General features: G+C 50.6%; 35 protein-coding genes. 2 read left to right on the top strand and 33 right to left on the bottom strand.

Annotated features, from left to right (window positions below):
• Positions 1-201: 201 nt before the first annotated feature.
• The 28 genes from FAY32_RS10605 to trpS form a co-directional block, all read right to left on the bottom strand.
• Positions 202-999 carry a metal ABC transporter permease gene (locus tag FAY32_RS10605; RefSeq protein WP_143463409.1) on the bottom strand — a complete coding sequence of 266 codons (798 nt, stop codon included), beginning with the start codon at positions 997-999 and terminating at the stop codon, positions 202-204.
• Complete coding sequence (locus FAY32_RS10600) at positions 992-1,690, bottom strand: metal ABC transporter ATP-binding protein (protein WP_143463408.1); 699 nt, start codon at positions 1,688-1,690, stop codon at positions 992-994. The genes FAY32_RS10605 and FAY32_RS10600 overlap by 8 nt, the downstream gene beginning before the upstream one ends.
• 2 nt (positions 1,691-1,692) lie before the next feature.
• A complete protein-coding gene (locus FAY32_RS10595) occupies positions 1,693-2,589 on the bottom strand; it encodes a metal ABC transporter solute-binding protein, Zn/Mn family (RefSeq protein ID WP_143463407.1) in 897 nt (298 codons plus the stop codon).
• A 211-nt stretch (positions 2,590-2,800) separates the two neighbouring features.
• Positions 2,801-3,736: an alpha/beta hydrolase gene (locus FAY32_RS10590; RefSeq protein WP_143463406.1), complete on the bottom strand. Its 936-nt coding sequence runs from the start codon at positions 3,734-3,736 to the stop codon at positions 2,801-2,803.
• A gap of 665 nt (positions 3,737-4,401) precedes the next feature.
• Positions 4,402-5,124 carry a response regulator gene (locus tag FAY32_RS10585; protein WP_143463405.1) on the bottom strand — a complete coding sequence of 241 codons (723 nt, stop codon included), beginning with the start codon at positions 5,122-5,124 and terminating at the stop codon, positions 4,402-4,404.
• Positions 5,121-6,710 carry an ATP-binding protein gene (locus FAY32_RS10580; RefSeq protein WP_143463404.1) on the bottom strand — a complete coding sequence of 530 codons (1,590 nt, stop codon included), beginning with the start codon at positions 6,708-6,710 and terminating at the stop codon, positions 5,121-5,123. The genes FAY32_RS10585 and FAY32_RS10580 overlap by 4 nt, the downstream gene beginning before the upstream one ends.
• A gap of 382 nt (positions 6,711-7,092) precedes the next feature.
• Positions 7,093-8,097: a 2-hydroxyacid dehydrogenase gene (locus tag FAY32_RS10575; protein ID WP_143463403.1), complete on the bottom strand. Its 1,005-nt coding sequence runs from the start codon at positions 8,095-8,097 to the stop codon at positions 7,093-7,095.
• A 34-nt stretch (positions 8,098-8,131) separates the two neighbouring features.
• A complete protein-coding gene (locus FAY32_RS10570; protein ID WP_143463402.1) occupies positions 8,132-9,205 on the bottom strand; it encodes an AEC family transporter in 1,074 nt (357 codons plus the stop codon).
• A 337-nt stretch (positions 9,206-9,542) separates the two neighbouring features.
• Positions 9,543-9,863: a hypothetical protein gene (locus FAY32_RS10565; protein WP_143463401.1), complete on the bottom strand. Its 321-nt coding sequence runs from the start codon at positions 9,861-9,863 to the stop codon at positions 9,543-9,545.
• A gap of 80 nt (positions 9,864-9,943) precedes the next feature.
• Positions 9,944-10,120, bottom strand: coding sequence for a hypothetical protein (locus tag FAY32_RS14665; RefSeq protein ID WP_158727585.1), 177 nt, complete (start codon positions 10,118-10,120; stop codon positions 9,944-9,946).
• A gap of 694 nt (positions 10,121-10,814) precedes the next feature.
• Positions 10,815-11,735, bottom strand: a complete 921-nt coding sequence (locus tag FAY32_RS10560) for an ROK family protein (protein WP_143463400.1) — start codon at positions 11,733-11,735, stop codon at positions 10,815-10,817.
• On the bottom strand, positions 11,719-13,191 hold the full coding sequence (locus FAY32_RS10555; RefSeq protein WP_143463399.1) for a 6-phospho-beta-glucosidase: 1,473 nt from the start codon (positions 13,189-13,191) through the stop codon (positions 11,719-11,721). Before FAY32_RS10555 ends, FAY32_RS10560 begins: the two co-directional genes overlap by 17 nt.
• Positions 13,192-13,293: 102 nt before the next feature.
• Positions 13,294-14,451 carry an ROK family transcriptional regulator gene (locus FAY32_RS10550; RefSeq protein WP_143463461.1) on the bottom strand — a complete coding sequence of 386 codons (1,158 nt, stop codon included), beginning with the start codon at positions 14,449-14,451 and terminating at the stop codon, positions 13,294-13,296.
• 22 nt (positions 14,452-14,473) lie between these two features.
• Positions 14,474-15,886, bottom strand: a complete 1,413-nt coding sequence (locus tag FAY32_RS10545) for an MFS transporter (protein ID WP_143463398.1) — start codon at positions 15,884-15,886, stop codon at positions 14,474-14,476.
• 1,261 nt (positions 15,887-17,147) lie between these two features.
• The gene (locus FAY32_RS10540; protein WP_143463397.1) at positions 17,148-17,729 is read right to left on the bottom strand and encodes a uracil-DNA glycosylase family protein; all 582 of its coding nucleotides are present in this window, start codon (positions 17,727-17,729) and stop codon (positions 17,148-17,150) included.
• 27 nt (positions 17,730-17,756) lie between these two features.
• Complete coding sequence (gene ispE, locus FAY32_RS10535) at positions 17,757-18,611, bottom strand: 4-(cytidine 5'-diphospho)-2-C-methyl-D-erythritol kinase (protein ID WP_143463396.1); 855 nt, start codon at positions 18,609-18,611, stop codon at positions 17,757-17,759.
• A 322-nt stretch (positions 18,612-18,933) separates the two neighbouring features.
• Complete coding sequence (locus tag FAY32_RS10530; protein WP_011667243.1) at positions 18,934-19,170, bottom strand: Veg family protein; 237 nt, start codon at positions 19,168-19,170, stop codon at positions 18,934-18,936.
• A gap of 99 nt (positions 19,171-19,269) precedes the next feature.
• A complete protein-coding gene (gene rsmA / locus FAY32_RS10525) occupies positions 19,270-20,160 on the bottom strand; it encodes a 16S rRNA (adenine(1518)-N(6)/adenine(1519)-N(6))-dimethyltransferase RsmA (RefSeq protein WP_143463395.1) in 891 nt (296 codons plus the stop codon).
• The gene (gene rnmV, locus FAY32_RS10520; RefSeq protein ID WP_143463394.1) at positions 20,153-20,722 is read right to left on the bottom strand and encodes a ribonuclease M5; all 570 of its coding nucleotides are present in this window, start codon (positions 20,720-20,722) and stop codon (positions 20,153-20,155) included. Before rnmV ends, rsmA begins: the two co-directional genes overlap by 8 nt.
• Complete coding sequence (locus tag FAY32_RS10515) at positions 20,709-21,488, bottom strand: TatD family hydrolase (RefSeq protein WP_143463393.1); 780 nt, start codon at positions 21,486-21,488, stop codon at positions 20,709-20,711. The genes rnmV and FAY32_RS10515 overlap by 14 nt, the downstream gene beginning before the upstream one ends.
• Before the next feature lie 423 nt (positions 21,489-21,911).
• The gene (gene metG / locus FAY32_RS10510; protein WP_143463392.1) at positions 21,912-23,948 is read right to left on the bottom strand and encodes a methionine--tRNA ligase; all 2,037 of its coding nucleotides are present in this window, start codon (positions 23,946-23,948) and stop codon (positions 21,912-21,914) included.
• Positions 23,949-24,115: 167 nt separating this feature from the next.
• A complete protein-coding gene (locus FAY32_RS10505) occupies positions 24,116-24,961 on the bottom strand; it encodes a DUF72 domain-containing protein (RefSeq protein ID WP_143463391.1) in 846 nt (281 codons plus the stop codon).
• A 50-nt stretch (positions 24,962-25,011) separates the two neighbouring features.
• Positions 25,012-25,338, bottom strand: a complete 327-nt coding sequence (locus FAY32_RS10500; RefSeq protein WP_143463390.1) for a hypothetical protein — start codon at positions 25,336-25,338, stop codon at positions 25,012-25,014.
• A gap of 5 nt (positions 25,339-25,343) precedes the next feature.
• On the bottom strand, positions 25,344-26,048 hold the full coding sequence (locus FAY32_RS10495; RefSeq protein WP_143463389.1) for an NAD-dependent protein deacylase: 705 nt from the start codon (positions 26,046-26,048) through the stop codon (positions 25,344-25,346).
• A gap of 21 nt (positions 26,049-26,069) precedes the next feature.
• Entirely contained in the window at positions 26,070-27,035 is a 966-nt protein-coding gene (locus FAY32_RS10490) for an IpaB/EvcA family protein (protein WP_143463388.1), read from the bottom strand.
• Between the two features lie 16 nt (positions 27,036-27,051).
• Complete coding sequence (locus tag FAY32_RS10485; protein ID WP_143463387.1) at positions 27,052-28,308, bottom strand: hydroxymethylglutaryl-CoA reductase, degradative; 1,257 nt, start codon at positions 28,306-28,308, stop codon at positions 27,052-27,054.
• Between the two features lie 522 nt (positions 28,309-28,830).
• Positions 28,831-29,751 carry a Ppx/GppA family phosphatase gene (locus FAY32_RS10480; RefSeq protein WP_143463386.1) on the bottom strand — a complete coding sequence of 307 codons (921 nt, stop codon included), beginning with the start codon at positions 29,749-29,751 and terminating at the stop codon, positions 28,831-28,833.
• Between the two features lie 20 nt (positions 29,752-29,771).
• On the bottom strand, positions 29,772-30,794 hold the full coding sequence (trpS, locus tag FAY32_RS10475) for a tryptophan--tRNA ligase (protein ID WP_143463385.1): 1,023 nt from the start codon (positions 30,792-30,794) through the stop codon (positions 29,772-29,774).
• Between the two features lie 1,063 nt (positions 30,795-31,857).
• Between trpS and helD the strand changes: the two genes are divergently transcribed.
• Positions 31,858-34,164: an RNA polymerase recycling motor HelD gene (gene helD, locus FAY32_RS10470; RefSeq protein ID WP_143463384.1), complete on the top strand. Its 2,307-nt coding sequence runs from the start codon at positions 31,858-31,860 to the stop codon at positions 34,162-34,164.
• A gap of 137 nt (positions 34,165-34,301) precedes the next feature.
• Here the strand turns inward: helD and FAY32_RS10465 are convergent, their stop codons facing one another.
• Together FAY32_RS10465 and FAY32_RS10460 are read right to left on the bottom strand one after the other, a co-directional pair.
• Positions 34,302-34,829 (bottom strand): GNAT family N-acetyltransferase, encoded by a 528-nt coding sequence (locus FAY32_RS10465; protein WP_143463383.1) that lies wholly within the window; start codon positions 34,827-34,829, stop codon positions 34,302-34,304.
• 104 nt (positions 34,830-34,933) lie between these two features.
• The gene (locus tag FAY32_RS10460; RefSeq protein ID WP_143463382.1) at positions 34,934-35,395 is read right to left on the bottom strand and encodes a hypothetical protein; all 462 of its coding nucleotides are present in this window, start codon (positions 35,393-35,395) and stop codon (positions 34,934-34,936) included.
• Between the two features lie 174 nt (positions 35,396-35,569).
• On the opposite strand from FAY32_RS10460, the gene FAY32_RS10455 reads away from it, so the two are divergent.
• Entirely contained in the window at positions 35,570-35,887 is a 318-nt protein-coding gene (locus FAY32_RS10455; RefSeq protein WP_143463381.1) for a hypothetical protein, read from the top strand.
• 392 nt (positions 35,888-36,279) lie between these two features.
• On the opposite strand, the gene FAY32_RS10450 is transcribed toward FAY32_RS10455, so the two are convergent.
• The 3 genes from FAY32_RS10450 to FAY32_RS10440 all read right to left on the bottom strand — a co-directional run bounded on the left by FAY32_RS10450 (position 36,280) and on the right by FAY32_RS10440 (position 41,865).
• Positions 36,280-38,442 (bottom strand): amidase family protein, encoded by a 2,163-nt coding sequence (locus FAY32_RS10450; RefSeq protein ID WP_225428338.1) that lies wholly within the window; start codon positions 38,440-38,442, stop codon positions 36,280-36,282.
• Between the two features lie 476 nt (positions 38,443-38,918).
• Entirely contained in the window at positions 38,919-40,550 is a 1,632-nt protein-coding gene (locus tag FAY32_RS10445) for an ATP-binding cassette domain-containing protein (RefSeq protein ID WP_143463380.1), read from the bottom strand.
• Positions 40,551-40,692: 142 nt separating this feature from the next.
• Positions 40,693-41,865: a cation:proton antiporter gene (locus FAY32_RS10440; RefSeq protein WP_143463379.1), complete on the bottom strand. Its 1,173-nt coding sequence runs from the start codon at positions 41,863-41,865 to the stop codon at positions 40,693-40,695.
• Between the last annotated feature and the right edge of the window lie 546 nt (positions 41,866-42,411).

The raw sequence follows: 42,411 nt of genomic DNA, 5'->3' as shown, positions 1-42,411 counted from the left end.
AGCCGAGAGGTCGGCAGATATGGGCTCAGGCGCGTCGTTCTACTTAGTCAGTAAGCGAACTTCTTACTGGCTTAGTAGAAAACCAAGCTTGTAGACTCGTGCCTTTCGAGGCTTCAAGTTGCGTTCGCACCGTTCCAGCCCATATCTGCCGGCCGGTAAGGCGACCAACCCCTCCATGCTGCCCAGTTTGAGTGCCAATTGCTACTCAGCCGTCTGGAGCTTTTGCCAGCCCAAGGCGATGAAGTAGAAGATGGCTTCAATCGCTGCAATAAAGAACGATACCGGGTAGTTGGTCACGTAACTCAGCGTCAGCCCGCTCCACACCCCAATCAGGGCTAACGCAATGGCCAAGACCATCATGCCACCGACCGTGTGGGCAAAGTATTTTGCCGTTGCTGCAGGTAACGTCAGGAGGATAAAGATCAGTAACGACCCCACGATTTGAGCGGCGACACTCACACTCAATGCCAGTAAGACCAGAAAGGTCACGGATAAGGTGTTGGTCCACAAACCCTTGACGCGAGCGCCAGTGTGGTCGAACGAATCGAATTTCAAGAATCGATAGATGACAAAGACGACCAGCAACACCAACAAGGACAGCCACAACATCTGTTGCACGTCACCGGCACTGATCCCGATGACACTCCCAAACAGAATACTGGTGGCGTAGCTCGCATTTTTATTGGCCAACGATAAGAACAAGATCCCCATCCCAATAAAGAGCGCAGAAATTGCGCTGGTAGCGGCTTCCCGCCGTTCGCTGCGGGCACTCAATTGGCCCACAATGACCGAACTGACGACCGTAAACAGGAGCATCCCATTCAACGGTGCCCACCCGGCAAAGACCCCAAAGGCCGCACCGGAGAAACCAATTTCAGATAACGTATGGGTCAAAAAGGACATATTTCTAGCAATCACGAAGACGCCCATAATGCCACAAATAATGGCAATGATGGTTCCAGCCGCGAAGGCGTTACGCATGAATTCATAACTAAACATTTTCGCCCTCCCAAACCTTTTCCTGTGTAAGACCACTGATGGGCCCCTGTTCTGTGCCATTTGGCGTCAACATCAAGTATTGTGAACTGTATTTACGAGCCATCGGAATGTCGTGCGTGACAAAGAGCACGGTCAACTGTAACGACTCATTCAACTCGATGACGAGATCCAAGAGTTCTGTCTTGGTCACGGGGTCTAAACTGGCCGTCGATTCGTCCAAAATCAACAGGTTCGGTGCCTCCACCAAGGCCTGGGCCAGGTAAGCCTTCTGCTTTTCCCCACCGGATGCCTGGCCAATCGGCCGATTCGCAATGGCTTCCAGTCCCGTCCGTTTCAAAATCGTCTGGACTTTGCTCCGCTCTTGCCGTGACAACCATGGCCATTTCCAACCGGTCAGATTCAACCCGACAAAGTCGCGAATGGTCAGTGGGTAGTCCGCGTCAATGTTTCGAAATTGCGGCACATAGCCGATCTTAACCGCATTGGTGGTCGGCAAATAAGCAACCTGTCCGTGGGTGGGCCGGAGTTGATGCAGGACTGTCCGCATCAACGTTGTCTTCCCGACCCCGTTCTTCCCAACGATACTCCAGAATTCGCCCTGTCGAATCGTCAAGTTGAGGTCACTAAAGACTGGGTGATTCGGGAAGGTGACCCCGAGATGTTCCAATTTTAAAATGGGTGCTGCCATCATAGTTACTTCTCCTTCTGCTGAATCCGTTGGACTTGTTCGTACTGCTTCAACATCCACGTCCGGTAGTCTTGGTTGGCCGGCATGGTCTCGGTCACCTTGACGACGGGGATGCCGTATTTTTTGGCCAAACGGACCATATTTGTCACGTTCTTGCTGGTATTCTGGGTGTTTTCCACGAAAAATGCGACCTGATGGTGCTTCAGTTGGGACTGTAATTGGGTAATATCAGCTGGCGTAGGATCGCTATCCTCTTCAATGGACTGGGCAAAGTGCCCATCGCTGACCCGGTAGCCCATCGCAGTCAGCGCCAGGTCAAAGACGGGTTCGCTGACCGCCACGCGTTGCCCATGACCATATTTCGCCAACTTTTTCGCTAAACGAGGTAACGCCCTGAGTTGCTTTTCATAGGTCGTGCCGCGCTGGCGGTAAACTCGTGCATGGCTGGGGTCAAGCTTACTGAACTGGGTCACCAAGTGGCGGGTAACCTTGATCATAACGTTGGGGTCCGACCACAGGTGCGGATTGTCCCCCGTCTGCTTTCCCATCAGTTGACCAATATTGAGCGTCTTGGTGCCAGAATCCTGGTTGGCCTGAACGACGCGGTCCATCCAACTGTCATAGCCCAGACCGTTCTCAATCACGACATCGGCTGTGGCGACCTGTTTCGCCGTCTTGATGTCCGGCTCGTAGCTTTCGGCATCGATGCTGGGACTATTAATAACCGTTGTCACCGTTCCCTGTTGGCCTAGAATGGCTCGGGCGGCCTCACCATAGAAGTCTAGCGTGGCGACCACGTCAATTTTTCCCGACCGGCTTGGCGTCGTTGTCTGGCACCCGGCCAGTATTAAAATTGCTGCTAAACTTATGATTAGCGTTAAAACCCGTGACCATTTCCGCATGTTCATCCACCTTTTATGTAAATGGTAATGATTACCGTTTAGTATTCTACCAGAAATTGAAAACTTGTCAATAAGCCGCAAACCTGGCCAGACGAAAAAAGCGAGAACCCCACTTGGGACCCTTACCTTTTAGGTAAATCTTTCAATTCATTTAAGTTCAGCCTGACTGGTTTTATTTCCAGCACACCTTGAACTTACTAACTGTGACACCTTAATTCGTCACGTACGGCTGCAAAAAGTCCGCCACCATCTGATCATAGCGTTCAGGATCCAACTTACGGGTCTCGATATGTCCCGCTTGTGGATCGCGATACTTCTGTTTGGGACCAGCCGCCGCCTGATAGAGGATGTTAAGGTTGGTCACGGGGACAGTTTGATCGTTAGCTCCCTGTATCAGGAGCAATGGCAAATGGGTCTTGCGCAACTGGGCTGCAATGTCGCCATCTGCCAACCGATATCCCGCTAATCGGGAGTACTGATCCGCAATCGGCAACGTTGGTGTCGCTGGCAAATGGTACTTGTGATGCAACCGATAACGCGCCTCCGCCATCACTGAAGCGTAACCCGAATCGGCAATGACGGCCTTGACGTTATGCGGCAATTCTTCACCAGCAACCGCCATGACCGTTGCTGCCCCCATTGAGATTCCCAGCAGTACAAGTTGACTGTCTTCCCCACACTTATTTAGGACCTGTTGAATCCAGCCCTGATAATCAATGCGGTCTGGCCAGCCATACCCAATGGTACAGCCCTCACTTTCGCCGTGCGCTCTAGCATCCGGCATCAAAACATCGTAACCCCAATCGTGAAAGGTCCGGGCCCAGGGAATCATTTGTTCTCTAGCGTGGCCCAACCCGTGTGCCAAGATGACCACTTTGGTCGTTGGCTGGTCGGCTGCGATGAAGCTTGACCGCAAGACCAGGCCATCCAAGCTCGTCTGTGTCCATTCAGCCGGATGTTGCCGCAAGTACCAGGCGTTATCCGCGGGCGAATTTTCCGCGATGGCCCGCAGTTTGGATTTCTGACGTCCCCGCGAAAAGGACTTTGTTGCTGCCTGATAAACGATTGCTGCACCACCCAACACACCAACCGCACTGGCGACGGTTGCAACTGCGGCACCAGTGACCCACTTCTGCCAAGTCTTCATCTGTACGACCCCATTTCGTTTTGTTTGCTACCTTCACTGTAACCAAATTTAGGAGGGAGCGCCACTATTTATCTCAGGATTTCCCAGTTACAGTCACTGACTAAAGATTGAAAGATAAAATTCAGGTCTCATCTCAGTATTGGTAAGCAGTCGCACCGTTAAATTAACCTAAATTGGGCGCACTCCGGTTGCTAGGGATTCCACCTGCTGTGGAGACGCTTCAGACTGACAGAAAACCAGTCTTCTCGCTCGATTTGAAGCCACGAAAACCACGTGTCTCCAAAGTCGCCCGTGCTGTAAGCTGGCTGAAAATTTGTGGCCAGCTTACACCACTTTCACGGCTGGGCCATCCCTAGCCTCCTCCGACGCTGACGGCGTTTTATCAAGACAACGACAGCTACCTGGCATTTTTTGAATTCGATTGATAACGACCGTTACGGTTATTCTCAGAGTCGTCTGAGAACACAATGTAAGCCGAGAGGTCGGCAGATATGAGCTCAGGCGCATCGTTCTACTTAGTCAGTAAGTAGTTTTCTTACTGGCTTAGTAGAAAACCAAGCTTGGAGACTCGGACCTTTCGAGGCTTCAAGTTGTGTTCGCACCGATCCAGCTCATATCTGCCGGCCGGACCACCGTGTTGCCCAGTTTTGGGGCCAACGTTTCGTTCATTGAATATACGTTTGCAGCATCGCTTCCCCGTTCTCGTCCAGACTGAACTTGGTCAATGGCCGACCGCTCCCCTGATAGACGATCCGGGACGATAGGAACCCAATCGTCGCCAGAAAATCAATGTACTTTTTCGTTGAGACCCGCGATAGGCCGGTGTCGTCGGCAATGTCTTGATTTGAAAATTCCGCCTGCCGGTTTCTGATTACCGTCACGATGCGTTGTAAGGAAAGCTTAGCCAACCCCTTGGGCAAGTCCTTTTGACGCGCTTCCTGAGGTGACGCAACCACCGTATTTCCCTGGAATAAGCTATCCAAATCGCGTTGCGAGACCGTGTTCTTATCATCGACCACCTGTAAGCGCGTGAACTTCGCCATCGCCTGCGCAAAACGGTCAAATGAAAATGGTTTGATCAAAAAGTCTAGCACTCCGTAATTGACTGCCTCCTTTAAGGTCTGTTGGTCATTTGCCGCCGTCATCATGATAACTTGTGGGTGAAGCTGACGTTTTAAGAGTTCAGCTAGAAACGCCGTCCCGCTGAGCTGAGGCAAATACATGTCCAATAAGATCAGCGCGTACTGATCCAAATCAGGCAGTGCAAGCGCAGCCACCGCACTCTCACATTCAACAATGGTCGCCGCCTGCAGTGCCGGTACCCGTTCCAAAAATTTATGGTTGATCAACCGTACCATGGGGTCATCTTCTACTATTAATATCTTCATTTCAACGCTTCCTTCGTTTCAACTACTACGGTCATCACCGTTCCCACTGGCTGATTGGCCGTGATCTTTAAATGGCCGTGCAACCTCGTGACCGCCGCACGAATGATACCCATGCCGTACCCGCGCTGATGCCCCTTGGTGGAGAATCCCTGGGTAAACATCTGCTCACGCACAGCCGGCGCAATACCGCTCCCCGTATCCCGCACCACAATTTTTAACTGCGTTGCCGTGCTGACCAGCGTCAAACTGATCAAGCTACCTTTATTCGGGTGCTTAATGGCATCCCGCGCGTTATCGAGCAAGTTCGACACAATCCGCAGGAGGAGAACCTCCACCTGACTGTCAAAGTCCGCCTGAGGAACGCTGCTGGTGGCGGTGACTTTAAACGCGATTCCCTGTTCCTTGGCTTCCTTACTCTTTCCTAAAATCAAACCGACCATGGCTGGCCACTTGATTTTATCCGTCACGTACCCGATATCTTGATGATAGTTATCGGTGATTTGGCCGACAAATTCGAGTGCCCGCGGATACTCTTCCAATTCTAATAACCCATTGATCACTTGTAATTGGTTCATAAACTCATGAGTCTGCGCCCGCAACGAGGACACGTAATGTTCGGTCCCGGCTAGCTTATTGATCAACCCCGTAATTTCTGACATGTCCCGAATCAAACAGACCTGCCCCAGTTGCTTGCCCCGAACCCACAAGGCATTCGTTGAGATCAACAACTGTTTATCCAAATAGGTCACTTCCACGCCACTCGAAGTGGTCACTCCCGTAAATAGCAGCTCACGCAACGCTGGCGGTAACGGCTGCCCGCGAAATAGCTCCTGCGCAAACAACGTGCGGGCCGTCCGGTTAACGGAAATGATTTGGCCCCGGCGATTGATGGCGATCACCCCTTCTGGTAAGGCGTCATCCACCAAGGTTTGTTGCGCCGTGCGCTCCGCAATTTCACTCGGTTCCATCCCCAGGAGCAGGTAACGGAGATACATCCCTAGCAAAACCGACAGGACTAGTCCCACTAGGAGACCACTCAGCCCACCAATTAAAATGGGCCGCGTCTTTCGCTGAAGCTGCTGATTTAAGTTTTTCTCAGTCACCCCTACACACACGACCCCGATGACTTTTCCGTGATCATAAACGGGATGAAAAACCCGGTACTCGGGTCCCAAAACGCCTGGTCGTTGTGAATAGTGTATGCGGCCTTGCAAAGCCGGACGGGGATCTTGTAGCGATGAGAAATGGTGCCCCACGTCCTTATCCAAGGGGTGGGATAATCGAATTAAGTCGTGATTTAAAATGACGATAAAATCGACATCATCGCGCTTGACCAGTGGCTTAACGAACGTCTGGAGGTTGGTTGTCGCTCCCGCGTTGGAAGCGCGAATCACCCGTTTCACTGGCGCCATCTTCGCTGTGGACTGCGCCACCTTCAAGATTCGGGTCTGGGTTGCCCGCTTGCTCTCCGCTACCGTATCTTGATGAATCAGAACCGCCGTCGTTGCCACGGCCACACCAATCGTTAGTGTCATGACGGCAATCACGATGACCCAGAATGGTAACTGTTTTTTCAAAGTCTTCACTACTAGTCGCTCCCCCTGTCTTCCCAACCAACTAAATATACCTGAATGTCATCAATGGACGCAACCATTTACGCGACTGCTATATGACTAGTTTACATTTTAAAGTTAAAAGATGGAATTCAGGCCTTATCCCCGTATTGATACGCATTTTCACCGTTAAATTAATCTAACCTGGGTGCACGCCGGCTGCCAGGGATTCCGCCGGCTGTGGGGATACTTCAGACTACTGTGTTGCTGTTAAGTTTTGACCCTTTCATCCTTTAGTAACGACTAAAACAGGCTCAGAGCCGCTCCTTCAAGGAACGATTCCAAGCCTGTCTTTAACACGCTATTCTAACTGGTAATCTGTCTCCGTTACCAACCGACGTGTCGGTACGGAAGACTACTTCGCATGGATGGCATTCTTAGTCGTTCCCGTCGTCAAAATGTCATGGAAGTTGTCATAACTGATACTGATCATATCTTGTAGCGCTGGTTCCGTGTATGAACCCACGTGAGGAGTAATCAAGACTTTAGGGTTCGCCTGAACCAGGTCGCGCACCTGTTGGTTTGGAATGTCCGCCACGTTGGCAAACTTCTTGCCTAAGATGTTGACCTCATCCACGACAACATCGGCACCGTAACCATCAAGTTGCCCGTCTTGAAGGCCCTTTAAGATGGCGGGGATATTTGCTAACTCGCCCCGAGCCGTATTGATCAACACAGCACCGTGCTTCATCTGTGCCACAAATTCATCATTGATCAAATCCTCGTTCTTGCCTGGGAAATAGGGAACGTGAATGGACACGATGTCACTTTGCTTGAGTAAGTCAGGCAAGTCCATCATTTCCGCCAGTTCTTTAGCTGCATCCGACGGGTAAGGATCGTAAGCGACTACTTTGGCGCCTAAAGCCTTATATAGCTTTGCTTCGGTGTAACCGATCCGGCCGATACCCACGATTCCCACCGTTGCCGTATGGATTTCCTTGCTGAACATGGCTGGTGAAATGGTAAAGTCCGCTTGGCGCGTTTGACTAATCCCCAAGTTCACGTGCCGGAACAGGTTCATCCCCAGCGTGAAGGCCAATTCAGCAACGGCGTATGGGGAGTAACCTGGCACTCGCGCCATTTCAATGCCTAAATCAGCTGCCGCTTGAAGGTCCATGTGGTTAAACCCAACGGAACGGGTAAAGACGTACTTGATTCCCCAGCTGGCAAACTTTTCTAAGTTCTGCCGGTCAGCCATACAGTTTCCCCGTACCAAGACGGCATCGGCACCCTTTGAGGCCTCAGCGTTGTCGTGGGTCAGTAGATCTTCCACGTAAGTCATGTCGAACCCATACTTGTTCAAGTCGTCAAAGTAAGGCCGTTCAATGGGCCGCACACCGTAGGACGTAATTTTTACCATTTCAAAAGCACTCCTTTTCTAGTTGTTATCGCGATTAGTTAAAGATTCCAAGACCACTGATCACCTGTAAAATGGCAATCCAGATAGGCATCATAACCACTGCACAGATAGTTGAGATGAATGACGCGTTCGATGACATCACGGCTTCTCTGTCAAAACTAATGGCGTAGGCCGAAGCAACGGCAGCAGTTGGTGTCGCCATCATGACGACGACGGTTGCTACAGCTGTGAAGCTCAATGGCAAGATGTTCGTGATGCTGAGCAGCCATAAAATCACTAAGTTCAACAGGGGGACGATAATGACCTTGTTCATAGCGTAGTACCAAGGCGTCTTATCTTCAGCGGCATCCTTAAAGGAGATTGACCCTAACGTGACACCAATGGCCAACCAAGCTAATGGTGACGATAGGTTCGCCAAGTAAGTTAATGGCTTGTACAACCACAGCGCCGTCTGGTCGATTCGGTAGAAGGCTACTGACGTCATCCCAGCCTGTTGAACGCCATTGATGGCGGCGTGAACCGTCACTTGAGGAACTAAATGTTGGCCTAACCACATGAACAGTCCTAAGAAGGTGGCGATCACGATGGGGTTGGCAAACATCTTCTTGATGTTCTTTGCTTCCATCTTCAAGCCAGACATTTTAATGTAGGCGTAAGAGTACAGGAAGATTCGGTAACCAATGTTAAAGATGGAACTGTACATAACCCCTTTGGCACCGTATACGGCACCAACAATCGGAATTCCAAAGAACGTTGTGGAACCAAAAGTCGTTAAGATAGCTAAAACTTCACGTTCTCCCTTAACATAACGTTGGTACATGAAGGGGGTAACAAAGATCAAAAGAATATAAATCACAATTCCCCAGACCAGAACACCCATTCCTTGCTTGAAAGCCTCGTTATCCATGGGTTGCATGAATGAATTGAAGGCCAATGCTGGAATCGCTACCGTCAGGGCAACCTTAGTCAGGACCTTACCAAAGTTTTCACCGAAGGTTCCCCGTCGCCGTAGAAAGAAACCCAAAAGAATAATAAAGATAGTAGAAGTAATGGAACTAATAATTGCTGCATTTGTGAACGTCGATTCAACTGCTTTAAGCACGCTCATTCTTGTCGCCTCCGTGATTAATCTATTTGATGAATCAATCATAGCGACTATTTGCTCACTAATATACATAGTGAAAGTTATGTAAGTATTGTAACTTATGTAAGCGGTGGTCTAACCAGTGATTTTTTACACATATTGGCAAAGTTCTATCGTTTAAACGGCTTAACCAATACTTGTAGCCATCTTTTAATGACCGATTTACTTGTTTTCAATTGCGGTAGTAAACATAAAACAGGCTAACAAAGTGGCGATGTTGCGCTACTTTGCTAGCCTGTTAGTCTTTATATTTTTTTGACTGGTCACCTTTACCCGACAAGCATGACGTGTCAGCCGTCACTCATAGCCATAGTAAAACAATGAAAGCTGTTGTCACAATTAAACGACCAATGTGATGTGACCAATGAAAGTCATTCAGCGCCTTTCCATGAAGCATCGCCGCACCCACAACGACCAGCAGCAATAACGGCCCGACCCACACAAATGCTAAACGAAAGAAAAACACCGTCAACCAGGCAAGGATTAGGCAAAAGATATTCGCCATCCCCGTTACCCGAACTAATCGCCTTGACTGACGATAACTCCGCCAATTAAGTAACGTTACCCCACCCATTAATGTTAGGTAAACTAGAATCAAGCCTATGCCAATGAATCGAACCATGGTGTGCCACCCCTCTTTACAACTATTTTTTAATTATAGTAAGGCAACTCACCAGAATTCAGCAATTTTTAACTGTTGGTTTACCCGACATCCGGCCGAACGCCCTGTTTAGTCGGCACTGATGGACACTGACGCTGCGACTTGGGCAACTGGCCGTACAACAACTGTAGCAACTCCAACTGTGTTCGTTTTGTTTTTAAGGCCGCGTTCAACTCCGCTGCTAGTCCTGTATCCAGATGCTGTTGTTCTCTTTCCACGATCCTCACCTCTGGCACTAGAATGCCGGAATTGTACTCGGAATACAACCGAAACGTCTTATAAATTGTATTATACAAATATCATTATTAATAGGTGTTTTCACCAATTCACTGCTTATGATTAAAGGACTCAAAAGGGACCTCACCAGCTAAAACTCAGCCAGTAAGGTCCCCAATACTATTATTTAACTTAAACCGACTATGCCTGTTCTGACAACAACAGCGAGTCTAAAGCTAGGCAACTTAGTGGTCTCCTCACCTTACCGGCTGGTAGATATGGACTGAACCCCACATCTACCGAACTTTCGGATTATGCAGCGTTCTCAGACGACGCTGGGAATGCTTATAACCGTCGTTAACACTTAGCGCAAAAATGCCAGGTAGCAGTGGTCTACAGCCGTTATCTTGACTAAACACAATCAGCGCCGGAGGAGGCCAGGGATGGAGCCAGCCGTGAAAGTGATGTTAGTTGGCGTTTTTAGCCAGCTTACATCACGGGCGACTTTGGAGACACGTGGTTTTCGTGGCTTCAAATCGAGCGAGAAGACTGGTGTTCTGCCAGTCTGAAGCGTCCCCACAGCAGGCGGAATCCCTGGCAGCCGTAGTGTGCCCAATTAGCTTAATATAATGGCGCGAATGCTGACCAATACTGGGGTGAGGCCTGAATTTCAGCTTTCAACCTTTACTTGTTTAACTATCGTGCCTGTATCCGCACAACGCCTTCCGCCGGTTCATCCCCATTTTCCACGTAGAATTGCCGGACGGCACCAATCAGATTGGCGTCGTTGAGGAAACGACAGGCGCGTACATCGGCTGTCAGAGCGGCCTTGTGGGCGTGCATCAACTGTTGAATCCGTTGCTGCAAATCGGCCACGAATCCCGGCCGGGCCGAGATACCCCCACCAATCAACAGGCGCTGTGGGTTCAAACTGACATAGAGGTTGAAGGCCCCCATACTCAGCCAGTTCAACATCTCGCCCACACACTGTTGAGCGATGCTGTCCCCGTTATTGGCGAGGTCAAAGACGTCCTGGGCCGTAAACGCCGTGGGTAATTCCTTTAGTCGCTGGTATCGCGCCGCCATTTTAACCGGGCTGGCCAGCTGACTGAACGTCTCACCGGCTGGATTCATGACCATGTAGCCAAACTCCCCGGTAAAATTATCCTGGCCCGCCATCAGTTGACCGTTGATGGTCACGGCACCGCCAATGCCCGTGCCGATAATCATGTAAATGGCATCGTCGACGTCCTTGGCGTTGCCGCGCCAGGCCTCAGCTAGAGCGGCACAGTTGGCGTCATTTTGAATGCTAACGGGCACGCCCAAAGCTGTACGCAGCGTGGCCTTGATGGGAAAATCGTTCAGATAGTCCACGGCACTGGTCCCGGAGATTTTCCCCACGACCGTGTCGACCCCACCAGGCAGACTGACAGCCACCCCGGCAAAGGGTAACGCCAGCTCACGTTTGACCGCAATCAGTTTATCCAGCAGTTCCGGCCACGTTTTCGGCGTGTTGAAGCGATTCTTGCGCGTCAATTTTTCCGCTGCCCAGACGCCGTACTTCACGGTGGTTCCCCCAATATCAATGGCCAGAATCGGTTCAGGCTTTTGCGTCATCGTGCTCACCATCCAATGAAAGGTCCGCTCCGTTGGTGGCAATCACGCGTTGGTACCAGTAGAAGGAATCCTTCCGGTAACGCGCCAGACTACCACTGCCATCATCGTTGCGGTCGACGTAAATGAATCCGTAGCGCTTTGACAGCTGCCCGGTGCTGGCGGACACAATGTCAATGGCGCTCCAAGGCGTGTAGCCCATGACTGGTACCCCGTCTTCCTCCATAGCCAACTTCATCTGTACAATGTGGTCTCGCAGGTAATCGATCCGGTATTGATCGTGGACTTCATGGTCGGCAGTCAACTCGTCAATAGCGCCGATTCCATTTTCAACAATAAATAACGGTAAGTGGTAACGATCGTTCATCCAGTTCAGACCATAACGTAAGCCTTCGGGGTCAACTTGCCAACCCCAGTCGGATTGTGGCACGTATTTGTTCGTGACTAAGTCCGTACTCTCATTGTAGGAGAACTGCTTGTCTTCGTGGTCACTAGCCTGCGTTGCAAAGGACATGTAGTAGCTGAATCCTAGGTAGTCGACGGTTCCGCGCTTCAAGTTGGCCAAATCAGCCTTCGTGATGTCTAAATCGTACCCCTTCGCATCAAAGTACTGCGTCAACCAGGTTGGATAGGTCCCCTCACACTGAACATCGGAGAACCAGAAACGGGCTTGCATGGCGCGCTGTGCCTTCAACACATCACTCGGTTTGTCGGTCGCCGGGTAAACGGGTGAGAAGGCCACCATGGCCCCCACTTGGAAATCAGGATTGATCTGGTGGGCAATCTGTACGGCCAGCGAACTGGCAACGACTTCATAGTGACCGGCTTGATACATGACCTCTTCGGCATTTTCGCCGGGCTTGACCTGAATCCCCGAGTTGGTAAATAGCGTGAAGGCCCGGTCGTAGTTACTCTGGTTGTTAATCTCGTTAAACGTTAACCAGTATTTGACCTTATCTTGGTAGCGTTCGAAGACGGCCTTGGCAAAACGTGTAAAGAAGGTAATCATCTTTCTGCTCCGGAAACCACCGTATGCCGTGACCAAATGGTAAGGCATTTCAAAGTGGGAGAGCGTGACCACGGGTTCGATGTTGTACTTCAAACATTCATCGAATAAGCGATCGTAAAACTTCAGTCCCGCTTCGTTGGGTTCGAGCTCATCTCCCTGAGGAAAAATCCGGGACCAAGCAATCGACGTCCGAAAACTCTTAAACCCCATTTCGGCAAAGAGCTTCACATCTGCTGGATATTGATGGTAGAAATCCACGGCCTCATGGTTGGGGTAAAATTCGCCTGCCTGCACACCGTCCGTAATCGTCCGTTCATCGTGACTCCCAGCAGCGGTCATCACATCAGCGACACTGAGGCCCTTGCCGCCAACATTGTAGGCCCCTTCAACTTGGTGCGCAGCAACGGCGCCGCCCCACAAAAAGTCTTTTGGTAATCCATGTTTAGTCAATTCAATGTCCTCCTAATTGGTTTTAACGTTCATTTCCTGATAAAAATACGATACCGGCCGACCCCTTGCGAGCCATCCTGTATCGTATTTTCGTGAAGCCTGTTAGTGATGAAAGATCAGTCGCGTTCCGTTCATGTTGAGTACCCGGTGAATGGCGAGTGACGCACCGCCCAATAAGGTGGCGTATTTCACGTCCTTCGACATGACCAGGGGTGGCACCAACGGCATGAACCCCAATTTCATCTGAATATTCTTTAAGATTTCGGGTAACCGGTCAATGAGTGGTGAGTTGAAAAATATCATCTGCGGATCGTACGCCGCAATCAGGTTACTCGTGACTAATGCCAGGTAGTAACAGAAATCTTCGAGCAGGCCCATGATTGCCTCGTCCTCGGCTTCATAGTCGTTGACAAGTTGATTCAAGTCATAGGTCTTGGTCCGCTTCAGCACCCGCGCCTTTTCCAACAAAGCGGTCTGTGACCACTCCGCATCGAAACTGGCAAGCTTCGAAAGCGGCCGGTGATGATCACGCGACTCCTGGATAATGGTCTGCCCGATTTCTCCGGCTTGACCGTAATTACCCGTATAGAGCTGCGTGTTAAGGATGATCCCCGCGCCGACTCCCTCATGAATGCTGACGGACACAATGTGCTCAAGTTCCTGCTTACTAAAGTCCTGTTCGAAGACCGCCGACAAGTTCGCTTCGTTTTCCATCACAATGGGCACCTGGTAGTGGTCGTGAAAATAGCCGACAATATCAAAATCAGCATAATCCACAAACGGTGACGTGATGACCTTGTTATGGTAAACGACCCCGAAGATGGCGATGGAAATTGCCTGTAACCCGTTGACCACATCGAACTGCGGTAACTGGTTGATCAGACCTTCCATTTTAGTCACAACATCTTCAACCGACTGATTATCAATGGGACTCGTGCTATACGCCAGGGCACGACCATCCATTTGGGTGACGAGTAGCTCCACGACGTCGCCAGAAATACTGAAGTTGATCACGTAGCCGTAAGTCGCGTTGAATGCCGCCAACTCCGGCCGCCGACCACCAGTACTGGTCCCCCGCGCTTCGCCAAGACTGGTCACTAATTTCCGGTCGATGAAGGACCCGATAATATCGGAAACCGTCACCTTATTCAATCCCAAAAGTTTTGAGACCGCGTTTCTGGAAATCGGACCATGATTAACAATGGCTTGGAGAACCGAACGCTCGTTGTGAATGCGCATAACGTCCTTATTAATAATCATCCGTGTCACTCACTTTTTCCGATTAGTCTTTGTCGTCGTCAGCGTCTTCAGCATTTTCACGTGCATGCTTTTCAGCCAAGTCGCCTTGCATCTGCTTTTCGATGCCGTCAACGTGGTAGAACATCAGCGCAATACCTGAAAGCGCGAAGCCCAACAGTGGAACCCAAATGTAGTTCAATTCGATACCGTGTAAGGCACCTGCAGATTGCGTATGGTTGGCAACGTAACCAGTCCCAGTCAAAATCCAACCGGTGATCACACCACCAATCCCCATCCCTAACTTCGCACTGAAACTAGAGAATGAGGTAACGATTCCTTCGGCCCGGACACCGTTCTTCCATTCACCGTAATCAACGGCGTCAGCAAGCATAACGGCGATCAAACCGGAAACGAACCCAGTACCCATGTAACCAACGACCGTTGCAAAGATGATCATTGGAACACTGAGGTTGTTGGCACCTAAGCTCAAGAGCAATTGACCAATAACGGCCAAGATCATCCCACCGAGCATGGTGTTCCGCTTGCCTAACCACTTAGAGGTAGCTGGCGTTAAGACAACGGCAACCAAGGAAACGATTTGTAAACTCAGAACAAATGAAGCTAACGTTGCATCGTGCATGTTGTACTTGAAGAAGTAAACCGTCACTTGTGAACGCGTTTGCATCCCCATCCAGTAAATGAAGTTGATGAAGATGATGATAGCCCATGGCCAGTTACGCTTCAAAGCCTTCAAGGATTCCTTAATTGGAATCGATTGACGAGAGCTCTTCGTTTGTACCCGTTCATGGGTGTACTTGAAGACAAAGTAGAAAATAATAACAACGATAACGGCAACAATCAAAGCCCAGATGAACCAGCCACGTGCGCTAGTCGTTGAACCATGACCGAAGAAGGCAACCATGGTCAACGTAATCCCAGTAATAATCGTGGCACCAGCAGTTCCCATGAATTGACGAATGGTCGACAACGTAACCCGTTCTTGTGGGTTACTAGTCAATGATGGCAAAATAGAAGTAATTGGAATGTTAACGGCTGAATACAGCACATCAACCCCAATATAAGTAATGTAAGCCCAAACTAACTTACCCGTTAAACTCATGCTTGGCGTGGTGAAGACCAGGACACAGAACACCGCGAATGGAATCGAGAACCATAACCAGTACGGCCGACTCTTCCCCCACTTTGTATGCGTGTGGTCGATCATGATACCCCAGAATGGTCCATCAAAGGCATCCACAACCCGGGCAGCTAGGAACAAAGTCCCAACGGCAGCAGCACTGAGACCAAAAGTATCAGTGTAGAAAATCATTAAGTAAGTCCCAACCATTTGGAAGGACAAGTTGCAAGCGAAATCACTAAAACTATAAGCGATTCGTTCATTCCAAGGCACCATGTTTTTCGTGGTGACCTCGGATTTGGCAGCGTTTTCACTCATATGAAGCACCTCTTAGAAGTAAGGATATGACGGTGATAAAAAATTCAATTTCCAATGCAAATCATACTGTAACCGCTTCCAGTTGTCAATAGCTATTTTTAAGTAATCTACCTATATCAAGCGTACAGCGGAAAACTATAGAAATATTTATATGAAAGCGTTGACAATTAATAGTGACTCGGCTACACTATTGGTGACGATTAAAAAATTCAATTTCCGAAATTCTTTGTCAGAGGTGTTGTTCGTTAGAACTACCGAATTGACGCGGCCATGAAGCCCCGTCTGAGTTGTTTTATGCCCGGTTTCGCACCGAGTAGTGTTGGCGTCCAGCCCACGTCGGCCAAATTAAAGCGAGTTGGTTGTTTACATATTTTAGATTGCATTTAATTTTGGGGGTCGCCAGTGAGATTGCTCGCTGACGACCCCTTTTTGGCGTTCAATATCCTACTATTGTTCACGATATCTATCAACTGACGCCTGTGATACCAGACGGTACAGCCACTTGTCACCTTTGACCAACTATTCGTTGCGCCAAATTTTCGACTGACTAACGGCTAAGAAAAGTTCAGTTACCAAAGTGACTATTTGAAGCGATTTACGACAGGAATTAACTAAATTCCTAAAGACTGAGAGGATAACTAGGCAGCATAGTGGTTAATTCGCCTTACCGGCCGGCAGATATGGGCTGGATCGGTGCGAACACAACTTGAAGCCTCGAAAGAACCGAGTCTACAAGCTTGGTTTTCTACTAAGCCAGTAAGCAGATCACTTACTGACTAAGTAGAACGACGTGCCTGAGCCCATATCTGCCGACCTCTCGGCTTACGTTGTGTATATAGGCGACACTGAGACTAACTGTAATTGGCGTTATCAAGTTGACCCTAAGATATCAAATAACCTTTTCTTACAAATGTTGTCATGATAAAACACAGTTAGCGCTAGAGGAGCCCAAGGCTGGCGTTGGCCGTGAAGCTGATGTTGTTTGCCGTTTTCTCTGAAGCCAGCTTACAACACAGACGACTTTGGCAACACATGATTTTTGTGGTTTCAAAGTGAGCGAGAAGACTCAGTCCGAAGTCGTTCCACATTCCCTGATAGCCATAGTGCCGCCCAATTTAGCCTAATTTAACAGTGAGACTGGCTTCCCCCATACAGAGGCATGAAGACTCAATTTTACGCTTTATCTAAATCCATTAAAAAAGCGATTGACGCCCCCACTTACACGTGGAGAATGCGCCAATCGCTCTTTTACTCATTAATTTTAGTTAATAATCTTGTGAACCCGTTGTTGCAGTTCAGGAACCACTGACGCCATGAACCACGGGTGCTGATGTTGCCAGCCGTAGTTAAGTGGTGACGGATGCACGAGCGGGAAATAATCCGGTAAGTAATCCGCGTAGTGGGCGACCGTCGCCGTTAACGTCTTTTCGTGATGGGACAGGTAGGCTTTCTGTGCATACTGACCGATCAACAACGTCAGCTTAATGTTAGGCATCAGCTCGAGTAACGGCGCGTGCCATTTTTCGGCGAAACCTTTCCGTGGGGGCAGATCCCCACCATGTTCGTGCTTGCCGGGATAATAGAAATCCAACGGCAAGACGGCCAGTTTACCCGAATGATAAAATTGGTCCTTGGTCACGCCCATCCAATCTCGAAGCCGATTCCCACTGGCATCGTCCCAAAATGTCATCGACGCTTGCGCCTGCCGACTGGGGGCCTGACTGACCAATAGAATTTCTGCACCCGCAACCACATGATACAGCGGTAAAATCCCCTGCGCTGTAAAGTCAGCATTTTGTGGATCGGCTTGAATCGCTTGAAAAATATCGTCCGCTTTCGTCATCACTGCCCCCCCTTACTGACCTTTACTTTAAGGTAACGGCCGCACCAAATAAACTTCTCGGCAGAAGCCTTTCATCCCATTAAAGACCCGCTGGGCGCGTGATTGCTTGCTACACAAGCCAAACACGGTTGGCCCCGTGCCACTCATCTGAGCGGCATCGGCCCCAAACCTCATCATCTGTTGTTTCAGCTGCGTAATTTCGGGATAGCGATGCGCCGTCAACGGTTCCAGTGCATTCCCCATCACCGCGCACATCGCTTCGATGTCTTGGTCCCGAACAGCCCGCAGGAGCGCATCGATATCCGGATGTTCCAGGTCATCGTAACGAATCTGCTGTAAAATGCTGGGCGTGGAGACGCTAACCTTCGGCTTGGCCAAGACCACCCAAGCTGCTGGTAGTTTAGACAACGGTGTAATCCGCTCCCCGCGACCACGCACATGGGCCGTGCGTCCGTAAACGCAATAGGGTACATCCGAATCAATCTGCAATCCTAACTCCGCTAGTTCTTGCCAGCTTAAGTTAAGTTGCCACAGTTGATTAAGCCCCCGGAGGACCGCCGCCGCATCGGATGACCCACCACCGAGGCCGGCCGCTACCGGAATGTTTTTCTTGATGCGAATATTAACACCCTCATCAACGTGATACTTGGTTTGGAGTAAATGGGCTGCCTGAAAAGCCAGATTTCGCTGATCGTTGGGTAAAAAGCCGCTATCCGAGGCCACCCGGATGCGCTTGTGCTTGGTTAGTGTTTGAATTTCGACATAGTCCGCCAAGTCCACGGACGTCATGACCATGTTCCACTCCTCCGCCCCATCTTGGTGGTGATAGGGGGTGTCGAGCCCGAGGTTTATCTTGGCAGGCGCCTTTTCAATCAGTTGCATGAGCTCACCTTAATTCTAAATAGGCCACCGCCTACCGTTCTCGTGAATCTGATTAAGCCTATTATACTATGGTTCCTGCCAAAAGAAAAAGGGTTCTCCAAGAGCTGGGAGTTCTTTAGGAAAATAAAAAGCTAGATTGGGTCTGCCTGATTATCAGCACGTCTCCATCTAGGCCGTGAAGTCGCAACTATTGCTCTATTCGCAGCTTTTCGGCGCGCCCGCACCCGTTTCAGTCCCTATTTTAGGAGCGGTCCCCATCCGGATGACCGATGAACATTGCAAATTTTGGGTAAAATAAAAAGGCCTCATTCGGCCCAATTATCTATTCATCAAAGTCAACTTCGATGTTTTTGGTTAAAATATCGGTGTAGCTGTATGAAACCCGTTCAAATGAGTTTTCGTCTTGGTCTAAATCCACTACGAAAACGGCTGGATAGGTTTCCCGAAGAATTCCATGCCGCTCTGTCGTCTTCTTACGCCCGGCCTGTGCAATCACCATCAACTTTTCGCCGATGCGATCGTCCAGTTTGTTCTTAATGTTCGCTAAACTTGTTGGCATGCACTTCACCTCTGTGAAACAATTATAACATCGTTTCACAAAAAACGCAAATTATACCACAACCTGTCTCAAACCGCAAGAATCCACAATTGGTAAGGGTTACATAAGTCCTTCATTGTGAAAAGCGTTGGTTAATTCGATGAAATTTATCAGGGTTAGCCGTTCTGGTCGCAGCTGTCGTGAAATTCCAGTCTGGTTCAAAACAGATTCAATTCGTTCACGAACCTCCGGCTGTTTCCCAAAAATCCCCTGTAAATTGTTCCACAGTGATTTCCGTCGGTGCGCGAAGCAGCCCTTAACAAACTTAAAGAGGGCTTGGTCTTCGTACGGTTTAACCGGTAACGGGTCGCGCTTCGTCAAGCGAATGATTGCTGAATCAACGTTCGGTTGTGGAATAAATGCCGTCCGGGGCACTGCAAACGCAACTTCAACGTGGGCCCGGTATTGCATCACGACGGACAATGAGCCGTACGCCTTGGTTCCTGGTTCCGCCACTAAGCGGTCCGCCACTTCTGCCTGCATCATAACCACAATCGTGTCAAAATCCACATTACTCTGCAAAACGCCCATTAGAATCGGTGTCGTAATGTAGTATGGCAGGTTGGCAATGAGTTTTAGCGGATGACCGGGCTCAAAATCATGTTTGACGACTTCCGGTAAGTTCGCCTTCAAAATATCCTGATTGATGACCGTCACGTTGTCATAGTCCATCAACGTTTCGTCCAACACAGGCAAGAGATTCTCGTCGATTTCAAAAGCCACCACGTGATGAGCCTGCTTGGCGATTTGCTCAGTCAACGCCCCAATCCCGGGCCCGATTTCAATCACGTTGTCGTGCTCAGTAACATCGCCGGCCGCCACAATGTTGCGTAAGATGTTGAGGTCAGACAAGAAGTTCTGCCCCAGACTCTTCTTGGCAACTAAGTGGTACCGGTTAAGAATCGCTTTAGTCCGGGCTGGTGAGCCGATTTCTGGTACGCTGTTATTCATTTGCATTCTCCTTTGCTCGAATCTGTTTCAACGCTGCGGCAAAGTCTGCCGGTTGGATGCCAAACATCCGTAAGCGTTTTTCGAGCTGTTTGCCGTTAACGTAACCGATCTGCAAGCGTTCGCCAAGCTGTTCACGTCGTTCCTTAGCCCCAGCGCCACCAATCAAGCCAGCAGCCATGAGGTCTTCATGGGTAATCAGTGTTGGTGCCGCCGTGGTTTCCGTATACACGTGGTCCAGCGCAGCACGAATAGCTTCAGGGCTGGCATGTTCCACCCCCAGCGACCCACCGGCCTTATCCGGTCGCCCTTCGGCTTTGGGTAAAAAGGCGTGTTTGGCATTCGGTACAGCCTCAGCCACAATTTTACGGATTTTTTCGCCGGAGAAATCCGGATCGGTAAAGATAATGATGCCGCGTTGGTCGGCTAACTTCTCAATTAAGGCCAGCGTGTCATCGTCAATGGCGGAACCGCGCGTCTCAATGGTGTCGGCGTTGACCGCCCGATTGATCTGCTTGGTATCGTCCTTGCCCTCGACCACGAGGACCTCTTTAATCTTCTTCATTTATTTTGTAAAACTCCTCTGCGTTTTTAAACGTGGCAGCAGCAATTTCTTCCGGTGTGGTTTCCCGTTCCTTGGCAATCGCCTCAACGGTGTAACGCGTAAATCCAGGTTCGTTTTGCTCGCCACGGTGTGGTTCCGGCGTCAGGTATGGCGCATCGGTCTCGACCATCATCACATCCAGTGGTGTGGCTCGAACGGAATCGTGGACCTCATGGGCGTTCTTAAAGCTAGCGACCCCGGAGTAAGAGATGTGCATCCCCAGGTCCAAGAATTTTTTAAGCCACTCCGGATCCCCGTTAAAACTGTGCATCACACCACCAATTTCACTGATACCGGCCGCTTTAATAATGCGGTAAGTGTCTTCAAAGGCATCACGATTGTGAACAGCAATGGGCTTACCAACCTCTTTCGCAATCGCAATCTGCCGCGCAAACACCTTACGTTGCACGTCTTGCGGTGATGAATCCCAGTGATAGTCCAAGCCAATTTCGCCCAAAGCCACAACACGGTCATCGGCCAACTGTTCTTCCAGCAGCTTCTCTGCCGCCGCATCGTAGTTCTTAGAATCTTCGGGATGCCACCCGACCGCTGCATAAAGCTGTGGATATTGGTGCGCCAACTTGATTGCATCAGCGTTCAACTGTGTGTTGGAGCCAATGTTGGTCATCTTGACCACACCCAAGTCGGCTGCTCGTTTCAGGTAGCCTGGCACGTCATTCAGAAATTCTTCACTATTCAAATGTGTATGTGAATCAAATATCTTCATCGAATTCCTCCTTACCGTTGATTTCTTTAAATTAGTTAAGTTGACTAAAGGTTGCAAGCAGTCGCGCTATTCAATTAGGCTAAATTGGCGCACGCTGGTTGTCAGAAATTCCGCCCACTGTGGGGACGCTTTGAAGCCACCAAGAACACGTGCCGCCAAAGTCGCCCGTGAAGTAAGATTGCTCCATCTCTGACCTCCTTCGGTGCCGACTGTGTAAGCCGAGAGGCCGGCAGATATGGGCTCAGGCGCGTCGCACCGTTCCAGCGGCCGGTAAGGCGATGTCAACCACCATGGTGCCTAAATTGAACAACCCGTAAGCGGCAATTTAGCCGACAATAGCCGGACTTATAACCAACAAAACGCGGGTTGGCGTCATCTCGACCCGCCGCCCACGTTTTGATTATGGTTGTTTTATTAATTTCTTTAGCTCACGTCTGACCCGTTGACCATCGTACTTGGCAATGTCAGGAGTTGGACCTTACCGTCATGTTCGGCAGAGAGCAACATCCCTTGACTGACTTGGCCCCGCATCTTCCGTGGTTTCAAGTTGGCCACAATGACGACCTTCTTGCCCACGAGTTCTTGTGGTTCTGGATACCATTGGGCGATTCCCGACAGAATCTGCCGAGTCCCTTGATCACCAGCATCCAACTGGAATTTGAGAAGCTTATCGGCACCTTCAACGTGGTCGACAGCCTTGACTTCGGCTACCCGGAGCTCGATTTTTTCAAATTTATCGAAACGAATCTCTGGCTTGTTCAGCGTCAAATCGCCAGCATCATCTGTCTGCGCAGCTTCTTGTTGGGCTTGCGCCTTAGCCGCCATCGCCGCACGACCCTTGGTCTTTTCGGACTTGGTCATTTGGCCTTGGATAAAGTCGACTTCTTCTTGCACGTCGATCCGAGGGAAAATTGGCGTCCCCTTGGCAACGACCTGTTTGCCAGCTGGTAAGTCGGCGAGCTTCAAGTCAGTCATGGTCAACGTTGCTGGGTCTAAGCCCAACTGGGTAAAGATTTCCTTAGGCGCGTGCGTCATGACTGGACTGATCAGCGCAGCAATGACCCGCAGACTAGCGGCCAAATGTGCCATTACGGCAGCCAATTCGGTCGCCTTACTGTCATCCTTCGCGAGGTTCCAAGGTTCAGTCTCGTCGATGTACTTGTTGCTCCGTGAAACCAGTTTCCAGATTTCAGACAGCGCATCAGCAAAGTGCATCTGGTCCATCAAGTCATGGTAGTTGGCAATGACGGATTCAGCAGTGGCTTCAAGATCGCCGTCAAATTCGGTCACGCCAGCCGTGTAGACTGGTAATTTACCGTCTTCGTACTTGTTGATCATCGCAACGGTCCGGTTCAACAGGTTCCCCAGGTCGTTGGCCAAGTCGTAGTTCAACCGGTCAACGAAGTCTTCGGGCGTAAACGTCCCATCGTTTCCGTAAGGCATAGCACGCATCAGGTAGTACCGTAGCGCATCGAGGCCATAACGGTCGACCAACGTTTCAGGATAAATAACGTTTCCCTTAGACTTGGACATCTTGCCGTCCTTCATCAATAACCAGCCGTGCGCGAACAATTCATCGGGAGCTTCGATACCCAATGCATGCAAGACGATTGGCCAGTAAATGGAGTGGAACCGGACGATTTCCTTCCCCACCATTTGCACGTTAGCGGGCCAGAACTTCTTAAAGAGGCTCTCATCGTCACTGGTGTAGCCCAGCGCCGTGATATAGTTGAGCAAGGCATCGATCCACACGTAGACCACGTGCTTAGGATTGCTCTTGACCGGCACACCCCAAGTAAAGGTCGTCCGGGAAACGGCTAAGTCTTCCAAACCGGGCTTGATGAAGTTGTTGATCATTTCCGTCATCCGTGATTCTGGTTGGATGAAGTGTGGATGACTGTGGTAGAAGTCCAGCAACCAGTCAGCGTACTTGCTCATCTTGAAGAAGTATGACTGTTCCTTGACCAGTGAAACCTCGTGACCAGATGGGGCTTTCCCACCGATAACTTTACCGTTGTCGTCATGATAGACTTCAGCGAGTTGAGTCTCCGTAAAGTATTCTTCGTCATCTTCGGAATACCAGCCTTCGTACTCACCCAGGTAAATGTCGCCTTGCTTCAGTAAGCGTTCGAAGACTTCTTGAACGGCGGCAACGTGTTCCTTGTCGGTCGTCCGGATAAATTTGTCGTTGGAAATTTCCAACGTCTTCCAAAGTTGCTTGATGCCCTTAGCCATGCCGTCCACATATTCTTGGGGCGTCTGGCCTTGAGATTGGGCCTTATCTTCAATTTTTAAACCGTGTTCGTCGGTCCCCGTCAAGAAGAACACGTCGTAACCGTTGCTCCGCTTGTAACGGGCAACCACGTCACACGCAATCGTCGTGTACGAATTCCCGATGTGTAACCGCCCAGATGGGTAGTAGATCGGCGTTGTAATGTAAAAAGTTGGTTTGTCTGCCATAAAAGAAAAGCCTTCCCTCGCTCTAAATTATTCCGTTGTTTTCGGGTTAAAATTCAATGTAAATTCTAATTAAGTATAGCATAAACCCCGGTTCAGCCATAGCGCTTTACCGGGGATTTTTATTCTGATTTAACTAGTTAAACCGGGTGCTGACAAACTTATCCCACTTAAAACAAATCCAACTGCTGCGGTGCCAGATTCTCCCAGTGCAAACCCAGAATTGCCTGTAAGCGTTGCGCATTCGGAGCGGCATCGCGGCCGGAGTTGTTGTTAAAAATCACGCAGACATCTTTCGCCTGTTGATCCAAGCGTTTGACCAAGGCCGCAAAGTCCTGTAACTCCGCTTCCGAATACCGATACAAGGTTCGTGTCTTCCGCCAATTAGCGCCCTGATTGAACCAGCCCTGGGCATTGCGCCCGTGCAAGCGGACAACGGCTAATTTCGGTGTCGTGACCGTGTCGATCAATGGAATACCATCATTTAAATTGTGGGGCTCATCAGTCGTCACGTTGGTCAACCGCAACGACCGCAGATAGGCCAACACGTCCGTCGTCATCCCCGGCGTTGCAAACCAACTTGGACTCCGAAATTCGACCGCCACCGGCAAATTTCCCATCTGAACCCGAACATCTCGCAAATATTCAATGTTTGCCGTTGTCCGGTTGAAGAACGGTGGAAACTGGAAGAGTACCGTAAGCAATTTACCACTAGTCACCAGCGGCTGAATAGCCATTTTAAACTGCTCAAATGCCGTCGCCAGCATCGATGCATCAGCTGGTTCCTTGCGGTCGTGCTTGGTCATGACCTGATTGGCCTTCAAGATATACTGAAAGCCATCCGGCACAGCCGCCGCCCACTTGGCAACCGTGGTCTGCCGCGGAATACCATAGAATGGCGTATCCAGCTCAACCACCGGAAAATTCCCCGCATAATCAGTTAACGTCACCGGACGGTCTTCACCGCCAATCAGCGCGGGATGTTCAGTCCACGTAGTCAATCCAATACTAATCATTCCGTAAGGCTCCTCCTGATAAGGTTTCTAAAACGTCTGGCAGATTGCCACTACTTAAACCGTTCAAACTGTTTGATCAATTCCGCTTCGGGGGTGCTCAGGCGTCCCCGCAACTGACTGATCAGCCGCTTTCCTGCCAGTCGGTCATTATAGCGAATTCCCGTGACACACAGGTCGATCAAGGCAAAGAGGACCGTGACCAAGATGGCTTGCTGCCGGGTAAAGGTCGCATTGAACAGCGTCACCAGCTGCCCGTTAAAAGCCACCTGCAAGATCCCGTAGATGACTAACGTATCTGGAATCAATTGGAGAAAGCTGAGCCAGCGTAATCGGCGGACCAGCTGTTTAAGTTGCGAGATCACTTCTTGATGGCTCATACGCGTTACCCCCGGACCTGGAGTTCGTTAAAAAAGTCGGTTGCATCGGCTTGGACCATGTCATAGTCGAAACCGAGATCCAATTTCTCTTGATTGATGACAACCACCTTGGCCGCACTGTTCCGGTAGTCGAGTAGCCCAGCAAACGGGTAGACCCGCATTGACGTGCCGACAATGACCACCAAATCGGCCTGGTTCATGGCCGCCACGGAACGCTGAATGTTCATTTCGTTTAAGCCCTCATCATAGAGCACAACGTCTGGCCGCAACCAACCACCGTCCACCTCATGATGTGGATCTTGCAGGTAGTCCTGCCACGCCACTTTGGCGCCACAGACTTGACAGTGAACCTGGTACATATTGCCGTGGAATTCCACCAAGTGCTTCGTGTGCGCCACGTTGTATAGGTTGTCGATATTTTGTGTAATCACCATTGCCCGGTCCTGCTGGGTCAACGCTGCTTGCTTTTCATGAATGATATTGGGCTTGGCATCCGGGTAGTAAAGGTTGCGTTTCACGTAGTCGTAAAAAACGGCCGGTTCCTGAACTAAACAGGTGTGACTCAGATAATACTCAGCGTTGCGGTGGCCGGTGTACAGACCATTTTTTGACCGGTAATCCGGAATTCCAGAAGGCGTCGAGACCCCCGCACCAGTCAAAAATACAATGTGCTGTGCCTCGTCAAAGGTTGCTTGTAAGCTCGCTTCCATACCCAATCATCCTTTCTAAAATTAACGCAAGATGTATGGCATCTTCAACTGCTTAAAGAGGTCTTCCACCGTCATTTCATAAATCTTAGTGTAGTAATCCGGCGTATCGTCCTTCGGTGCTGGCGATGGCAACACAAACGCGTTCTGCTGATCAGACCGGTTAAAGCCAACGTACCCGCGCCGTTGGGTCGTCTTTTCGTGCATATCAGAATGATACAGTTCGAAGATCTGCTTGACGTTTAAGTTCAGCTGACGCTTAGACAAAATGCTAGTCAACGTGGTGAACTCCGTATTGTGCAGTGCAGGCAAGTGCCAAGCTTCCAATTGGGCATCGAAGGCCTTGAACAATTTGACCACGTTTCGACGCAAGGTAAATGGTGAGTCGACCGGCTTCTCGGTAATAATATCGTACAATTTCCGGGCAGCGGCGAAGCTGATTGGGTAATCGCGTTTGAATTGAGCGATAATCTTATCATTATCGAGGCCGAAGAAGACCAAGGCGTCCAACAGGGTCAGCGTCCGCAGGGTCATTTCATCATCGACCGGTGTCGGTTCTGGCTTGATTGTCGCCGTGACCCCATTTAAGTATAGTCCCTCAATCTCATCCGTGATCAGACCATGCTTACGTTGTTCGCTAACCACCACAATGTGGCTCACGATGTCGTAGAGTTCCGTGCCCATGATCATCAGCTGTTCATCAAGCTGGGGTTGACCAGTCGTCAATGAGAAGAAGACCTGAGGGAAGCCGGACAGGATCATCAGTAAATGAACCAGTTCGTGAGACGCCGTATAGTTGGGTGCCGTCAAATCAGCGACCTGAATGTTAATGTCCTTGCCCACCTGAATCTGTTGGGCTTGGTCGTGACGGACGAAACCCGCTTGGAGTTCACCAATGAATTGAACTTCAACCTTGCCAGGGTAGAGCGCGTTAACTTGATCTAAGAGGCCTTGAACCTCATCGTTTAATTGCACATCTTTTGCTTGCATAATCTTTTTAGTTCACCTATTTCTTTAAATTTGCTTGACGAACGGCTTGTAGAGCCGCCGTGGCCTGTGCCGTGGTCGGTTGCTTAAATTGCGCCAACCGTTGCGTCACGGCCGGTAGTTCCGCGGGCGTGGCCCCCACGGACAATGCCAACGACTTACGCTGCAGCGCCATGTGACCACGTTGAATCCCATCGGTCACCAATGCGCGCAGGGCCGCCACATTTTGTGCCAGACCCACGGCGGCCGTGATGCCCATGAGGTCGCGTGCATTGTCGACCTGTGCCAGTTGCTGGTTCACCTTGACCAGTGGCAACACCTTGGTCGCACCACCGACAAACCCTAGCGCTAGCGGGAGGGTCAGCTCACCGTGTAAGACACCGGCACTGACCCACCAGCGGCTGAGACCTTGGTAGCTGCCATTGCGGCTGGCATAGGCATGCACGCCACTTTCAACAGCGCGCCAATCGTTGCCCATCGCCAGTACCACGGCATCAACACCGTTCATGATGCCCTTGTTGTGGGTCACGGCACGATATGGATCGACCTGCGCATAGTCACTGGCTTCGGCGATGCGTTGTGCCACTTCGGCTCCCGCAATCGTCTTCGTTTTCAGTTGCACGACCGGGACGGCACAACGCGCCGTCACTAGACTGTGCGTGGCGTAATTGCTAAGAATACTCATTAAAATGTCCACGTTGAGGTGCGCCTTGATTTTGGCGGCAACGGCCTCGGTCAGCGTGTTGACCAGATTGGCCCCCATCGCCTCACCCACATCAATGAAAAGGTCTAGTGAAACCCAGTCCGGTGGTAAAAGGCGCACACGTATCGACCGGGCGCCCCCACCATGCGCGAGCAACGTGGGATGGGCATCATCGGCCACCCGCAGCAGTTCCTGTTCATGGCTAGTCAGCCAATCCCGCAAGTATTGGGGGTCCCGAACGTGGCTAAACACGATCTGCCCCATCAACTCCCGCCGCGCAACCTCAGTGGTGATTCCGGTATCGCTGGTCAACAATCGCCCGCCATTACTGGCAGCAGCGATTACCGATGGCTCCTCAGTCACCATGGGCACGGTAACGGTGCGCCCATTGACGCGTAGATTGACCGCCACGCCCTCAGGCAAGCCATAAGTCGTTAAATAGTTTTCAATTAAATCCTCATCGGTGGCCTGCCGGTGCTGCGCCAGCAATGCCAGTTGGGCCACCGTTAAGTGACTCGCATGGGCAAGCTGGTCGCGCCGGGCCCCATAAGGTAACCGGTAAAAAGCCGTCATCGACCATCGACTCCTTTCGTTCACGTGAAATATACTGTGAAAATCGTGTACATCGCCTACGGCTACCAGATAGAATGCTGTGTCGGTGGTGTTAGCTAGCGTTCTCCGCTAGGTTACACCACGGGACGAGTTGAAGACTCGCGATTTTTGCGTGGCTTCGACTTGAGACCGAAGACCGCTCCACAGGCTTCGGTCGGTCCCCCACAGCATGGCGGCTGGCAACTGCAGACAAAACCAACAGTCAGCTAAACCAACTTTCCCAGCAACCATCCACCAGGTAGCGAAAGGCCGCCGGAAAACCTAACCAACAGTAATCAATTGTTGCCGGAGCCGGAGGATGCCAGCCAGAATGCTGTGTCGGTGGTGTTAGCTAGCGTTCTCTGCTAGGTTACACCACGGGACGAGTTGAAGACTCGCGATTTCTGCGTGGCTTCGACTTGAGACCGAAGACCGCTCCACAGGCTTCGGTCGGTCCCCACAGCATGGCGGCTGGCAGCCGCAGGCGACCCCGCCCAACACAAGCTATCGTTGGCTCAGATATTCCGAGATGATGCCTTCGCGGACGCCGCTTTCGGAGAAGATGACCCGATCCGAGTCCAGCATCTGCAGCAACGTCACCAATGGCAACATCCCGCCAATAATGATATCTGCGCGCTCTGGCTCCAGCCCAGAGATCCGCCGCCGTTCGGCCAACGGTACCTCCAGCAAGCGCTCAAAGGTCTTCATCACCTGACCCGTTGTCAGTCGGTACCCATGGATATTCTCCACGTGCAGGATCTTCTGCTGCTGGCGATTCATCCGCGCTAAGGTCCGGTTGGCGCCACCTAATAGCACTAACGGCAAATGTTTCGCATCATTTAGCCACCAAATATCTTGGAGCCGTTCACGCAGAAAAACCTGCGCGGAAAAGAGGTCAACGGCGGTTACCCGATCGTCGAGGTGGAACTGTTCAGACAAGTTGACCGCGCCAAATGGGACACTGATCAAGTTGGCATCGCGGCTATTCTTCACATGGACCAGCTCACAACTAGCCCCGCCCGTATCTAACAGAAGACAATCCTTGATCTTTAGCCGGTTGACGGCCCCCAGATAATCATAGTAGGCCTCCTGGTCGCCAGACAACACTTCCAGCTGAATATCGGTCGCCTCAGCAACCCGCTTTAAAAACTCATCGCGGTTACGGGCTTGACGGACCGCCGCTGTCGCAATTCCGCGGACAATTAAATGTGGCAGTTGTTCATAGTAGGGCCGAAACGATTTTAAGGCCGCAATTGTGCGGTCCATCGCGTTCGGTTGGAGAATCTTTTCGGGACCCATGCCTTCTGACAAACGACTATCGACCTTGACCCGGTTAACTTCCCGGTAAGTACCGTCGTCGTGCAGCTCATTGACGGCCATGCGGACCGAATTTGACCCCAAATCAACAATGGCTAAATTTTGCATTGTCTATCCCCCATTTCGACTTAACCGAAGTAGTCCACACCAATGGCGTGACGGACTTCGTGTAAGGTCTGCGCAGCAACTTGGTTGGCGCGTTCGCTTCCTTGCTTCAAGATGTCGTAAACGGCACCTTCGTCAGCGGCGAAATGTTCACGCCGTTCGCGGATCGGCTGTAATTTTGCCTGCAAAACATCGTTCAAGTACCGCTTAATTTTAACATCCCCGAGGCCACCGTGCTGGTATTGCGCCTTCAGGTCAGCCACGTGAGCCGTATCTTCAGCGAAAATGTCAAGGTACGTGAAGACCGTGTTGCCTTCGATGTGACCAGGATCTTCGATGTGAATGTGTTCGGGATCGGTGTACATGGACATGACCTTCTTTTGAATCGTGTCTGCACTGTCACCGAGATAAATGGCATTGTCCAAGGACTTGCTCATCTTAGCGTTGCCGTCTAACCCAGGAATCCGGCCTTGGCCCTTAGGTGGGAAGTAGCCTTCAGGTTCCACCAAAATCTCTTGACCGTAAACGTTGTTGAAGGTCCGCACGATTTCACGGGTTTGTTCCAACATGGGTTCTTGGTCTTCACCAACGGGCACCGTGTCGGCCTTGAATGCCGTGATATCGGCTGCTTGGCTAACTGGGTAGATGAAGAACCCAGCGGGCACACTTTCACCAAAGGCTTTTTGCTTAATTTCAGCTTTAACGGTTGGGTTCCGGTTCAAACGTGAAACGCTGACCAAATTCAAGTAAGCCATGGTCAATTCACTCAGAGCTGGAATCTGGGATTGCACGAGAATCGTTGACTTGGCAGGATCAATGCCCACTGCCAAATAATCCAGTGCCACTTGTAACAGGCTGTGACGAATCTTTTCAGGGTCACGGGCATTGTCGGTCAACGCTTGCGTGTCCGCAATCATGATGTACGTGTCGTAGTCACCAGTGTTCTGTAAAGCGACCCGGTTCTTCAATGACCCGACGTAATGGCCAATGTGTAGCTTGCCAGTTGGTCGGTCCCCAGTTAAAATCACGTGTTTTTTACTCAATATTTTTCATCCTTTCTGAAAAAGCGCCCCATTGGCCAATGCCAATAGGACGCTTATGCGCGGTACCACCTAAATTGTGACCATTTTAGCCACCACTTTTGTCGTTAACGGAGACGCCGCGATAAAATTAGTTATCGATTAAATAAAACTGACTCGACCCATTTCGACCACAAAACCGTTTCAGCACTGCCGGTTTTTCTCTGAAATTGGCCTACTTTTTTCGAGTCCCTATTCCTTTATATTAGCGGTTTTTACGCGCGATGTAAACTGTCAGCCCCCAGAAGATTTATTTCAGTCAAAAACGATAGGATTGATTGACACTGCCCCCGAATATGACTAAACTTGTTAAGCAATTTAGGCATTGAAATAGCTGCGATATTGTGTGAACTGATTGCACGCCGGCAGCCGAGGTTTCTGCCAGTTCAGGTTGGTTTTCACTATATCAAGCGATACCAATGTGAACCCCTATAGGAAGGACGCTATGTAGCTATAGCATTTGCGTCTAAATCTATCGAGCTTAACTCAATTTGGCCCAGCCGGTCGGACACTTGACCGCTGCATAAATATTCCCACGGCAGCAGCCATCATTGACTGACACCACACTAGCGCACACGATTCAAGCCGGAGGATACCAGACAGAACACTGTGTCGGTGATGTTAGCTAGCGTCTTTTTTGCTAGGTTACATCACGGGACGAGTTGAAGACTCGCGGGTCTCTGCGTGGCTTCAACTCGAGGCCGAAGACCGCTTTCCAGGCTTCGGTCGGTCCCCACAGTGTGGCGTCTGGTAGCCGCAGGCGAACTATCAATGACTCATCTATTTTCAGTGTTGTCTGACAACACAACGTAAGCCGAGAGGCCGGCAGATATGGGCTCAGGCGCGTCGTTCTACTTAGTCAGTAAGTGACTTGCTTACTGGCTTAGTAGAAAACCAAGCTTGTAGACTCGTGTTCTTCGAGGCTTCAAGTTGTGTTCGCACCGATCCAGCCCATATCTGCCGGCCGGTAAGGCGAACAGCCAGCACATATCCTGAACTTAACCAGAAATAAAAGAAGGAGGCGGTCAATTTGACCACCAGCGAACAAGCAGCGGAACAACAGCGTGTGGACCAAGTGGCCGACCAGATTGGCGAACGAATCGACAAGACCGTCGCCGACTACACGGCCGCCCACAAAGAACTGCGCAACGTGTTAAAGAACTATAGTGAAAACACCTCGGTCAACTGGTTTGAAGTCGATGACCGAATCGAAACCAGTGCCGAACTGCAACAACAACGGGCCTTGGTCTCCCGGTTGACCGAAAATCAAAACATCATCGAGGGCCAATTGGACACCTATAAGGAACTCCAGAAGTCGCCCTACTTTGGTCGCATCGACATTCAAGATCCCGGCGAATCCCAACCGGAATCCCTCTACATCGGCACCGCCTCATTCGTTGACGAGGACCAAAACTTCCTGGTCTACGACTGGCGGGCTCCCGTTTCCAGTATCTATTACAACGGGGTGCTCGGCGAAGTCGCCTACAGCACGCCGGCTGGGAATCAAGAAACCAACCTGCTGAAGAAGCGACAATTTTTAATTCAAGATGGCAAAATTGAAAGCATGTTCGACACCAACGAGACGGTCGGCGATGAAATGCTGCAACACGCACTGGGTGAGCAAAACGATGCGACCATGCAGAACATCGTCTCGACCATTCAACGGGAACAAAACGACATTATTCGCGACACCAAGAGTGACTTGCTGGTCGTTCAGGGAGTCGCGGGCTCTGGTAAAACGTCCGCCATTTTACAGCGAATCGCCTTTCTGCTCTATCACAGCCGGCGGGACTTGGAAGCCGATCAAATCGTCTTGTTCTCACCTAACCGACTATTCAGTCACTACATCAGTGACGTTCTTCCCAGTCTAGGGGAACGCAACATGCGCCAAGTCACGCTGGCCGAATTCTTAACGCAACGGTTCCAAGGGCTCAACGTCCAGACCCAATTTGAGCGCTACGAAGAAGACCAGCAGACACCAGTTAATCTGCCCCTGCGCAATTTCCGCGAAAGCGCCGCAATGATGACGGCCATCAACGACTACTGTCATCAGGTATCTCCGGCCGAGCTACAGTTCACGGATATTCGGTTTAAGGGCCGCGTGTTCTTTGATAAGGAAGAAATTCGCGACATTTACAGTCAGTTTCCAGCTGCTACGGCACCGGCCGACCGCTTTTTACGCACCAAAAACGAGCTGGAAAAACGCCTCAAACGCCGGATTCGTGAAGAAGCTAAGGCCGACTGGGTGCGCGATACCATCGACCAACTCAGCGACGAAGACTACCACAATCTGTTAGGCGAAAAGCATCTGGGGACGTTTGAACAACTCGATGACGAGATCGACTTCATCGCCCGGCAAATCGTTCGTCGCCGGTTGCGGCAAGTCGATGATGCCATTTACAATGGCTATTTTCTCGACGCCTACACGCAGTACACCGCCTTTCTCAAGCAGTGTCCGCTGCCCGACGACGTTTCCACCGCAGACTGGCAGACGGTGATCGACGCCTATCAGCACGATATCGAATACCATAAGCTCGCGTTGACTGACGCCGCCCCTCTGCTGTATTTGCGTGATATTCTCGCGGGCGGCGGGGCCAACCACCGGATGCAACACCTCTTCATCGATGAGATGCAGGACTACTCGATGGCCCAACTGATCTACCTGCAGCATGCCTTTCCACGGGCCAAGTTGACCCTACTCGGTGACAGTGAGCAGGCCCTCTTCAAGGCGGTGGAATCACCAGAATCTATCTTGAAAAAGCTGGATGCCGCGTTAAACGTCAAACGGTCCCGTCTGATTACGTTGCGGCGTTCCTATCGTTCCACACTTCCCATCACCACGTTTGCCAAGGCACTGCTACCTGATGGCGACAAAATCGAGGCCTTCAACCGTCCGGGCGACCTGCCCAAGGTAGTCATTCGCTACGATACTGACGCCGCCTTCAAAGCTCTCGCCCACGAATTACGGTTAGAGCTCGCGACCAACGGGACGGTCGCCATTCTCACCAAAAGTACCGCCGAGGCCAAATACGTCTATCAGGAACTGCATACCGAATTTGCCCTGACCCGGCTGACCGATACCGACCGTTCCTTGCCGAAAGGTATTGTCGTCTTGCCCATCTACTTGGCAAAAGGGTTAGAATTCGACAGCGTCATTGCCTACAATGTTTCTGCCGAGAACTATCCCGACACCCAGTTGACTGGCACGCTCTACACGATTGCATCACGTGCCATGCATCACCTGACTTTGTTGAGCATCGGTGCAGCCTCGCCACTGATTGCCTCGGACAAGATTCCCCAGGCTGATTTGACAATCGAACATGAATTTCAGAATTAATTAATGATTGTCGTGACTGACAACGCCATAGTACCCAAAGAGCGCCAATGCCATCTGAATCTCTCGGATGACATTGACGCTTTTTCATTTGATTGCTTATACGCGTTCTCGTCCGTCACAACCATCATAACAGCGCGTCAGTTCCGCCAATCCTCACGTAAGCAACCATACTTGACGGAGTCCCAATACCGGCCTTGCCAATACCGGACTTTTCGAATACGCCCCTCTTCTTGCCAGCCAATGCTTTCCGCCAGTCGACACATGCGCAGATTGCCTGACCAGGTTGTCAGTCCTAGATGTGGCAACGACGTTTGGGCCCAGACCTGATTGATCCATTGGGTCAGTGCTGCCTTACCGACACCTTGTTGCCACTTGTTCTGGCGATAAATGACGATGCCCACTTCCAGCCACTGGCGTAGGTCACCGTCCACGTAATGGTACGACACACTACCGACCATCTCCGTATCGACCCAAATGATGCGCTGATCTGGCTGATCAATGAACTTTTTCGGTGCAATCGTCGTTAAAAATTGATTACGAGTGGGTATTTCATCATGAAAGTACGGCCCATTCCACTGCATCCATGCAGCATCTTCATTTCCATACGCCAACTGCCAAAACGCTGGCGCATCTGCCGTTATCAGTGGTTTTAACGTCACATGCATTCGCGATCATCTCCTATTTTCCCCAGTATAGCAGGCACTGGCTTCACGGTATGCAAAAAGGGCCTGCGCATTGCAAGCCCTGCCCTGTATGTTATTACTTATACCTATTCCAAACCCTTCGGCGTCTTCATCGTGGCGAATTTTGCATGCCGGTCGTAGTTGCGATAGCCCTTGTAAAAATGCAGGTGATTCTTAGTCAGTTTCAGTTTGTAACTCAAGCGTTGACCATCGAACTGAACCTGACTGCCCTTGGGTGAATACTGAATACCGGACAGGCGGTAAACGTGGTCGCCCAACGATTGATATTTCAACTTTTTCAAGCCATATCCGGGCAGCCGATAATAATGATGACTGGCCCCGTCCAGCGCAAAAAGGTTTCCCGTGCTAAGTGACTTGCCGTAAGTAATGTACGCCTTGTTGTCGCCATGACCATTATAGATCCAGATGTGCCGCAACGCTTTAGGTGTTCCCTGATGCCACGTTGCAGCCTGTGCAGACGTCAAACTGGTGGCACCTAACCCCAAAGTAATTGCCGCTAAGCTCAGTAAAAAGATTGGTTTTTTCAACTCATTTTCCTCCCCAGGAAATGCTGTGTTCATCCTATGCCCTTAAAGTTACGCGACCTGACACTAGAAAGCAAGCCGAATTAGCACCTGCCACCAAATTAAAGATGACCTGGATTCATGCCGCTACTCTTTGGTCCTAACGTGGTATGGTGAAGGCACTACGGGAGACGGCTTATGCAAACAACGAAACGCCACTTAATCATTGAAGGAATCCTCAATGGGATACTACTGGTTTTCCCCATCATCTTATTTACCATCGGCGGTATTGGCATGGCCGAACACAATCCGTCCCACCCTAACGCGTTGATTCTTGGTGGTAACTTGCTGATGGGCGTGTTAAGTCTGGTCATGCTGACTGTTTATACTTTCAGTTGGCACCGCCATGGCTGGCACCGGTTACCCTTTTTTCGACGCAGCCTAATCATTTTTTACGGTCTCTGGCTGATTATTGGCCTCTGGACTTGGTTAAAATTTCTCAGTATCCTAGTTTAACGCTTTCTTCATGCAGCCGTTCCGATTAAGGTCCAGCCGGAGAATTTATAAACCTGCAGAACTTCGAAAAAGAGCATCGAGTCTGGGACAAAATTTCCGGACTCTTTTTGCGCTCCGAACATCTATGGTTGAAACGGTGCGACGCGCCTAAGCCCATATCTGCCGGCCGGTAAGGCGACTCCAACCACCGTTGACTAATTTTAGTTTCAATACTGTGATTAGAATAGGTATGACAGGCTTTTGAGACTTGCCACCTTTTGAACATAGTCTAAAGTCTCCAAGATCGGCATTTTCGGCCAATCTTGGAGGCTTTTTTCAGACTCATTTTCTACTGTAGGTTTGGGACACAAGTCTTTATCGAAGCGCATCATTCCGTGCACCCCGGTTATCACCTAGCTTTTGTTTTGAATCACAAACTGCTTGTTAGCCGTAATGAACTGACCATTCGTGAGTTCCAGCCGAGCGGTCTGCCCGTGGAAGCGAATTGCCTTGATCTTCAAGACTTTCCCCTTCTTAATCAACCGCACCCGCTGACTGGACTTGAAGGTCAGCTGCCGATAACTGTAAATACCGTGTTGACCGATGACCCGCACGCGCTGTGGATTCTGCTGGTAATAGAGTGCCGCTACAAACTTCGAATTGGCCGTAATGTAACCACCCTTGACGCGGTAACGTAACGCCCCGTTCTTGGCATAAGCGACCCCCAGCGTCTTGAACGTCCGGCTGTGGATCCGCGGCTTAGCCGTGTAGTGACGCACGCGCTGCGTCAAGTTGACATCCCGATACAGATTTAGTGCACCCTTAGCATAAATGAGCTTTGGTGCCTGCGCAGTAGTAACAGGCGTAGCTGGTGTCGTTGGCTTAGACGCAGACGTTGCTGGTTTCGACTCACTGGATGTCGAGGCCTCGGGCGTCGCTGGCGCTGTCGTGGTGCCCGTGGTATTCCCAGTATTCTCGTCCGTGGACTGGCTATCCCGGAACTTCAGTTGGTTCTTGCTTTCAAAGAGGTCCCCCATTGCTAACAACAGGTGATCCTGGTTCTTAGCAGCTTCTAACTGAATCCCTAATGGCATCCGACTAGCACTCACGTACGTAGGTAAACTAATCGCCGGTTCGCCAGTCACATTGGCCAATTGCGTAAATGGCGTCTTGCTCAATCCATGTAACCAGGCGTCGTAGATCAACTGCATCTGGTCCTTACTGTCCAATGACGCAATGTCGCGTAACTTTGCCACGTATTCTGGCAAGTAGGCCGGATCCGAATTACTTGGTGCCGTTGTGGCCGTCGTTGGGGTTAAGTACAGCCCGTATTTCTGATGGAAATCGGCCATCTGTTGCTTAGCCGTTGCGACCACGCTGGCATAGCTGGCTCGGTCTGGCGCCGTCAGCTTTTTGCTAGCCTGATACAGCGCATAGGTCATGATGCTGCCGTCATCAGGTAAGAGATCCCGTTTGTACGCCGAGCGTGCGAACGAGTTAGCCGCAAAACCACTAGTCGTCGCGCCCTTGTAGTAGGCCTGCATCAGTGCCTTACCATCGACCGGACTGTCGACCTGTTGCACATTGAAGCCTTGACTCTTCAGGAAGGACACCGCCTGCGTGACCGCGTTCACGGCATCTTGACTGACCGGCGTGCCAACAGGTGACTTCGTCGAATAGGCGATGGTCACCGACTTCAGGTCCTTGGGAGCGGCCTCAGCCGTGACACTGCCGCTCAGCATATTGTCAAATAACGTTTGCGTGTCCGCCATGCTCTTGGTCTCGGCGAAGCTTGCCATGGTGCTGGCAACACTATCGCCCTTGATCATCCCCGCAGATGGCTTCAGACCGATCACGCCGGACCATGACGCCGGAATCCGTAGCGAGCCACCGGCATCGTTCCCGGTTGCCAGTGGAACCATGTCGTCAGCGACACTTGCTGCCGCACCACCGGAAGACCCACCAGGATTGTCGGCCGTGTTCCACGGATTAGCCGCAGCCCCGTATAGTTTGGAAGTTGTGACGTTCGTCAGTCCCAGCTCTGGATAATTCGTTTGCCCAATGACAATGAACCCCAAGCTCTGGAGTTGCAACACGAATGGCTTGGTATACGATGCAACTCGCGTACTGGAATAAGGAAGGCCCTGTGTTGCCGACTCCCCTTTCAGTTCCTGCGCCAACCCCTTGATTAAAATTGGCACCCCATAAAATGGCTGACCGGTATCTTTCAGGGCCGCAGCTTCATCCATGGCCTTAGCCTCGCGCATGGTGATGACGGCGTTCAGCTGCGGGTTATCCTGCTTGACCTTAGTCATGGCCAGCTGAACCAACTGCTGACTGGTGACCTTGCCATCCCGGACCATCTGCGCGAGCTGGGTCGCCGTGGCGTGCTCGTATTGCGACAGCGTCAGCGGACTATTGGTCGTTGCTGTGACGGTCGCATTATTGCTGGTGCTATGTACACTGGTCTCACTGGCAGCCACACCTGTGACGGCGCCACCCACCATGGTTGCAGCCACCACAGCCGCTAACACCGCTTTAGTCTTTAACCAGTGACTAAACCTAATCTGTTTCATCCCAAATTCCTCCAACCTTTTCCAACCTAATTTGTGTCCTGCCGAAGCGCACGGTAACTGACGATAAACAGCCTAGCAACCACACTATTGCTGTTATTCACTAATCGTTAGCTACCGGTCCCCACAGGAGTCAACCTCACGCTCCCTATAGTACAAGTTTTCGGCCTACATGAAAACGCTTATTTTTTAGTTTCAATAATCAAATCATTATCATATCCATAGATATTTTGTTTAAAGTTGGTACTGTATCCAACAGATAGTCGATTACTCCCACAATTTAAAGATATTTCAACCCTTGGAATAAGGGCAGCGTCGGTGTTTGTATATTCATTTATAGTTTTCATTACTTTCTAGTTATTTGTGGTTGCAAATTAACTGTCGTGTTAAATTTTTTTCAAAAAAAACGGTGACTGTCCGTCCCACCTTTGTCAGGTTAACCGGTCAGCTCACCGTTGCCTATTTTTTTATAACTAATTTTATTTGCCATTAAGCTCCGCAAACTGAATCGTCTCATCGAACAGTGGTTGCGTCTCCGCGTGCGGTGTATGACTGATCATAATCAACGTCAATGCCGGATTCTCTAACAAGTCACGTTCAATCTTCACCGCGTTTGCCGTATCGACCGCCGATGTTCCTTCATCCAGCAGAATCACACCGACATGCCGCAGAAGTCCCCGTGCTAAAGCCAACCGTTGGAGCTGACCACCGGATAGATCACTGCCGCCATCGCCAACGCTTTGGTCCAAGAAGGCCACTGCCCGTTCCCGGTCCGGACACAGTTTGGTGGCCAACAACACCGCCACAAGGTCATCATCGCTATAGGCATCGGCCAACTGTAGATTTTCCCGCACAGTAGTCGTCAATGCCTGTGGTCGTTGGTCTAAGTACAAGAGTTGCTGTCCCAACTGATTGGTTGAATAGTCTTTGAGCGACTTACCGGCCAACCGAATCTCACCGGTATAGTTGGTCAAGTACCCTGTCAGCACCTTTAGAAAGGTCGACTTGCCACCGCCACTTTCACCCAGGATCAGATACTTCTTCCCTTGCTCAAAGTCATAACTCACGTGGCGCAAAATCGGGTGATCAGTGTGGTAACCAAAACTCAGGTCGTGAACCTGAATGATGTCTGGCACCGCCGCTGTTGTGGCCACTGCCGCTGCTGCCTGATCAGGTTCAGTCGGGAACTTCGCTCGTTCCAAGTCAAATTTTTCAAAGATGGGGGTCACGCCCCGCATCATTCCCAAGTAAGTACTCATATTCCCCAGGTTATTGAAGATGTTGCCCGACAGACTACCCACGGCACTTAACGTCCCAATCGAGACTAACTTCATCATCGCCAATATCCCGGTCAAGCCCATCAGCATAACTTGTGAAATGACGTTGCCTAGAAAGCCCACGACCTGTACGCTACTCTGCGCGCGCCGTTGGTTGACATAGGACTGCTTGAGCGTCTGGGACGCCGCAATGATGCCCTGTTTAAGCAAACGTAACGCCTGAAACGCGTAGAGCAGGTTGAACACGCCCATCACGTCTTGCGTTCGGTCAACGAAGTTCTCATTTTGGTGGGTCAACTGGGTGTTGGCCTGCATGATTCGCTGATCAAAGACTTTGGGCGCCACGATAATCAGTCCGGCTAAGATCAGCGCCGACAACGCCAGACTCCAATGGTACGCAATCAAAGTGGCCAGCGCAAAGGCCGTCCCAAAGATTCCCTCAACCACGGTAAAAAAGTTTTGTAGCCCCTGAACGTTGATGGTCTGAATGTCGTTGTTGACCCACGACTCATAAACTCCCATCGCCCGTGAATTGTAAGATTCATAATCCTTGGCGATCAAAATATCGGCTACGTCCTGTCGAATAGAGATATCAATGTTTTGAATGACCTTTTCCTGATGAACGGATGCCCCGTAATTCAAGGCCGCAATCACGACCCAGTCCAGCATCAGCAGGCCAACCGCCACCAAGAATTGCTGCAGTTGCCCCTTGATCAGCGCGTTCAATAAATTAGCATTGAGGACTGACCCCAAGACCGTCAGTGCCTCAATCACCATCAAAAGGCCGATGTTCACGGACACTTCACCACGGTGTTGTAATAGATATTTTCGCATGTGTTTCGTCACGCTTTCTCATCTCAACTGCCGTAGCAATTAGAATAATCTTAATGTCACTCATCATATTCTAATCTGGATAAAAGGGCAATCACAAATTCTTACAAAAAAGAAGGTTCACCAGTTTAGCGAACCTTCTTGCCTATTCAGTAACCGGTTTGGGCATAGCCTTCAATGCTTGCTTCAATACCAACGGTGCAATAATCGTTGCCAACACGATGACTAAAATCATTGCGGAGTAATCCGCTCCGTTGAGAAGACCGGCTTGATGACCGATCTGTGCAGTAATCAAGCCCATCTCCCCCCGGGCAATCATTCCCGTGCCGATCACAGTGCTACTCTTGAGGTCAAAGCCACTCAGCCGGGCACCTAAGCCACAGCCCAACAGTTTCGCCAGGCAGGCCAAGACCGTTAAGCCCAGAATAATGCCGAGATTGTCCGCCAAGTGATCCAGCGTCATGTTCAGGCCGACGCTCACGAAGAAGACCGGGATAAAGATGGCATTGCCCAGCGGTTCCACGTGATCGGCCAAGACTGCCCGGTACGGTGTGTGCGCCACAGCAATTCCAGCGAAGAAGGCACCAATCGCCCCGCTCAGCCCCACAATATCCGCTAACCACGCCATGCTCAGGCAGATGACCATCGACATGATGGTGACACTGGACGCCATCACGAGTCGCTCACTCAGGTGCATCAGGTACGGCGCAATCCATTTGACCACGACGTAAGTCCCCCCGAAGAAAGCAATCTGTTCCAGTAAGACCAGCCCCAATGCCGGTTGACTCCCAGCGGCTTGAATCCCTTGGCTGGCCAGTAAACTGATCATCAGCGACAACAGGATGACCCCCATAATGTCGTCAGCCACCGCAGCCCCCAGAATCGTCGCGCCTTCACGCGTGGCGAGTGCGTGGTATTCCTTTAAAACGGCCACAGAGATAGAGACCGACGTCGCCGAGAAAATCACGCCAATAAACAGTGCCTCAAGTGGTGTAAAGCCCCACCACCAGGAAGCCAAGCCCATCATGACGATAGGGAAGATGACGCCGGAAGTCGCCACCACAATGGCCGGCTTGAGATACTTCATCAAGAGTTGCAAATTACTTTCAAGTCCGCCTAAGAACATCAAGATCACGACCCCAATGTCGGCAAATAGACTAACTAGGCTATTGAGCTGAACCCAGTTGAGCAGGGCTGGCCCGATAATAATCCCAATCAGCAACTCACCGATCACCGCCGGGACGCCCAGCCGGTTGGCAAAGTTTCCTGCCAGTGTCGTCAATACCAGAATCAAACAGAGTGTTCCCAAAAAAGCCACGTGGCCGCCCCCTTTTCGTAAATATTAATAGTCCTATGATACGCCAAAATCCGGGAACATTCACTAGTGGTTTCGCAAGCCGTCACAGATGTCATTCCCGACTATCTAAGGGTAATGACTAACGGGTTAAAGATGAAATTCAAGTCCCATCCCAGTATCAGTAGGTATTCGTGCCATTGAATTGGGCTAAATTGAGCGCACTCCGGCTGCCAGGGATTCCGCCTGCTGTGGGGACGCTTCAGACTGGAAGAACCCCAGTCTTCTCGCTCGCTTTGAAGCCACGAAAATCACGTGTCTCCAAAGGCGCCCGTGCTGTAAGCTGGCTCACCAGCTAACAGCACCTTCACGGCTGGCTCCATCCCTGGCCTCCTCCGGCGCTGACTGTATGTTATCACGACAACGGCTGTAAGGAACGATTACTTAACGTTTTTCGGTCCACTTGATCACGATAATTATAGTTAGTCTCAGTGTCGTCTGAAGACACAATGTCAGCCGAGAGGTCGGCAGATATGGGCTCAGGCGCGTCGTTCTACTTAGTCAGTAAGT

The sequence above is a fragment of the Levilactobacillus enshiensis genome (assembly GCF_007115095.1).
Taxonomy (GTDB): Bacteria; Bacillota; Bacilli; order Lactobacillales; family Lactobacillaceae; genus Levilactobacillus; species Levilactobacillus enshiensis.
Note: the sequence above shows the minus strand (reverse complement) of the source record. Positions and strands in the feature narration are given on the sequence as shown.

Excerpts from the sequence above, each read along its gene's own strand:
- FAY32_RS10540 (WP_143463397.1), bottom strand. The coding sequence starts at position 17,729 with ATGACGAAAGCGGACGATATTTTTCAAGCGATTCAAGCCGATCCACAA.
- FAY32_RS10585 (WP_143463405.1), bottom strand. The coding sequence starts at position 5,124 with ATGAAGATATTAATAGTAGAAGATGACCCCATGGTACGGTTGATCAAC.
- FAY32_RS10445 (WP_143463380.1), bottom strand. The coding sequence starts at position 40,550 with ATGCGAAAATATCTATTACAACACCGTGGTGAAGTGTCCGTGAACATC.
- FAY32_RS10590 (WP_143463406.1), bottom strand. The coding sequence starts at position 3,736 with ATGAAGACTTGGCAGAAGTGGGTCACTGGTGCCGCAGTTGCAACCGTC.
- FAY32_RS10500 (WP_143463390.1), bottom strand. The coding sequence starts at position 25,338 with ATGAGCCATCAAGAAGTGATCTCGCAACTTAAACAGCTGGTCCGCCGA.
- ispE (WP_143463396.1), bottom strand. The coding sequence starts at position 18,611 with ATGCAACTGATTGAAAAGGCGCCTGCCAAGATAAACCTCGGGCTCGAC.
- FAY32_RS10495 (WP_143463389.1), bottom strand. The coding sequence starts at position 26,048 with ATGGAAGCGAGCTTACAAGCAACCTTTGACGAGGCACAGCACATTGTA.
- FAY32_RS10450 (WP_225428338.1), bottom strand. The coding sequence starts at position 38,442 with ATGAAACAGATTAGGTTTAGTCACTGGTTAAAGACTAAAGCGGTGTTA.
- FAY32_RS10545 (WP_143463398.1), bottom strand. The coding sequence starts at position 15,886 with ATGAGTGAAAACGCTGCCAAATCCGAGGTCACCACGAAAAACATGGTG.
- FAY32_RS10490 (WP_143463388.1), bottom strand. The coding sequence starts at position 27,035 with ATGCAAGCAAAAGATGTGCAATTAAACGATGAGGTTCAAGGCCTCTTA.
- FAY32_RS10595 (WP_143463407.1), bottom strand. The coding sequence starts at position 2,589 with ATGCGGAAATGGTCACGGGTTTTAACGCTAATCATAAGTTTAGCAGCA.
- FAY32_RS10515 (WP_143463393.1), bottom strand. The coding sequence starts at position 21,488 with ATGAAGATATTTGATTCACATACACATTTGAATAGTGAAGAATTTCTG.
- FAY32_RS10575 (WP_143463403.1), bottom strand. The coding sequence starts at position 8,097 with ATGGTAAAAATTACGTCCTACGGTGTGCGGCCCATTGAACGGCCTTAC.
- FAY32_RS10480 (WP_143463386.1), bottom strand. The coding sequence starts at position 29,751 with ATGCAAAATTTAGCCATTGTTGATTTGGGGTCAAATTCGGTCCGCATG.
- rsmA (WP_143463395.1), bottom strand. The coding sequence starts at position 20,160 with ATGAATAACAGCGTACCAGAAATCGGCTCACCAGCCCGGACTAAAGCG.
- FAY32_RS10600 (WP_143463408.1), bottom strand. The coding sequence starts at position 1,690 with ATGATGGCAGCACCCATTTTAAAATTGGAACATCTCGGGGTCACCTTC.
- metG (WP_143463392.1), bottom strand. The coding sequence starts at position 23,948 with ATGGCAGACAAACCAACTTTTTACATTACAACGCCGATCTACTACCCA.
- FAY32_RS10530 (WP_011667243.1), bottom strand. The coding sequence starts at position 19,170 with ATGCCAACAAGTTTAGCGAACATTAAGAACAAACTGGACGATCGCATC.
- FAY32_RS10560 (WP_143463400.1), bottom strand. The coding sequence starts at position 11,735 with ATGACGCAAAAGCCTGAACCGATTCTGGCCATTGATATTGGGGGAACC.
- FAY32_RS10455 (WP_143463381.1), top strand. The coding sequence starts at position 35,570 with ATGCAAACAACGAAACGCCACTTAATCATTGAAGGAATCCTCAATGGG.
- FAY32_RS10605 (WP_143463409.1), bottom strand. The coding sequence starts at position 999 with ATGTTTAGTTATGAATTCATGCGTAACGCCTTCGCGGCTGGAACCATC.
- FAY32_RS10550 (WP_143463461.1), bottom strand. The coding sequence starts at position 14,451 with ATGATTATTAATAAGGACGTTATGCGCATTCACAACGAGCGTTCGGTT.
- FAY32_RS10505 (WP_143463391.1), bottom strand. The coding sequence starts at position 24,961 with ATGATTAGTATTGGATTGACTACGTGGACTGAACATCCCGCGCTGATT.
- FAY32_RS10465 (WP_143463383.1), bottom strand. The coding sequence starts at position 34,829 with ATGCATGTGACGTTAAAACCACTGATAACGGCAGATGCGCCAGCGTTT.
- FAY32_RS10565 (WP_143463401.1), bottom strand. The coding sequence starts at position 9,863 with ATGGTTCGATTCATTGGCATAGGCTTGATTCTAGTTTACCTAACATTA.
- FAY32_RS10485 (WP_143463387.1), bottom strand. The coding sequence starts at position 28,308 with ATGACGGCTTTTTACCGGTTACCTTATGGGGCCCGGCGCGACCAGCTT.
- FAY32_RS10570 (WP_143463402.1), bottom strand. The coding sequence starts at position 9,205 with ATGAGCGTGCTTAAAGCAGTTGAATCGACGTTCACAAATGCAGCAATT.
- rnmV (WP_143463394.1), bottom strand. The coding sequence starts at position 20,722 with ATGAAGAAGATTAAAGAGGTCCTCGTGGTCGAGGGCAAGGACGATACC.